General features: G+C 68.9%; 52 protein-coding genes (2 of these 52 cut by a window edge). 28 read left to right on the top strand and 24 right to left on the bottom strand.

Features of this window, described 5'->3' with window-relative positions; all coding sequences use genetic code 11:
- The 4 genes from H7F53_RS06910 to H7F53_RS06925 all read left to right on the top strand — a co-directional run.
- Window positions 1–374, top strand: partial view of a flavin monoamine oxidase family protein gene (locus tag H7F53_RS06910; RefSeq protein ID WP_185678758.1) — the 3' end only. The gene continues 1,216 nt to the left of window position 1, outside the view; the window shows 374 of its 1,590 coding nt (coding positions 1,217–1,590); the start codon falls outside the window, past its left edge; the stop codon is at window positions 372–374.
- Window positions 375–438: 64 nt separating this feature from the next.
- Complete coding sequence (locus tag H7F53_RS06915; RefSeq protein WP_185678759.1) at window positions 439–993, top strand: GNAT family N-acetyltransferase; 555 nt, start codon at window positions 439–441, stop codon at window positions 991–993.
- A 160-nt stretch (window positions 994–1,153) separates the two neighbouring features.
- Window positions 1,154–2,419, top strand: coding sequence for a CapA family protein (locus H7F53_RS06920; RefSeq protein WP_185678760.1), 1,266 nt, complete (start codon window positions 1,154–1,156; stop codon window positions 2,417–2,419).
- Complete coding sequence (locus H7F53_RS06925; RefSeq protein WP_185678761.1) at window positions 2,416–3,381, top strand: ornithine cyclodeaminase family protein; 966 nt, start codon at window positions 2,416–2,418, stop codon at window positions 3,379–3,381. The genes H7F53_RS06920 and H7F53_RS06925 overlap by 4 nt, the downstream gene beginning before the upstream one ends.
- Before the next feature lie 12 nt (window positions 3,382–3,393).
- Here H7F53_RS06925 and H7F53_RS06930 read toward each other — a convergent pair whose 3' ends face one another.
- From H7F53_RS06930 to H7F53_RS06945, 4 genes are all read right to left on the bottom strand, one after another.
- Window positions 3,394–5,019, bottom strand: a complete 1,626-nt coding sequence (locus tag H7F53_RS06930; RefSeq protein WP_185678762.1) for a M28 family metallopeptidase — start codon at window positions 5,017–5,019, stop codon at window positions 3,394–3,396.
- A 160-nt stretch (window positions 5,020–5,179) separates the two neighbouring features.
- Window positions 5,180–5,323, bottom strand: coding sequence for a hypothetical protein (locus H7F53_RS06935; RefSeq protein WP_185678763.1), 144 nt, complete (start codon window positions 5,321–5,323; stop codon window positions 5,180–5,182).
- Window positions 5,324–5,451: 128 nt separating this feature from the next.
- Complete coding sequence (locus H7F53_RS06940; protein ID WP_185678764.1) at window positions 5,452–6,297, bottom strand: arylamine N-acetyltransferase family protein; 846 nt, start codon at window positions 6,295–6,297, stop codon at window positions 5,452–5,454.
- A 51-nt stretch (window positions 6,298–6,348) separates the two neighbouring features.
- The gene (locus tag H7F53_RS06945; protein ID WP_221773624.1) at window positions 6,349–6,975 is read right to left on the bottom strand and encodes a TetR/AcrR family transcriptional regulator; all 627 of its coding nucleotides are present in this window, start codon (window positions 6,973–6,975) and stop codon (window positions 6,349–6,351) included.
- A gap of 77 nt (window positions 6,976–7,052) precedes the next feature.
- On the opposite strand from H7F53_RS06945, the gene H7F53_RS06950 reads away from it, so the two are divergent.
- The 4 genes from H7F53_RS06950 to H7F53_RS06965 all read left to right on the top strand — a co-directional run bounded on the left by H7F53_RS06950 (window position 7,053) and on the right by H7F53_RS06965 (window position 15,704).
- Window positions 7,053–8,195 carry an efflux RND transporter periplasmic adaptor subunit gene (locus H7F53_RS06950; RefSeq protein ID WP_185678765.1) on the top strand — a complete coding sequence of 381 codons (1,143 nt, stop codon included), beginning with the start codon at window positions 7,053–7,055 and terminating at the stop codon, window positions 8,193–8,195.
- Window positions 8,192–11,269 carry an efflux RND transporter permease subunit gene (locus H7F53_RS06955; RefSeq protein WP_185678766.1) on the top strand — a complete coding sequence of 1,026 codons (3,078 nt, stop codon included), beginning with the start codon at window positions 8,192–8,194 and terminating at the stop codon, window positions 11,267–11,269. Before H7F53_RS06950 ends, H7F53_RS06955 begins: the two co-directional genes overlap by 4 nt.
- The gene (locus tag H7F53_RS06960; protein WP_185678767.1) at window positions 11,266–12,711 is read left to right on the top strand and encodes a TolC family protein; all 1,446 of its coding nucleotides are present in this window, start codon (window positions 11,266–11,268) and stop codon (window positions 12,709–12,711) included. Before H7F53_RS06955 ends, H7F53_RS06960 begins: the two co-directional genes overlap by 4 nt.
- Window positions 12,712–13,001: 290 nt before the next feature.
- Window positions 13,002–15,704, top strand: a complete 2,703-nt coding sequence (locus H7F53_RS06965; RefSeq protein ID WP_185678768.1) for a glycoside hydrolase family 2 TIM barrel-domain containing protein — start codon at window positions 13,002–13,004, stop codon at window positions 15,702–15,704.
- A gap of 32 nt (window positions 15,705–15,736) precedes the next feature.
- On the opposite strand, the gene glmS is transcribed toward H7F53_RS06965, so the two are convergent.
- The 4 genes from glmS to glmU all read right to left on the bottom strand — a co-directional run bounded on the left by glmS (window position 15,737) and on the right by glmU (window position 19,714).
- Entirely contained in the window at window positions 15,737–17,560 is a 1,824-nt protein-coding gene (gene glmS / locus H7F53_RS06970) for a glutamine--fructose-6-phosphate transaminase (isomerizing) (RefSeq protein ID WP_185678769.1), read from the bottom strand.
- Window positions 17,561–17,584: 24 nt separating this feature from the next.
- The gene (locus H7F53_RS06975; protein WP_185678770.1) at window positions 17,585–17,950 is read right to left on the bottom strand and encodes a PIN domain-containing protein; all 366 of its coding nucleotides are present in this window, start codon (window positions 17,948–17,950) and stop codon (window positions 17,585–17,587) included.
- On the bottom strand, window positions 17,947–18,207 hold the full coding sequence (locus tag H7F53_RS06980; protein WP_221773625.1) for a ribbon-helix-helix domain-containing protein: 261 nt from the start codon (window positions 18,205–18,207) through the stop codon (window positions 17,947–17,949). The genes H7F53_RS06975 and H7F53_RS06980 overlap by 4 nt, the downstream gene beginning before the upstream one ends.
- 118 nt (window positions 18,208–18,325) lie before the next feature.
- Window positions 18,326–19,714 carry a bifunctional UDP-N-acetylglucosamine diphosphorylase/glucosamine-1-phosphate N-acetyltransferase GlmU gene (gene glmU, locus H7F53_RS06985; protein WP_185678771.1) on the bottom strand — a complete coding sequence of 463 codons (1,389 nt, stop codon included), beginning with the start codon at window positions 19,712–19,714 and terminating at the stop codon, window positions 18,326–18,328.
- A gap of 81 nt (window positions 19,715–19,795) precedes the next feature.
- Here glmU and H7F53_RS06990 point away from each other — a divergent pair, with 81 nt between their 5' ends.
- Together H7F53_RS06990 and H7F53_RS06995 are read left to right on the top strand one after the other, a co-directional pair.
- Window positions 19,796–20,467 carry an HAD-IA family hydrolase gene (locus H7F53_RS06990; RefSeq protein WP_185678772.1) on the top strand — a complete coding sequence of 224 codons (672 nt, stop codon included), beginning with the start codon at window positions 19,796–19,798 and terminating at the stop codon, window positions 20,465–20,467.
- Window positions 20,468–20,687: 220 nt separating this feature from the next.
- Window positions 20,688–21,218, top strand: a complete 531-nt coding sequence (locus H7F53_RS06995) for a hypothetical protein (protein ID WP_185678773.1) — start codon at window positions 20,688–20,690, stop codon at window positions 21,216–21,218.
- A gap of 156 nt (window positions 21,219–21,374) precedes the next feature.
- Here H7F53_RS06995 and H7F53_RS07000 read toward each other — a convergent pair whose 3' ends face one another.
- From H7F53_RS07000 to H7F53_RS07015, 4 genes are all read right to left on the bottom strand, one after another.
- Window positions 21,375–21,704, bottom strand: a complete 330-nt coding sequence (locus H7F53_RS07000; protein WP_185678856.1) for a DUF2794 domain-containing protein — start codon at window positions 21,702–21,704, stop codon at window positions 21,375–21,377.
- Between the two features lie 60 nt (window positions 21,705–21,764).
- Window positions 21,765–22,484, bottom strand: a complete 720-nt coding sequence (gene epsC, locus H7F53_RS07005; RefSeq protein WP_185678774.1) for a serine O-acetyltransferase EpsC — start codon at window positions 22,482–22,484, stop codon at window positions 21,765–21,767.
- A 64-nt stretch (window positions 22,485–22,548) separates the two neighbouring features.
- Window positions 22,549–23,169 carry a P-loop NTPase family protein gene (locus H7F53_RS07010; RefSeq protein ID WP_185678775.1) on the bottom strand — a complete coding sequence of 207 codons (621 nt, stop codon included), beginning with the start codon at window positions 23,167–23,169 and terminating at the stop codon, window positions 22,549–22,551.
- Between the two features lie 10 nt (window positions 23,170–23,179).
- On the bottom strand, window positions 23,180–24,436 hold the full coding sequence (locus H7F53_RS07015) for a heavy-metal-associated domain-containing protein (protein ID WP_246438649.1): 1,257 nt from the start codon (window positions 24,434–24,436) through the stop codon (window positions 23,180–23,182).
- Between the two features lie 120 nt (window positions 24,437–24,556).
- On the opposite strand from H7F53_RS07015, the gene purM reads away from it, so the two are divergent.
- Together purM and purN are read left to right on the top strand one after the other, a co-directional pair.
- Window positions 24,557–25,660: a phosphoribosylformylglycinamidine cyclo-ligase gene (gene purM / locus H7F53_RS07020; RefSeq protein WP_185678776.1), complete on the top strand. Its 1,104-nt coding sequence runs from the start codon at window positions 24,557–24,559 to the stop codon at window positions 25,658–25,660.
- Entirely contained in the window at window positions 25,653–26,618 is a 966-nt protein-coding gene (gene purN, locus H7F53_RS07025) for a phosphoribosylglycinamide formyltransferase (protein ID WP_281384755.1), read from the top strand. Before purM ends, purN begins: the two co-directional genes overlap by 8 nt.
- A gap of 22 nt (window positions 26,619–26,640) precedes the next feature.
- Here purN and H7F53_RS07030 read toward each other — a convergent pair whose 3' ends face one another.
- Both H7F53_RS07030 and ndk read right to left on the bottom strand, forming a co-directional pair.
- Window positions 26,641–26,889 carry a hypothetical protein gene (locus H7F53_RS07030; protein ID WP_185678777.1) on the bottom strand — a complete coding sequence of 83 codons (249 nt, stop codon included), beginning with the start codon at window positions 26,887–26,889 and terminating at the stop codon, window positions 26,641–26,643.
- 110 nt (window positions 26,890–26,999) lie between these two features.
- The gene (gene ndk, locus H7F53_RS07035; RefSeq protein ID WP_185678778.1) at window positions 27,000–27,422 is read right to left on the bottom strand and encodes a nucleoside-diphosphate kinase; all 423 of its coding nucleotides are present in this window, start codon (window positions 27,420–27,422) and stop codon (window positions 27,000–27,002) included.
- Between the two features lie 277 nt (window positions 27,423–27,699).
- On the opposite strand from ndk, the gene H7F53_RS07040 reads away from it, so the two are divergent.
- Complete coding sequence (locus H7F53_RS07040; protein ID WP_185678779.1) at window positions 27,700–28,137, top strand: hypothetical protein; 438 nt, start codon at window positions 27,700–27,702, stop codon at window positions 28,135–28,137.
- Window positions 28,138–28,165: 28 nt separating this feature from the next.
- Here H7F53_RS07040 and H7F53_RS07045 read toward each other — a convergent pair whose 3' ends face one another.
- The 3 genes from H7F53_RS07045 to H7F53_RS07055 are packed head-to-tail and all read right to left on the bottom strand — an operon-like array spanning window position 28,166 to window position 30,217.
- Window positions 28,166–28,603, bottom strand: coding sequence for a DNA polymerase III subunit chi (locus H7F53_RS07045; RefSeq protein ID WP_185678780.1), 438 nt, complete (start codon window positions 28,601–28,603; stop codon window positions 28,166–28,168).
- Window positions 28,603–28,755: a DUF2256 domain-containing protein gene (locus H7F53_RS07050; RefSeq protein ID WP_185678781.1), complete on the bottom strand. Its 153-nt coding sequence runs from the start codon at window positions 28,753–28,755 to the stop codon at window positions 28,603–28,605. The genes H7F53_RS07045 and H7F53_RS07050 overlap by 1 nt, the downstream gene beginning before the upstream one ends.
- Window positions 28,756–28,759: 4 nt before the next feature.
- Window positions 28,760–30,217: a leucyl aminopeptidase gene (locus tag H7F53_RS07055; protein ID WP_185678782.1), complete on the bottom strand. Its 1,458-nt coding sequence runs from the start codon at window positions 30,215–30,217 to the stop codon at window positions 28,760–28,762.
- 139 nt (window positions 30,218–30,356) lie between these two features.
- Between H7F53_RS07055 and H7F53_RS07060 the strand changes: the two genes are divergently transcribed.
- The 4 genes from H7F53_RS07060 to rsmA all read left to right on the top strand — a co-directional run bounded on the left by H7F53_RS07060 (window position 30,357) and on the right by rsmA (window position 36,045).
- The gene (locus H7F53_RS07060; RefSeq protein ID WP_185678783.1) at window positions 30,357–32,597 is read left to right on the top strand and encodes an LPS-assembly protein LptD; all 2,241 of its coding nucleotides are present in this window, start codon (window positions 30,357–30,359) and stop codon (window positions 32,595–32,597) included.
- 235 nt (window positions 32,598–32,832) lie between these two features.
- Window positions 32,833–34,203: a peptidylprolyl isomerase gene (locus H7F53_RS07065; RefSeq protein ID WP_379542855.1), complete on the top strand. Its 1,371-nt coding sequence runs from the start codon at window positions 32,833–32,835 to the stop codon at window positions 34,201–34,203.
- A 7-nt stretch (window positions 34,204–34,210) separates the two neighbouring features.
- Window positions 34,211–35,221 (top strand): 4-hydroxythreonine-4-phosphate dehydrogenase PdxA, encoded by a 1,011-nt coding sequence (pdxA, locus tag H7F53_RS07070; protein ID WP_185678785.1) that lies wholly within the window; start codon window positions 34,211–34,213, stop codon window positions 35,219–35,221.
- Window positions 35,218–36,045, top strand: coding sequence for a 16S rRNA (adenine(1518)-N(6)/adenine(1519)-N(6))-dimethyltransferase RsmA (gene rsmA / locus H7F53_RS07075; RefSeq protein WP_185678786.1), 828 nt, complete (start codon window positions 35,218–35,220; stop codon window positions 36,043–36,045). The genes pdxA and rsmA overlap by 4 nt, the downstream gene beginning before the upstream one ends.
- Window positions 36,046–36,066: 21 nt before the next feature.
- Here rsmA and H7F53_RS07080 read toward each other — a convergent pair whose 3' ends face one another.
- The 5 genes from H7F53_RS07080 to H7F53_RS07100 all read right to left on the bottom strand — a co-directional run bounded on the left by H7F53_RS07080 (window position 36,067) and on the right by H7F53_RS07100 (window position 42,014).
- Window positions 36,067–37,512 (bottom strand): sensor histidine kinase, encoded by a 1,446-nt coding sequence (locus tag H7F53_RS07080; RefSeq protein WP_185678787.1) that lies wholly within the window; start codon window positions 37,510–37,512, stop codon window positions 36,067–36,069.
- 21 nt (window positions 37,513–37,533) lie between these two features.
- Window positions 37,534–39,129, bottom strand: a complete 1,596-nt coding sequence (locus tag H7F53_RS07085; RefSeq protein WP_185678788.1) for a response regulator — start codon at window positions 39,127–39,129, stop codon at window positions 37,534–37,536.
- A 604-nt stretch (window positions 39,130–39,733) separates the two neighbouring features.
- Window positions 39,734–40,015: a hypothetical protein gene (locus H7F53_RS07090; protein ID WP_185678789.1), complete on the bottom strand. Its 282-nt coding sequence runs from the start codon at window positions 40,013–40,015 to the stop codon at window positions 39,734–39,736.
- A gap of 503 nt (window positions 40,016–40,518) precedes the next feature.
- Window positions 40,519–41,415, bottom strand: coding sequence for a nitrilase-related carbon-nitrogen hydrolase (locus H7F53_RS07095; RefSeq protein WP_185678790.1), 897 nt, complete (start codon window positions 41,413–41,415; stop codon window positions 40,519–40,521).
- Window positions 41,412–42,014 (bottom strand): GNAT family N-acetyltransferase, encoded by a 603-nt coding sequence (locus tag H7F53_RS07100; RefSeq protein ID WP_185678791.1) that lies wholly within the window; start codon window positions 42,012–42,014, stop codon window positions 41,412–41,414. Before H7F53_RS07100 ends, H7F53_RS07095 begins: the two co-directional genes overlap by 4 nt.
- A gap of 182 nt (window positions 42,015–42,196) precedes the next feature.
- On the opposite strand from H7F53_RS07100, the gene purC reads away from it, so the two are divergent.
- A complete protein-coding gene (gene purC / locus H7F53_RS07105; RefSeq protein ID WP_185678792.1) occupies window positions 42,197–42,979 on the top strand; it encodes a phosphoribosylaminoimidazolesuccinocarboxamide synthase in 783 nt (260 codons plus the stop codon).
- 6 nt (window positions 42,980–42,985) lie between these two features.
- Here the strand turns inward: purC and H7F53_RS07110 are convergent, their stop codons facing one another.
- Window positions 42,986–43,414 (bottom strand): hypothetical protein, encoded by a 429-nt coding sequence (locus H7F53_RS07110; protein ID WP_185678793.1) that lies wholly within the window; start codon window positions 43,412–43,414, stop codon window positions 42,986–42,988.
- A 152-nt stretch (window positions 43,415–43,566) separates the two neighbouring features.
- Between H7F53_RS07110 and H7F53_RS07115 the strand changes: the two genes are divergently transcribed.
- The 10 genes from H7F53_RS07115 to H7F53_RS07160 all read left to right on the top strand — a co-directional run bounded on the left by H7F53_RS07115 (window position 43,567) and on the right by H7F53_RS07160 (window position 55,851).
- Complete coding sequence (locus H7F53_RS07115) at window positions 43,567–46,422, top strand: M16 family metallopeptidase (protein WP_185678794.1); 2,856 nt, start codon at window positions 43,567–43,569, stop codon at window positions 46,420–46,422.
- Between the two features lie 217 nt (window positions 46,423–46,639).
- Window positions 46,640–48,520 (top strand): TadE/TadG family type IV pilus assembly protein, encoded by a 1,881-nt coding sequence (locus H7F53_RS07120; protein ID WP_185678795.1) that lies wholly within the window; start codon window positions 46,640–46,642, stop codon window positions 48,518–48,520.
- A 14-nt stretch (window positions 48,521–48,534) separates the two neighbouring features.
- Window positions 48,535–49,167 carry a TadE/TadG family type IV pilus assembly protein gene (locus H7F53_RS07125; protein ID WP_185678796.1) on the top strand — a complete coding sequence of 211 codons (633 nt, stop codon included), beginning with the start codon at window positions 48,535–48,537 and terminating at the stop codon, window positions 49,165–49,167.
- Window positions 49,164–49,883: a TadE/TadG family type IV pilus assembly protein gene (locus tag H7F53_RS07130; protein WP_185678797.1), complete on the top strand. Its 720-nt coding sequence runs from the start codon at window positions 49,164–49,166 to the stop codon at window positions 49,881–49,883. Before H7F53_RS07125 ends, H7F53_RS07130 begins: the two co-directional genes overlap by 4 nt.
- 70 nt (window positions 49,884–49,953) lie before the next feature.
- Window positions 49,954–51,117: a GGDEF domain-containing protein gene (locus H7F53_RS07135; RefSeq protein ID WP_246438651.1), complete on the top strand. Its 1,164-nt coding sequence runs from the start codon at window positions 49,954–49,956 to the stop codon at window positions 51,115–51,117.
- Window positions 51,118–51,259: 142 nt separating this feature from the next.
- The gene (locus tag H7F53_RS07140) at window positions 51,260–51,928 is read left to right on the top strand and encodes a PEPxxWA-CTERM sorting domain-containing protein (protein WP_185678798.1); all 669 of its coding nucleotides are present in this window, start codon (window positions 51,260–51,262) and stop codon (window positions 51,926–51,928) included.
- A gap of 53 nt (window positions 51,929–51,981) precedes the next feature.
- A complete protein-coding gene (locus H7F53_RS07145) occupies window positions 51,982–52,446 on the top strand; it encodes a low molecular weight protein-tyrosine-phosphatase (protein WP_185678799.1) in 465 nt (154 codons plus the stop codon).
- A 42-nt stretch (window positions 52,447–52,488) separates the two neighbouring features.
- Complete coding sequence (locus tag H7F53_RS07150; protein ID WP_185678800.1) at window positions 52,489–53,130, top strand: LysE family translocator; 642 nt, start codon at window positions 52,489–52,491, stop codon at window positions 53,128–53,130.
- Window positions 53,131–53,197: 67 nt separating this feature from the next.
- Window positions 53,198–53,974, top strand: a complete 777-nt coding sequence (locus H7F53_RS07155) for a hypothetical protein (protein ID WP_185678801.1) — start codon at window positions 53,198–53,200, stop codon at window positions 53,972–53,974.
- Between the two features lie 242 nt (window positions 53,975–54,216).
- Complete coding sequence (locus H7F53_RS07160) at window positions 54,217–55,851, top strand: family 43 glycosylhydrolase (RefSeq protein ID WP_185678802.1); 1,635 nt, start codon at window positions 54,217–54,219, stop codon at window positions 55,849–55,851.
- A 378-nt stretch (window positions 55,852–56,229) separates the two neighbouring features.
- Here the strand turns inward: H7F53_RS07160 and lepA are convergent, their stop codons facing one another.
- A protein-coding gene (gene lepA / locus H7F53_RS07165; protein WP_185678803.1) for a translation elongation factor 4 crosses the window boundary here: on the bottom strand, window positions 56,230–56,546 show its 3' end. The gene runs 1,501 nt beyond the window's last position; only the last 317 of its 1,818 coding nucleotides appear in the window; its start codon lies off the right edge, out of view; its stop codon occupies window positions 56,230–56,232.

A 56,546-nucleotide genomic window follows, 5' to 3' on the forward strand; every position in this document is an offset into this window, starting at 1 on the left:
TCTTCAGCAAGGGACCGGCGGTGCTGCTGGGCGGCTATCCCTTCGGCCTCGGTGCCTACATGCTCTCGGGCATGACGCCGGAGAAGCGCATCGAGGAAGCCCTGCGCCAGGGCAGCGTGCTCCACGAGGAGTATCGCGACGAGTTCCTGAAAGGCGTATCGGTGGCGTGGAGCCGCCAGCCCTGGATCATGGGCTGCTGCGCCGAATGGACCGAGCAGACCCGGGCGGCGCATTACCAGAACCTCGCTTCGATCGACGGTCGGATCGTGCTGGCGGGCGAGCACGTGTCCTATTATGGCTGCTGGCAGGAAGGCGCGGCCACCTCGGCGATCGACGCGGTCACCCGTCTTCACCAGCGCGCGCTGGCTGCCTGATCCGGGCGCACCCATCGGGTCGGCCCGGAACGGGTCGGCCCGCGGGCAGCGGAGAGAGAACCCGATGACCCGTTCTGGCGCGGCCCACCCGCTGACCCACCGCACCGCGACGCTCGACGATCTACCTGCGCTGCACGGCCTGATCGACCGGGCGATCGCGACGTTGCAACAAGGCTTCCTCAGCCCGCAGCAGATCAGCGCCAGCCGGCACGTCATGGGGCTGGACACCCAGTTGATCCGCGACGGCACCTATCTGGTGGTCGAACGCGAGGGCGCGATCGTCGGCTCGGGCGGGTGGAGTTACCGGGCGACGCTGTACGGCGGAGACCAGAGCGTGGTGGCGCGCGAGGTGGCCGAGCTTGACCCGGCCCAGGATGCGGCACGGATCCGGGCGATGTACACCGACCCCGCCTGCGCGCGGCAGGGCATCGGCCGCCAGGTCCTGACGCTCTGCGAGAACGCGGCCCGGGCGCGCGGCTTTCGCCGCGCCGAGATGATGGCGACCCTGGCCGGCGAGCCGCTGTACCGGGCCTGCGGCTATATCCCGATCGAACAGGTCACCGCCGGACCGATCGACGGGGTTAGCGTGCCGCTGGTGCGCATGGGCAAGGCGCTCTAGAGCGATGCCCCGGCGCAGCCCGTTCCGGCCGTCTCGGGCCCTCCCCGTCCGCGCACTACCCCTGCTGGCCCTCCCCCTGTTGGCCATACCTCGACTGGCCCTGTCGCCGGCTGCCGCGGACCCGGTTCCGCCCCCGCTCACGCTGGCCATCGGGGGCGACATGATTGGGCCCTTCGTTCCCGGCAGTGCTGCCGAGGAACCCGCAGTAGCCGAGGTCTGGGCCTTGTTCCGGTCAGCCGATGTCGGGTTGGCCAACCAGGAGGGCTCGATCTTCGATTCTGCGACCTTCACCGGACTGGCCGCGGCCGAAAACGGTGGCGGCTATCCGTTGGCGCCCGCGGTCATCGCGGCCGAGCTGCGCAGCCACGGGATCGCCATGGTCAGCAAGGCAAACAACCATGCCACCGACTACGGGACGGCCGGACTGCTCGCCAGCATCGAGGCGCTGGCCGCGGCCGGCATCACCCAGGCAGGCGGCGGCCGCGATCGCGCGGCGGCCTGCGCCCCGGCCTATGTTCAGCGCGGCGTCGGCACGGTGGCGCTGATCAGCGCAGCGACCACGTTTCCGCCGATGGCTGCAGCCATGGCCCCGGTCACCAGCCGCGGCGGACGTTTCGAGCGCCCCGGCATCTGCACGATCCGCACCCGCGAAGTCGTGCTGGTCCCGCCCCGGCGCATGGCTGCCCTACGCGCAGCCGCCGGTCCGGCGGTCCTGCCGGTCCCCGGTGAACCGGGCGCCTGGCGCATCGGCGACACCCTGTTCCGCCCCGCGGCGCAGGCCGGTCACCGCATGGAGGCCGCGCCGGAGGACGTGGCCGGCGTGATCGCTGCGATCGGCGCGGCGCGGGCGCAAGGCGCGGTGGTGGTCTTTGCGCTCCACGCCCACGAGACGGCGGGGACCATCGACCCGTTGCCGCCCGCCGCCTTCGAGCCGATGCTGCTGCATCGCGCCAACGAGGCACCCAGCCCGGACGATCCCGCTCCCGCCGCCTTCCTGCCCGGCCTGTTCCACCAAGCCATCGACGCCGGCGCTGACGTGGTGGTGCGGACCGGGCCACACGGGCTCAACGGCGCCGAGCTCTATCGCGGCAAGCCGATCCTGTGGGGCCTGGGTAGCCTGGTCTTCGCCTTTGGCGGACGGCGCAGCTATGTCGCGCCAGGCGGCCAGCGGATGAATTTGCCGGATGACTGGTTCACCGCATTGGTGGCCAAGGTGCAGGTCGCGCCCGATCGCGCGGTGCGGGTCGAGCTACATCCGGTCGCGCTGGCCAGCAGCGCCGAGCCCTTGCGCGATGGCCTGCCGCACCGCCTGTACGGACCCGGCGCGGCAGAGGTGCTCGAGCGGTTCCGACGGCGTTCGGCCGCCATCGGCACCGCGGTGCGGGTCCATGGCGATGTCGCCAGCCTTGATGGGACAGTCCCATGAGCATCGCCTTCTACGACGCCGCCGCAGTGGCGGCCCGGCTGGACTATCGCGGCTGCATCGCCGCGGTGCGGGCCGCCATGGCCGCGCTCAGCTCAGCCGGGACAGCGCAGCCGCTGCGCCAGATCATCCCGCTAGGCGAAGGCCGCGCATTCGCCACCATGCCGGGCGGGCTGGACGGTCCGCTCGGCTTCGGGGCGAAGCTCATCAGCGTTTTTGCCGAACCGGGGGAACCTGGACGCTCGCGGCATCAGGGGCTGGTCGTGGCCTTCGATCCGGTCTCGGGCGCGGTAGTCTGCGCCGCCGATGCCGAGACGGTCACCGCGATCCGCACCGCCTGCGCCACCGCGGCCGCCACCGACGCCCTGGCCCGACCGGACGCGCGCACCCTCGCGATCTTCGGCACCGGCCTCCAGGCTGAGCACCACCTGCGTGCGATGCCGCTGGTGCGGAGTTTTGAGCGCATCATCCTGTGGGGCCGCGACGCGGCCAAGGCCACCGCGCTAGCCGCGCGGCTGGAGTTGGAACTCGACCTGCCGATCGCCCCGACCAGCGACGGCGAGGCCGCCGCCAGCGCGGCCGACGTGATCTGCACCGTGACCGGCTCGCCCACGCCGGTGATCGAAGGAGCGTGGGTCCGCCCCGGCACCCATGTCAACCTGGTCGGCTCGAGCCATCTCGGCCCGGTCGAGGCCGACGTGGCGCTGGTTGCAGCCGCGCGCTACATCGCCGACTATCGCCCCGGCGCCCTTGCCCAGGGGGCCGAGCTGGCCGCGGCGCGGGCCGCCGGGCTGGTCGGCGACGATCATGTCGTGGCCGAGATCGGCGAGGTCTTTGCCGCACTGAAGCCTGGCCGGCGCAATGCCGCAGAGATCACGCTCTACAAGTCGCTCGGCCATGTCGTGCAGGATCTCGCCGCGGCGCGGTACCTGCATCAGAGGGGCCCAGGTGAGGCAGGCGCCTGATCCTGCCGGCGATCAGCTGCCAGGCTTGGCGAAGATGCTCCGCGCGTGCCAGGCCGGCCGCGCCGGAGCGTCGGCAACCGTGCGGACCAGCGCGCTGACATAGCGCGTGAAGGTGCCGATCTCGGCCGGCATCACCGGCTGGGCTGGATCGTCCTTGGGCGAATGGTAGAGATTAGCACGCCAGGCACGCTCGACCGCGGCCTCCGGAGTATCCTTGGCGAAGCCGAACTTCATGAACAGGCTGGGCACACCGGCGCGGATGAAGCTGTACTGGTCGGAGCGGATGAACACGTTACGGTCGGGCAAGGGGTCGGGCACGACCGGCAAGCCGAACCGCGCAGCGACCGTCGTCGCGGCCTCACCCAGGGTGCTTTCCTCGTAGCCGATCGGCGTGACCGTGCGCAGCGGGAAGATCGGCAGCGGCATGTCGAAGTTGATATCGGCGATCAGGCCGGTGCGGGGCACAGTCGGGTGGGTCGCGAAATAGCGCGAACCCAGCAGCCCGGCCTCTTCTGCCGTCGGGATCAGAAACAGCACCGAACGCCGCGGCCGTTGACGCGCGCGCGACAGGTCGCGAGCGATCTCGAGCACGCTGGCGACGCCGATGCCGTTGTCGAGGGTGCCGTTGTAGATCGCATCGCCGTCGACTGGCTCGCCCACGCCCAGCCCGTCAAGATGCGCCGAGACCACCACGTGCTCGCGCGCCAGACGGGGATCGCGGCCCGGCAGCACGGCCACCAGGTTGGCGCTGGTGAGCGGCGTGCTGGTGGTCTTGACCGTTGCGGACAGGCGCTGCGCCAGGTCAAAGCGTGGCAGTGCCGCCGAGGCATCGGCCAGCACAGCCAGTTCGGCATAACTGTGCGCGGATCCGGCGAACAGGCGCTCGCTGGCTTCGGGGCTGACCTGCGCCGAAAAGAACGCCCCGCCTACGTCGCGCGCCGCCGGATCGCGCAGCATGACGGCGGGGCGCGCGGACAGGCCGATGGCGCGAGCCCAGGGGATTTCGATCTGCTTGGCCGTGGTCAGGGTGATGAGCCCGAGTGCGCCGCGCGCGGCGAGCTGGCGGTTCCGCTCAGCCCTGGCGTGGGCCTTGCGCGCTCCGGAGATGGCTCCGGGACCACCCGCTATCACCACGACGATCTTGCCGCGCACCTCGACCGCCGCGAAATCGTCGTGACCGGTACCCGGCATGGACAGTCCATAGCCGGCGAAAACCAGTGGCACGTCGGCCAGGCTGGCCGGATAGGCATGCCGGCCGGTCAGGAAGGCCTCGGTCGGGAGGGCGAATTGGCTGGTCCCGCCCGGCCCGGTCAAGGCCACACTGGATTCGGCCGCCAGCACCCGTTGCGACAGGAAGGCGACGGGCTGGAAATAGCCGCGATCCCCGGCCGGCTTGAGCCCGAGTGCCTCCAGTTCGCGCGCGACCAGCGCCGCGGCGCGGTCATAACCCGGCGTGCCGGTACCGCGGCCCTCGAAGGAATCGGCGGAGATCGTGCGGGTAAAGTCCCAGATCCGCGCGCCACGCGCGGCATCGGCCTGGGCGTGGGCAGCGCTGGCTGCGGGACGCTCTTGCGCCAGACAGGCGGGTGTCAGCGCCGCGGTGAGCAGCCAGCCGACAACCTTGCGTCCATGCGTCATGCCAGCCCCCCCCTTCGGCCACCACCCGGGACCTCGGCCATCAGGGCTAGATAAGCAGGCGGGGGCCGTCAATGCAGCCAAACTGCGTAGCTGCAGCCCGTCCGCGCGGCGGTGGGCGGACATGTCCCGACGGTGCCGCCGGCGGGCCAACGCGGCCGGTCTAGAACCGTTCGACCGGCAGCGGATCGTTGGCGAAATCAGGTACGACGGCGTGCCCGTCCCAGTGGGTCACCGCGATGCACAGCACCGACGCCAGAGCCATTCCAAAGACGATTGTGACTGCTTCGATCAGCGCACGATCCATGATCGGCCTCCTTCCCTGGAGGCACTTTGGACCTTGCGCCTGAAGCCCCGGTTAGGGTTGTCGCTTGATCCCGTCCAACCGCGTGGCCACGCGCAAATGCGTAGACTGGACCACGAACCGGGCCGCGTTCAGAACAGCCCGAGCCGGGCGATCTCGTCCAGCTTGAGGTCGATCGCGAAGATATCGCCAAGGGCCTCGCGCCATTCGCCAGCCGTCGCGAGGTGACGCTTGCTCGCCGCCCCCCCAGTATGCAGCGAGAGTTCGCACCCGCTCAGCGCGGCAAAGCCGTCGGGCAGGACAGCAGAGGCGAGACAGCCGCTGGTGAAGCGGGTGCCCGGTCGGGTGCTGGTCCACCAGTTCGACAGTTCCAGATCGACTGGTGCAACCTCGCTGAGGTTGAAGCTGTACTGCGGCGCCCAGACGCCAATGGCAGTCGCCCTGCCATCCGTAGCCGAGGCAGGGCCAAGCCGCTCGAGCAGCCAGGCTCCATGCGCCTGCGTAGCCTCACCGCAGCGCATCAGCCGGTGGACCGCGCCGTCAGGCGTTTCTGCAGTCGACCCGTCAACGAGGGGCAGCGGCGGGACATAGCTGCCCCCGAAACCCGCGTCGGCCAGCCAGGTCTCCGCACCGATGGTGACGAGCCGGAGGGTGTGGGTCAGCGGGGGGATTATCGCCGGTTCGGCCGGGCGCTGCAGCCCCAGCCAGACGCGGGCCAGGAGCGGCCGGTTGGGCAGGCCAAGTTCGTCCAGGATGGCCCCGAACAAGGCATTGTGTTCGAAGCAATAGCCACCGCGACGCCCGCCCAGCTTGGCCCAGACGGCCGGGAGTCCCAACGGGATGGGGCGCCCGAGCATCACGTCGAAATTCTCGAAACCGATCGCCAGCCGATGGGCCCGCTGTAGAATCTGCAGCCCGGCCGGAGTGGGGTCGGGCCTCTGGTCAAGGCCGATTCGGGCAAGGTACGCGTCAAGCATCGACGCCGGTGTTCGGATCAGCCGCGGTCCTGTCAATCATGCGGTGCGAGCTCAGAACGACAGGCGTCGCAGGTGTTCCTCGATCAGGCGTTCGCGATCAGCCCACGGAAACTCATGCCGGGCGATGAGCAGCGACACCAGTCCGTGGATGTGGGCCCAGGTCGACTGGGCAAGGATCATCGCCCTCTCGTCATCGTCCCCGACATGCTCGACGATGACACGATGCCATTGCGCAAAGCACAACAGGCCGGCTTCAAGCACCGGATCGTGCGATAGACCGTCCGCCGCGCCCAGGGATTTGCACCCCTGGGGATCCTCGAGCATGAAGGCCACCCGGTACATATCGGGTTGGGCGAGCGCGAAGTCGATGTAGGCGCGGGCCATGCGACGCAAGCGTTCGTCCGACCCGGCAGGAACCGCTACGACCCGGGCCATCGCCTCCGCCAAGGCCGCGAATGCCCGGACACAGAGTTCGGCGGCGATCTCGTCGGCGCTGCGGAAGTGGGCATAGAGCGAAGGCTGCGAGATGCCCACCGCCTGCGCAATCTGGCGGGTGGTGACCTGGGCCATGCCCTTCTGGGCAAACAGTTTCAGCGCCGCATCGAGGATCTGCGCACGCCGGTTCCCGCCGCGCCGGCGGCCGTCGGCCTCCGCCTGGTCTGCCATGGTCTCGATCATGCGGCGACTGTGGGAACTTGACAGCCCTCCGTCAACCTATCATTGATAGCCTATCGACGATAGGAAAGGTTGGCGCGATGAACGGCGTGGAGCATGAGCGGCGGGGCACGACGGCGCGGACGCGCACGGTGCTGGCCGCCGGACTGGCCATCGCGGCCATCGCCGCCGCCTTGGTCTGGGGTCGTGCATCACCGGGCGAACCCACGCCCCCGGCCAGCCTTCCGGTGCTCCCGGTGCAGGTTGCCGCGGTCCTGCCCGAGGAGGGGCAGGAACCGGCGGAGGGCAGCGCCCTGGCCAGCACTGCGGCGGCGGCCGGCGGCTGGTTTGCCGCGGTGCTGCATCATGATCGCGAGGCCCGGCTCGGGTTTCGGGTGCCGGGGCGCCTGTCCAGCCTGCCGGTGCGGATCGGTGACCGTCTCCCTGCCGGCGCGCTGCTGGCGCAGCTGGATCCGGCACTCTATGCTGCGGCAGCCGAACGCGCCGCGGCGGACTATGCCCGGGTCAGCCGCACCGCGGAGCGCACATCCGGCCTGGCCCGCGAGGGCGCCGCAGCAGCCGCGCAGGCCAGCGATGCCACCGATCTGTCCCGCGCGGCGGCCGCCGGCCTCGCCGCAAGCCGCACCGACCTGCGCGATACGCGGCTGACCATGCCCTTTGCCGGCACGGTGATCGAGCGTGCGGCCGAGCAGGGCGAGGTCGTCAGCCCGGGCCAGCCAGTTCTGACCGTGGCCGACACCGCCTCACCCCTGCTCGCCCGCGCCCAGGTGCCGGCCGCGGTGGCCGTGGGACTGCAGCAGGGCCAGTCCGGGCAGGTCCGGCTAGCCGATGGTCAGCTACGCAGCGCGCGCGTGCTGCGCGTGGCAGGCGCCGCGGATAGCCGGACCGGTCTCGTCACGGTCGAGCTGGCGCTCGCGTCTGGTGCAGGAGCGATCAGCGGAGCGCCGGCTTCGGTCCAGCTTGCCGCCGCGAGCGAAACCGCTGCGACTCCCGGACGATCCAGAGTCCTGCGGATCCCGGCCGAGGCGCTGCTCGAAGCGCAGGGCCACCGGGCGTCCGTCTATGTGATCGATCTCAAGGGCCGGGCCCGCCGCCGGCCGGTTGAGCTGCTCGGCCTCGTCGACCGCGATGCCCGGATCATGGGACTGCCCGTGGGAGTGCGGGTGATCACCCTGGGCGCCGGTTTCGTACGGGACGGACAGCGCGTCGAGGTGACGCGGTGAACGCGCTGATCGCCTTTTCCGTCAAGCGCTGGCAGTTCATGCTCCTCGCGGTCGGCCTGCTGATCGCGCTGGGCCTGATCACTTTCGCCAAACTTCCGCGCACAGAGGACCCACCGCTATCGACCCCCGGCTTCACGATCACCATCGTCCTGCCGGGGGCCACGCCGGAAACGATCGAGCAGCAGATCACCCGACCGGTTGAGGACGCGCTGGCGGGGCTCGACAACCTGCGCGACCTCCGCTCGACCAGCAGCGACGGGGTCTCCTCGATCAATGCCGAATACATCTGGGGCACCAATGGCGATCGCAAGTACGACGAGGTTGTCCGCGAGGTGAACGCGCTGCGCGCCACGCTGCCCGCAGGCGTGGCGCGCGTCGACATCCGTCGCTGGCGGCCGACCGCCTTGCCCATCGTACAGGTCGCCCTCGTCAGCGAAATTCTGCCCATGCGCTCGTTCGAGAAACTGGCGCGCGACTTGAAGAACCGGCTGGCGCGAATTCCGGGGATCCGCAAGGCCGAGGTTCTGGGTGCGCCGGGGAGCGAGGTGCGGGTGGCGCTCGATATGGCCCGCCTCTCGGCCCAGGGCATCGCCCCCGGTGCCGTGGTCGAGGCCCTGCGCGCCGGCGGAGCGGAAACCCCGATCGGCGCAGTCGATGCCGGCGCACGGCGTTTCAGCCTGCGCTACGGTGGGGCCTATCCCGACCTGGCCGCGGTGCGGGCGACACCGGTGATCGCGCCCGGCGGCAGCGCGCTCACCGTGGGCGATCTCGCCGAAGTCGACTGGGCCGAACGCGAGGCGCAACACATCATCCATTTCCGCGGCCAACGCGCGCTGCTGGTCACTGCCGAGCAGAGCGACCGCCAGGACGTGACCCGACTGACCAAAGCGATTGATGCGGAGTTGATGGCCTTCCAACGGCTTCTGCCCGGCAGTGTGAGGCTCGAGCGCGGCTTTGTCCAGGCCGAGAACGTGCGCAACCGCCTCGACCACCTGGTTCGCGACCTCGTGCTTGCCCTGGGGATCGTCGCGATCACCCTCCTGCCTCTCGGCTGGCGGGCGGGCGGGGTCGTCATGGTGGCGATCCCGGTCTCGCTGCTGATCGGCATCCTTGTCCTGGCCGCCTTCGACCTCACCCTCAACCAGCTCTCGGTTGCCGGCTTCGTCCTGTCATTGGGCCTGCTGGTCGACGATGCCATCGTGGTGATCGAGAACGTCGCGCGTTGGCTGCGCGATGGTGCAGACCGAACCACTGCAGCGATCGGCGCGACGTCGCAGATCGCTCTCGCTGTCCTGGGCTGCACCGCCTGCCTGATGTTCGCTTTCCTACCGTTGATTGCCCTGCCCGAAGCCTCGGGCGAGTTCATCCGGTCGCTCCCGGTCGCGGTATTGGGAACGGTGGCCGGGTCGTTGCTGGTCGCGTTGACGCTGATCCCGTTCCTGGCCGCCCGGGTGCTGCCGCGCAACGAGGACCCGCATGGCAACCGTCTGCTGCGCAGCACGACCGGGCTTATCGAGCGCCTCTACGCCCCAGTGCTGCACCGTGCCCTGGAACGGCCCTGGCGCGCGCTGGCGGCGATCTTCCTGCTGGCCGCGCTTGCGGTTCCGCTCCTGGCGACGATCGGCTCAAGCCTGTTTCCGCCGGCCGATCTGCCCCAGTTCCTGGTGCGGGTGGACATGCCGCGCGGGACCGCACTCGATACCACCCAGGCCATGGTCCGGCGCGTCGAACAGCGGCTGTTGCGCGAACCCGACGTGGCCTGGACTGTCGCCAATACCGGCCGAGGCAATCCCTCGCTCTATTACAACGTCGTGCCCGCGCCGGAGGATCCGGCACGGGGCGAGGTCGCTGCCGGGCTCAAGGCCTGGGAGCCGGCCCGCAGCCCGCAGCTGCTGGAGCGACTGCGCACCGACCTCCAGCGGATTCCCGGAGCGCAGATCAAGCTCCAAACCTTTACCCAAGGACCGGCCATCGAGGCGCCGATCGCGCTGCGCCTGGTCGGCCCCGATGTGGCCACCCTCAGCCGGCTGGCCCGGCAGGCCGAAGCCGTGCTGCAGACGATGCCCGAGTTGCGCGACATCGGCAATCCGCTGCGCATTGCCCGAACCGACCTGGCCCTCGATGTCGACGAAGCGCGGGCACGGGCGCTGGGCGTGCCCGCCGGCGCGCTCCGTTCGGCCACCCAGCTCGCGCTCGGCGGGGCAAGCCCGGCGATCCTGCGCGACGCCGATGACGACGACTACCCACTGACCGTGCGGTTGCCGATGGCCGGCCACAATCGGCTCGACGTGCTGGGCCGGATCATGGTCCCCACCGCCAGCGGCGCGGCGGTCCCGCTGACCAGCCTGGCGACCCCCGACCTGCGGTCCGGTCCGGCCGAGATCGACCGCTACCAGCGCCAGCGCTCGGTCACCCTCACCGCCTGGGTCAAGGAGGGGGTGCTGGTCTCGCGGGCCACCGAGGCGGCGGTCGCGCGGATCGGACAGAGCGTGCGGCTGCCACCCGGCTATGCTTTGAAGGTGGGGGGCGAAGCGGAAACCTCGGCCCGCAGTTTCGGCGGGCTGCTACCGGCCATCATCACTGCTTCGCTCGGCATCCTCGCCGTGTTGGTGCTGGAGTTCGGCCGCTTCCGTCAGGTGGTGGTAATCGCCGGGGTCGTGCCGCTCGGGCTGTTCGGCGCCGTGCTGGCGCTGTGGCTGACCGGCAACAGCCTGTCGTTCACCGCCTCGGTCGGCCTGATCGCCCTTGTCGGGATCGAGATCAAGAACTCGCTGCTCCTGGTCGACTTCACCGAACAGCTCCGCCGCGACGGCCTGCCGGTGCGCGAGGCGGTCGAGCAAGCCGGGTCCATGCGCTTCCTGCCGGTGCTGCTGACCTCGGTCACCGCGATCGGCGGGCTGCTGCCCCTCGCGCTCGAGGGCAATGGGCTCTATTCACCCATGGCCATCGCGATGATCGGCGGGCTGGTAACCTCCACCCTGCTGGCGCGGGTCGCCACCCCGGTCATGTACCTGTTGCTCGCCGGGACCGACCGGCCCCAGGCCGCGCCTCTGCCGCAAGGAGTCCAGCCATGATCATCACCCCGCGCCGGCACCCGCTGATGCTGGCAATGCTGGCCGCCTGGTCGCTCGCTCCTGCCGTCGGGGCGCAGCCTGCCCCGCCCGTGGCCGGCGCGCCGACACCGTCCCCAGCCACCTCGCTCCCTGTAGTCTGGCAGGAAGCGGGCAGCGCCCCGCGAACCGCTGCCGCGCCCTGGTGGCAGGATTTCGCCGATCCCGCGCTCGATGCGCTGGTGGTCCAGGCCCTGGCCGCAGGGCCCGATCTGGCCGCGGCGCAGGCGCGGATCGATCAGGCCCAGGCGGCGGCGCGCGCGGCCGGGGCCGGACGCCTGCCCGGTGGGACCGTCAATGGTACACTGGCGCGGACCGAGCAGTCGCTCCAGAGCGGGCTCGGTCAGGTCACCCGGTTCGTGCCGACGATCCGGCGGACGCAGGACTTCGCGGCGATCAACGCCACGCTCGGCTGGGATCTCGACCTGGGCGGAGGACTGCGCCAGTCCGCCCGGGCCGCCCGCGCCGACCTGACCGCCGCGCGCGCCGCACTGGCCGCGGCCCGGCTAGCGCTGGCGAGCGAGGTGGTCGGCCAATATCTGGCGCTGCGCGAGACCGAGGCGCTGACGCAGATCGTGGCGGCCCAGCGCGAGGATGCCGCGGCGCGGCTGCGCTATGCCGAGCTGCGCCTGGCCCGGGGCGATGTCGCAGCGCGCGAGCGCGACGATCGACAGCGCGATCTGGCGGCGGTCGATGCCCAGCTGCCGTTGCTGGCTGCCCAGGCCAAGGCCGCGCGCCACGCCCTGGCGGTCCTGACCGGACGCGCGGCCGGCAGCGTCCTGCCCGAACTCGCGGCTGCCCCCGCGCGAAGCGGCCAGGTCCCGCTGGCCACCGACCCCGCCGCCGGCATTCCGGCGGAGCTGCTGCGCGCCCGCCCCGACCTCGTCGTGGCCGAGGCGCGGATCGTGGGTGCCCAGGCACGGGTGAAGGCCGCCTTGGGGGAGTACTGGCCGCGCTTCACGCTGGGCGGCCTGCTCGGGTTCGAGAGCAACAGCCTGGCCAGCTTCGGCGGTCCAGCCTCGCGTACCACCCAGGGCTTTCTTGGTCTGCGCTGGCGCCTGTTCGACTTTGCCCGGATCAATGCCGAGGTCGCCGCCGCGCGCGGAGCCGAGCGCGAAACGCTGGCCGCCTACCGCGATGCCGTTCTGCGTGCGGGAGAACAGGTCGAGAGCGCCTTCGCCCTCGCCGCCGGGCGCCGCGCCGCCCTCGCCGCTCAGGACCAGCGCCGCGCGGCCGCTGATGCCGGCCTCGACCGAGCCCGCGCGGCGCACCGGATGGGCGAGATCAGCGACGACCAGCTCCGCGGGGAAAGCCTGTTCCACGCCGCCATCGTCGCCGATCAGCTCGCCGCCCGGCGTGCGCTTGCCGACGCCGTCGTCCAGTGCCGCAAGGCGCTGGGCGGCTGAGGCCTGGGAAGGCTAGCGAGACGTCCAAGCCTCAGCCCGGGACCGCGACCGGCACCAATGGTCTGTCCAAAACTCTGCACGATCGTCAGGTCGCCGGAACTGGAATTTCGGGACCTTCGGTAACAACCGGAAGAGGTATCGGACCCGGTCCCATCCAGTTCAGACGGTCCGTTAACCGGTTGTCCGAGCCGGCTGCAGCATACGCAGGCTTGGCCGATTTTGAGTTAGTTGCCAGATCGGCCAAACCAATTTACCCAGTGCCGGAATCGACCACAAGGATGCACCGGCCAATGCTGACCAACCGCTCCCTGATCATTCTGGCACTGACGAGCCTTACGGCAGGGACCGGTCCGGCGCTTGGCCAGGCACCAACCGCCGCCCCCGCCGCGAAGCCGGGCGAACGCACGGTGCAGGTGCTGGCAGAGGGCTGGCGCTTCAAGCTGGAGGGGGCCGCCTCCGGCCCCGAACAGCCCGGTTTCGATGATGCGGGCTGGGCCACGGTCGCCGTGCCGCACACCTGGAACCGGGTGGGCTATTACCGCGAGGCCAGCGCCGAACGGCTCAACCGGCCAGAGACAATCAACAAGACCATGGGGGTGGGCTGGTACCGCCTGTCCTTCGCCGCTCCGCGGACCGGGGAGAACCAGCGGCTCTGGCTCGAGTTCGATGCGGCCAGCCGTGTCGCCGAGGTCTGGCTGAACGGGGTGCGGCTGGGTGCGCATACCGGCGGCTTTTCCCGCTTCCGCTTCGATGCAACGGCTGCCGTCCGGCCGGGTCAGGCCAATCTGCTGGCCGTGCGGGTGGACAACAGCCGGCCCGCCGCCGGCGCGGCCACGGCCGACGCGCTGCCGCTGGCTGGCGATTTCTTCGTGCATGGCGGGCTCTACCGCCCGGTCCGGCTGATCACCACGAACGCGGTGCACGTCGACATGCTGGACCATGGCGGCAGCGGCATCGCCGCCACAACCGTGGCTCTCTCCCCGGGGCGCGCCGAGGTCCTCGTCGCCACGAAACTGCGCAATGCCGGCACCGCCGCCGCTGCGGTCACGCTGACGACCCGGCTGCTCGACCAGGCTGGACGCACGGCCGCCATGGCGGTCGGCAAGGCCATGCTCGCGGCCGGTGGCACGGCCTCGCGCGAACTGAAGCTTGCGGTGTCCGGCCCGCGCCTGTGGCAGGGAACCGCCGATCCCTATCTCTATTCGCTGGTGGTCGACGTCCGGGCCGACGGCAAGCTGGTCGACCGGGTGGTCCAGCCCTATGGCCTCCGCCAGATGCGCTTCGATGCCGCGCGCGGCTTGCTTCTCAACGGCAAGCCTTATCCGCTGTATGGCGTTGGCTACCACCAGGACCGCGAGGGCAAGGGCTGGGCCGTCAGCGCTGACGATATCGCGCAGGACCTGGCGATCATCCGCGAGATGGGCGCCAACTCGATCCGCCTGACCCATTACCAGCATGGCCAGCCGGTCCACGATCTGGCTGACCGCTATGGGCTGGTGCTGTGGGACGAGATCCCGCTGGTTTCGCAGTGGACCCTTGGTGGGGCGAAGACCGCCAGCCCCGGGCTGCTCGCCAATGCCCGCCAGCAGTTGCAAGAGCTGGTCGCCCAGAACCGCAACCACGCCTCGGTCGCCGCCTGGGGGATCGCCAACGAAGTCGATTTCGGCAATTCGCTCCCCCTCTTCCTGACCGGGGGAACCGGCGCTCCGCCCGATCCAACGGCCCTGCTGGAAGAGCTGGCGAAGCTGGCAAGACAGCTCGATCCCGCCCACCCCTCGGCTCTGGCCACCTGCTGCGAGGGCCGGCTGTTCGCCCCGGGCGTCGAAGTGCCGATCACTGCCACAACGGTCGATCTCGCCGGGGCCAACCGCTATTTCGGCTGGTACTATGGCAAGCCTGACGATCTCGGCCCGGCGCTTGACGCCCTGCACGCGCTGCGACCCCGGCAGCCGCTGGCGCTGACCGAATATGGCGCCGGCGGGGCGATCACCCTGCACACTGACAACCCCCTGGCTGGCCCTCCGGATTCCCGCGGGCGCAAGCAGCCCGAGGAAGTCGAAAGCCTGGTCCACGAAGTCAACTGGCAGGCGATCAAGGCCCGCCCCTATCTCGGCGCCTCCTGGCTGTGGGTCGCCTTCGACTTCGCCAGTACGGTTCGCCAGGAGGGCGATGCGGAGGATATCAACACCAAGGGCCTGGTCACCTACGACCGCCGCGTCCGCAAGGACGCTTGGTACTTCTACAAGGCCAACTGGTCGGCCGAGCCCACCGTTCACATCACTGGCCGGCGCTATGTCGATCGCGCCTATCCGGTCACCGACGTGCGGGTCTACACCAACGCGTTCGCGCCCACTTTATCGCTCAATGGCCAGCCGGTCGACCAGACGGCGCAATGCGCCAACCGCATCTGCGTCTGGCGCGATGTCCGGCTGGTCCCGGGCAGCAACGTGCTGACCGCCAGCGGCCAGTTCGCCGGGCGCACAGTGGTCGACACGGTGACCTGGCAGCTCGACGCAGCGCAAGCGCGCGCGATCCGGATCGATGCGGGGGCCTTGCTCGCCGCCAAGAGCAGCACCGGCCGGTTCGGCTCGGACACCTTCTTCGTCGGCGGCGAGGCGGCCAGCGTTGATCGCCCGGCGGACTATGGCAAGCCGGAACAGCCCACGCCGATCGCGGCGACGGCCGACCGCGAACTGATTGCTACCTACCGCAGCGGCCGCTTCGCCTATCAGGTGCCACTCGCCAATGGCCGCTACCGGGTGCGCCTGACCTTCGTCGAGCCGAGCCGCCAGCCGGTCGAGCGGCTGTTCGACGTGGTGGCGAACGGGACGCCGGTCCTCACCGGAGTGAACGTCGCGGCCCTCGCCGGAGCGCCGCTCACCGCGCTGCAGCGCGAGGTCACGGTCGAGGTGCAGTCTGGCCGGCTTGAGCTCGCCTTCCGCCCGACCCGCGGCGCGGCGGTGGTGTCCGCAATCGAGATCGAGCCGGCCTGACGATCAGCGCCGCGCCCCCGCCGCGGCAGGGTTCACTCGACGGTGACAGACTTGGCCAGGTTGCGCGGCTGGTCGACGTCGGTGCCTTTCACGCAGGCAACGTGATAGGCCAGCAGCTGCACCGGCACGGCATAGACCAGCGGCGCGATCAGCGGGTGGACCTTGGGCATCTCGATCGTCGCGAGACAGCCCTCGCCCGCTTCGGCCAGACCCTCGGCGTCGGAGATCAGCACCACCTTGCCGCCGCGGGCGCGGACCTCCTGCATATTGCTCACGGTCTTCTCGAACAGGGGGCCCGAGGGCGCCAGCACGATGACCGGTACGGCCTCGTCGATCAGCGCGATCGGGCCATGCTTCATCTCGCCCGACGCATAACCTTCGGCATGTATATAACTGATTTCCTTTAGTTTTAGTGCGCCTTCCAGGGCCAGCGGATAGTCCTGTCCGCGGCCCAGGTAGAGGACGTCGCGGGCCGGGGCGATCAGGTGCGCCATGGCCGCGATCTCGTCGTCATGGGCCAGCGCGGCATTGAGCGCGGCCGGGGTCTCGACTAGCTGGTCGACCAGATCGCGCTCCTCCTCGCGGCTCATCCGCCCGCGCTTGACCGCCAGGTGCGCGGCCAGCGCGGCGAGCACGGCCAGCTGGCAGGTGAAAGCCTTGGTCGAGGCCACCCCGATCTCCGGCCCGGCATGGGTGGGAAGCAGGAGATCGGCCTCGCGCGCCATCGAGCTGGTCGGCACGTTGACCACCACCGCGATGGTCTGGCCGTGTTCCTTGCAGTGGCGCAAGGCTGCCAGCGTGTCGGCGGTCTCGCCCGACTGCGAAATGAACAACGCCAGTCCGCCAGGCTCGAGCACCGGGTCGCGGTAGCGGAACTCGCTCGCCACATCGATGTCGACCGGCAGGCGGGCGAACTGCTCGAACCAGTACTTGGCAACGAGCCCGGCGTAGTAGCTGGTCCCGCAGGCGACGATTGTGACCCGTCGGATCTGCGACAGGTCGAAATCGAACTGCGGCAGCGCCACCGATTGATCGACCCGACGGATGTAGCTGCGCAGCGTCTGGGCCACCACGGTCGGCTGCTCGAAAATCTCCTTCTGCATGAAGTGGCGGAAATGGCCCTTCTCGATCGCCGCGGCCGAAGCGCCGGAGGCGACGATCTCGCGCGTGACCGGCCGGTTGTCCTTGTCGAACACCTGCGCGCCCTCGCGGGTGATGATCACCCAGTCGCCCTCGTCGAGATAGGAGATCCGCTGGGTCAACGGCGCCAGCGCGAGCGCGTCCGAACCGAGATAGGTCTCGCCCTCACCATAGCCGACCACCAGCGGCGAACCCAACCGGGCACCGATCAGCATGTCGGGATGGGCCTTGAAGGCGATGGCGAGAGCGAAGGCCCCGCGCAACTGCGGCAGCACGGCCTGGACCGCCTCGGCGGGACTGCGGCCTGCCTCGATCTCGGCCGAGACGAGATGGGCTACCACTTCGGTGTCGGTCTCGCTCTCGAACACGCGGCCGCTGGCCTGCAGCGCCTCGCGCAGCGGACGGAAATTCTCGATGATCCCGTTGTGCACCAGGGCGAGATGGTCGGTCGCATGCGGGTGGGCATTGGCGGCGGTAGGTGCCCCGTGGGTGGCCCAGCGGGTATGCGCGATACCGGTGGTGCCCGGGGCGGGATGGCGGGCCAGCTCGACGACCAGATTGGACAGCTTGCCCGGCGCCCGGCGCCGGATCAGTTCGCCGCCTGACAGGGTGCACACGCCGGCGCTGTCATAGCCGCGATACTCCATGCGCCGCAGGCCATCGACCAGCCGGTCCGCCACGTCGTCCTTGCCGACGATACCGATGATTCCGCACATGTTGCGAGGGGCCTTTCGAGACTGTCAGGTGTAGGGAACGCGGATGCCGGGGATGTGCGGCGGGAAATCGGCGACATTGCTGGTCACCAGGATCGCGCCGTGCTCCTGGGCCGAGGCGAAGACCAGCGCGGCCGCCAGGCCCAGTGCCGGTCGCTCGACCTTGAGCGTGGCGGCCCGGCGCGCGATCTCGGGGGTGATCTCGCGAATCGCGAAGTGCGAGAGGAAACGCTCGGTCTCGTCGCGTGCGACCGCGGGGGCCTCGGCCATGATTTCCAGCCAGGTGATCCGGCTGATCCACGGGCGCTTGGCCCTGCGCAGCTCGGCCATGGCCAGCTGGTGACCGGACAGCGTATCGACCACGATCCCGGTGTCGAAGCAGGTATCGGTCACGCGCGTCCATCCTCTGGACCGTCCGTATCGTCGGGGCGGGTCCACTGGGCGCGGATCGTGGCTTCGTAGTCCTTGCCGATCACGCCCTGGCCATAGCGGGTCCACAGCCCGAAGCCATGCTCGAGCCAGTCCTGCTCACCCGCCCGAAACGCGGCGATCGCCTCGCGGATCAGCGCCGCGCGCGATTTGCCGCGCTCGGCCGCCTCGGCATCAAGCCAGCGGATGTCATCATCAGGCAGGTCGGCAAGGATACGCATGATATATAGATATCATATCATGATATAACTGTCAAGGGACAGACGTGACCCTTCGCACCCGGAAGGGGCTAGCATGGCCATGGTGAACGGTCCGTAAATGCGCGCGGCCGGGGCGGCTTCAGCGCTTGCCCTCGCTCGCCTTGCGGTCAGCCTTCTTGCGCTTCATCGTGTCGTGGAAGCGGTCGGCCCAACCGGGCTTGACCAGCTGTTCGGCGCGGACCAGCCGCAGCTCGCCATCCCCGACATCGCGGCTGACCGCGCTACCCGCCGCGACGATCGAGTCCGCGCCGATCCGCACCGGGGCGATCAGCGCGCTGTTGGAACCAATGAAGGCACGCTCGCCGATCACCGTCTTGTGCTTGAAGTAGCCGTCGTAGTTGCAGGTGATCGTTCCGGCGCCAATGTTGGCTCCCGCCCCGACTTCGGCGTCGCCCAGATAGGTCAGATGGTTGGCCTTGGCACCCGGTCCGAGCGTGGCGTTCTTCACCTCGACGAAGTTGCCGATCTTCGCGCCGGCCTCCAGCACGGCACCGGGGCGGAGCCGCGCATAGGGGCCCACCTCGACCCCCTCGGCCAGCCGCGCACCCTCGATGTGGCTGAAGCCGCGGATCGTCACGCTGTCGGCCACTACGACGCCTGGACCGAACCAGACATTTGGCTCGATCGTCACGTCGCGCCCCAGTACCGTGTCCCAGGCGAACCAGACCGTCTCCGGGGCAATCAGCGTCGCACCATCGGCCATGGCCCGAACGCGGCGCCGCGCCTGCCAGCGGGCCTCGGCCTCGGCCAGTTCGGCCCGGCTGTTGATCCCGGCGACCTCGTCGGAATCGGGCGTCACCACCACCGCGCAGTGCCCGCCCTCGGCATTGGCGATGTTGACCACATCGACCAGGTAGTACTCCCCCTGGGCATTGGTGTTGCCGACCTTGCCGAGCAGGTCGAACAGCCGATCGGAACGGGCTGCCATCAGCCCGGAATTGCACAGCCGGCAGGCCCGTTCGGCCTCGCTGGCGTCCTTGTGCTCGACCATCCTGGCGATCCGACCGGTATCGTCGGCGATCACCCGCCCGTACTGCAGCGGATCGGCCGGGGTGAAGCCCAGCACCACCACCTCGGGAGCATCGGCGGCGTGCAGCCGGTCGAGCATCAGGCGCATGGTCGCTGCGCTGACGAAGGGCACGTCGCCGTAGAGGATCAACACGTCCCCGGCAAAGCCGGCCAGCGCCGCTTCGGACTGCTGGACCGCATGACCGGTGCCAAGCTGCGGTTCCTGCACGGCCAGGCTCGCCCGGGTGCCGAGCTGCCGCTCCAGCTGTTCGCGGCCGCTGCCGACCACGACGACCTGGCGCGATGGCATCAACTCGGCAGCGCTGGCGAGGAGATGTTCGAGCATCGGCCGGCCGGCAATGGGGTGGAGCACCTTGTGCAGGTCGCTCTTCATCCGGGTGCCCTTCCCGGCGGCAAGGATCACGATGGCAAGCGGCGCGGTCGACTGTGCAGTGGTCATGCCTGCGTCCTTGCCAGCAAATCGTTACGGTTTCCACGCCCGACGTTGCGGTTTCCGCCGCTTTGCGCCACGGCGCCGGGCATGACCAGCTTCCCTTTCCGCATCGTTGGCTTCGATCTCGACGGCACCCTGCTCGATACCCATGGCGATCTGGGCGCCGCGCTCAACCACGCGCTCGCCCTGGCCGGTCGGCGGCACGTGCCGGTCGAGCAGGTGACCAACCTGATCGGCGGCGGGGCGCGGCAGATGCTGCTGCGCGCGCTGGAACTCACCGGAACCGTCCCGCCCGAGGACGAGGTCAAGGCGCTGCATCGCGAACTGATCGCCTTCTACACCGACAACATTGCCGTCCACACCCGCCTTTATCCCGGAGGGGAGGCCATGCTGGACGGTCTGGCCGCGCAGGGGGTGCAGATCGCGGTGGTCACCAACAAGCTCGAGGCACTCGCCGTGCGCCTGCTCGATGCGCTCGGCCTCACCCCGCGGCTCGCCACGGTGATCGGAGGCGACACGCTTGGCCCCGGCCGGGCCAAGCCCGCTCCCGACCTCCTGCACGAAATGCTGCGCCGGCTGGGCGGCGGCCCGGCTGCCTTCGTCGGTGACACGACGTTCGACACCCGTGCCGCGGCGGCTGCCGGCCTGCCCTGCGTGGCAGTGCGGTTCGGGTTCAACGACGTGCCGGTCGAGACGATGGGAGCCCGCGCGATCATCGACCATTACGACCAATTGATCCCGGTCCTCAGGCAGCTTTGAGTCGGACAACGCAGCGCCAGGCATGATTATGACAGCTGCGTTACAGCAGCGATAGATCGTGCATTTCTTTCGGTGAATGACGGCCCTGCGCCGCTGCGCGGGCGCATCCCTTCACAAAACCGTAACGGCTCCGCGCGGATCGTAGTATGATCCGGTCCCGGCAACCGCGCCGCGACATCACCCGTCCGTCCTTCCGGGGCGGGCGATCGGGAGAAGGATGATGAAGCACGGTCACCTCCTGCTGGCTGCGCTTGGCCTGCTCGCCGCGGGCACAGCCCGGGCCGAGCGCCTCGACATCGATCACCGCCTTTACCAGCCGCTCAACTCGGCGCTGCAACAGCCGCATGATGGCAGCGTGTTCTACCAGGCCAGCCCGTCAGGGCGGATCTTCGACCGGATCCTCGTTCGTGGCACCTCGGCCGAACATGACTGGACCGAAGCGCTGGAGCTGACCACCGTGCCCCGCAAAGCCGAACGCAAGACGCCGCAGGAGTGGTTCGCCGCATTCCAGGCCGCCAGCGAGAGCACCTGCCCGGCGAAGGTGAGCGTGCTGGGCGAGGACGAAAGGTCGATCACCTTCGCGCTTGAAGCGCCCCCCTGCAGCACGGGCACGCCGCTGAGCGGGCTCTATCGGGTCATCTATGGCCGCAAGACGGTCTATGTCGTCAGCGCCAAGCTGAAGGGCACCATGGCGGCCGACCAGCGCCAGCAGTTGCTCACCCTGCTCAGTTCGGCACGGCTGGCCGGCTAAGGATCAGGCTGTGGCGGGCTGGAGGTTGTCCTGATGGTGTCTTGAACGGCGCCAAGGCCCGTTCATCGCGAGCGAGGTCGGGAGGCATCGCTGACCACGTCCCGACGTCGCTCGAGGCGAACCGAGGACAGCGCTCCAACCTTCTCGGGACCCGCTTTAGTCTTCGACGATCTTCAGCAGGCGCCGCTCGATCGGGCTGAGCACCCCGGCCAGTTCGTGCCCGCGCTTGAGCACCTGGCCGGTCTCGCCGAACAGGGTCCACATGCCCTGCTTGCCGCGCAGCGCGGGGCGCTTCTCCAAGCGCGCCTGGGGCCGCTCCGCAGCCCGGCGGAACGCCAGGAAACTGGCCGCGTCACGACCGAAATCCATCGCATAGTCGCGCCATTCTCCGGCCGCCACCATCCGGCCGTAGAGGTCAAGGATCCGGGCCAATTCCTGCCGGTCAAAACCGACCTGCGCGGCTGACTGCGCCGGAAAAGGCACGATCTGCGCGCCTGGCCCCGTGCCGCCTCGGCCGCCCGGCGGGTGATCGGCCCGGGCCAAGCCTCAGCCGCCCGTGCGCCGCTGCGAGCTGGACGGCGGCAGCGGCTGACTGGCCTCGCGCAGCGCGGCCAGCTCATTCCTCAAGGCCGCCACTTCCGCCTCCAGTGCAGCAAGCCGCGAGGTGCCCGCAGCCAGCTCGGCACTGTCACTGCACGGCTCCTGGCACGGCGTGCCATAGGGCATGAAGTCCTTCTGCCAGGTTTCTGCCGGGACCAGGGTCGAGCGCGCCTTGACCCCCACCATGGTCGCCCCCTCGGGAACGTCCTCGGTGACCACCGCATTGGCTCCGACCCGCGCCCGCGCCCCGACGATGATCGGTCCGAGGATCTGCGCACCGGACCCGACGATCACCCCGTCCTGCAGGGTCGGATGGCGCTTGCCGCCAACCCCGTTGGCCGGATTGGTGCCACCCAGGGTCACGCACTGGTAGATCGTGACATTGTCCCCGATTTCCGCAGTTTCGCCGATAACGGTAAAGCCGTGATCGATGAACAGGTGCCGACCGATCCGCGCGCCGGGATGGATGTCGATCCCGGTCACGAAACGACTGAAGTGGTTGACCAGCCGGGCCAGGAAGTACAGCTCGCCAGCAAACAGCCAATGGGCAATGCGATGGAAGCCGACCGCCCAGAGCCCCGGATAAAGGAGCACCTCCCACCGCGACCGGGGAGCCGGATCGCGCGCCTCGATCGAGTCGAGGTATTCGGTCAAACGCCTGAACATGTTGCCCTCATTGTCTTTCAATTGCCTTCGCGAGGCAAGCTGCCTTGCCGGCGCTCCGTCGCGGCTAGGCCGGATCGTGCCGCCCCGGCCCGTTGAGCTCCTCGAGCGCCTCGCGCCAGATCGACAGCGTCGGCGGCTGCTTGCGCGCGAGGCTGAGGCGATCGATCGTGGCCACGATCCGTTCGGCGCCGAGATGGCTACGCTCGACCCGCGGCACAAGATAGGCCGTCGCATCGGGCCCCAATGCCAGACTGCGCTGCTCGGCGTGGAGGGCGATCAGGTCGGCCAGCATGGCGTCATCCGGCGTGCCGATCGCCAGGTGGAGCGCCGCGCCCAGCCGCGAGGCAAGGTCGGGCAAGCGCACGGTCCAGCCGCCGGGCAGGGCATTGACCACCATCAGCAGGGGCCGACCCGCCTCCTGAGCCCGGTTCCAGCGATGGAACAGATCGGTCTCGTCGAGCTGTTCGACATCGTCGAGCACCTCGCCCCCGGTGCTCGTGGCGAACCAGCGCGCCAGCAGCGACTTGCCGGACCGCGGCGGACCGGCCAGCAGTGCGGTGCGATAGGGCCAGTGCGCCGACTGGCCGAGCGCATCGAGCACGGCGGCATTGGCCGAGCCGACGATGATCCGCCCCGGGGTGCGGGCAGCGGCCAAGGGCAAGGGGATCTGGCGGGCGCCGGACATCGCGGCGGGATCAGCGGCGGATGCTGAGGGCACCGTTGCCCAGGGTCACCGTATAGCCGCGGGCGCGCAGCGCCGCCGCCAAATCGTCCAGCCCGCCGGAATAGCTGACCCGCATCACCGAGGTGCCGCCCATTGCCAGACTGGTGGTGGCGGCGCTCTTGACCCCAGTGATCCCGCGCACGGCGGCCAGTGCGGCATCCACCGCGCGCACGTCTGGCGAGGCAAACTGGACGGTAAAGGCAGCCGGTGCATCGACCGACGGGGCGGCGACGATGGTTGGCGCCGCAGCTCCCGGGACCGCATCCGCCACGATCGCCTGCTCCTGCGCCGCGGTCACCCGGTTCGCAGCCGCAAGCAGCGCGGCCACCGCCGGATCGAGCGTCAGCCGCTCGGAATTGAGCGTCGGATTGACCCGCAAGGTGCCGGCCAGCAGCGCATCGGTGTAGATCCGGTCCATCCGCCGCACCGCCTCGTCGAGCATGGCGGGGACCTGGTCGGGACCCTTGGCGGTGAGGGTGAAACTCGACAGAGGCCGGTTGTCGGGACCGTAGCGGGCGGTGAAGGTGCCCTGGACCGGACCGCCCGGCCATTGCCGCTCGATCCGGGCAACCGGCACGATCACGTCGCTCGCCCCGAACTGGTCAAGGATGTTGCGCCACCAGGTCCGGCTGCGGCGGCTGACCTGCCCGGCCGTCAACAGCAGCGAATCGCCACCGCCACCGGTGGGACGGACGTAGTCGATCGCGCTGGCCCCGGCATGGAACCGTGCCCAGGCCGCCTGCCACGGGGTGCGCACCTCGTAAATCTGGGCCACCCCGCCCGAGTAGAGCAGCGGCAGCATCAGCAGGGGTTGCGACCGCGTCCCAACGGCGCTGGCCCCGGCGACGAACTGCCCGGAGCGGGTCCGGTCGAAGATCACCCCCAGCGTGGCGATGTAACGGCGGGGCCCGATCTGCTCGCGCTCGATCACCACCGAGGACACCAGTCCCTCGAGCTGGCCGTCGGCCAGTTGCGGCCCACCAGCCTTGGCCCAGGCCAGCCGGGTCGCTTCGCGCCAGCCGTTGCGACGCGCCTCCTCGGCGGTCTTGCCGGTGGTGTTGACCTGGATCCCGTCGACCTGGATGTCGCCCGTGCTGGCGACCGGGGCGATCCCCCGCTCGCCCTCGATCTGGGCGACCAGCCGAGCCGGACCGATCACCGCGACAGCCAGCGCCCCGGCCAGGACCAGACCGCCGCCCAGGGGCAGAAGACCGGGCCGCTGCGCCATGGTCGGGCGCCAGCGGCGCGTGCGGAGGGAAAGATCATGAAACAGCATGGGGGAAACCGCGCGCCTTTTGCCCAAAGGCAAGTGGAAATCCAAGCGCGAAACGGCTAGGCGGCGCGGGATATGGCAAATGATCCCGAACAGCAGTCCTACAGCTACGAGCAGGCAGGCGTCTCGATCGCCGCCGGCAACGCGCTGGTCAAGGCCATCGCCCCGCTCGCCCGCGCGACGGCCCGTCCCGGTGCGGACGCCGAGCTTGGCGGCTTTGGCGGGTTCTTCGACCTGCGGGCCGCGGGCTACAAGGATCCGCTGCTGGTTGCCGGCAACGACGGGGTAGGCACCAAGGTCAAGCTCGCGATCGATCACGACCGCCACGACCGCATCGGCATCGACCTGGTCGCGATGTGCGTGAACGATCTGATCGTCCAGGGCGCCGAGCCGCTGCTGTTCCTCGACTATTTCGCCACCGGCAAGCTGGACAACGGCGTGGCCGAGCGCGTCGTTGCCGGGATCGCCGAAGGCTGCAAGCTGGCTGGATGCGCGCTGATCGGCGGCGAGACCGCCGAGATGCCGGGGATGTACGCGCCGGGTGACTACGATCTGGCCGGATTTTGCGTCGGTGCGGTCGAGCGGGGCGAGCAGCTCACCGGCGACAAGGTCCGGGCGGGCGACGTGCTGATCGGCCTCGCCTCGTCCGGGGTCCATTCGAATGGCTATTCGCTGGTCCGCCGCTTGGCTGCCGACAAGGGCTGGAAGCTCGAGCGCCCGGCCCTGTTCAATCCCGAGGTACTGCTGATCGAGGCGCTGATCGAGCCGACCCGGATCTACGTGAAGAGCCTGCTCCCGCTGATCCGAGCGGGACGTATCCATGCCCTCGCCCACATCACGGGTGGTGGCCTGCTCGAGAACGTGCCGCGGGTCCTGCCCGCAGGGCTGCATGCCCGGATCGACGCCGGGGCCTGGGATCAGCCGCGACTGATGGCCTTCCTCCAGGCCCAGGGCAATATCGAGCCGGGCGAGATGGCCCGCACGTTCAACTGCGGGATCGGCATGGTCCTGGCCGTGGCAGCCGAGGAGGTCGCAGGGCTGATGGCCGATCTGGCCGCCGCGGGCGAGACGGCCATGGTCGTCGGCGCGATCGAGCCCGGCGCGCGCGGCTGCACGGTGCAGGGCGCGGACGAGGTCTGGTCGGGCCGGGGAGCCTGGGAAGCGGTCCACCTTGCCTGAGCCGACGGCGCCCCGGACGCGGGTCGCGGTCCTGATCTCGGGCAGCGGCACCAACATGGCCGCGCTGCTCTATGCCAGCCGCCTTGCCGGCTGCCCCTACGAGATCGTGTTGGTCGCCTCGAACAACCCGGCCGCGCCGGGACTGGACCTTGCCCGCGCCGAGGGCGTGCCGACCTTCGCCCTCGCGCACAAGGGCATGGCGCGCGAGGAGCACGACGCGGCCATGCACCACGCGCTCACTGCGGCGCGGGCAGACTATGTCGCGCTGGCGGGCTATATGCGCGTCCTGTCCGACGGGTTCGTCGCCCAGTGGGCCGGGCGGATGCTCAACATCCACCCTTCCCTGCTGCCCCGCTACCCCGGGCTCCACACCCACCAGCGCGCGATCGAGGCGGGGGACAGCCATGGGGGCTGCTCGGTGCACCTCGTCACCGCCACGCTCGACGAGGGACCGCTGCTCGGCCAGTTGGCCGTGGCGATCCGTCCCGGCGACACCGCCGATACGCTCGCGGCGCGGGTGCTGTTCGCCGAGCACCAGCTCTATCCCCGCTGCCTGGCCGACTATGTGGCACGGGTGCGTGATCCCCGCTGGCTCACCGCGCAGGTTCGCGAGCGGGCGATGGCGCTGCCCGAGGCCGAGGAGACGCTGTCGCACGGGATGGCCTGCTTCGGCGTGGTGAAGGGGAAGAAGTTCGCCTGGGTCAGCGCCGATCACCACGGCGACGGACGGGTGGCGTTGCTGGTCAAGATCAGCGGGACCGACGAGCAGGCCGACCTGATCGAGCGGGACCCTGAACGCTATTTCCGTCCCGCCTATTTCGGGGGCGACTGGATCGCGATCCGGCTCGATCTCGGCGATACCGATTGGGACGCAGTCGACGATTGGCTGCAGCGCAGCTGGCGTGCGATCGCGCCCAAGCGGCTGACCGCGCTCCTCGACGTTGCTGACATGTTCTGACCGCCGGGCCCAAGCCCCGGAGTCAGCGGATCTCGCGCTCTTCGACCAGCGGCCGGCTCTCGCGGGTGCCGCGATACCGATCCGCCGACTGCGACGCATCGGGCGAGATGATCACGTGGTCGTCATGCACCTCGAGCAGCGTGCCGACAAACGGGAACCCTTCGAGACTGCCCGTCACGCGGTAGCTCACGACGTCGCCGACCTTGAAGGTGGCCGGGTCGAAATTGAATTCGAACGGGCAGGCCTCGCCCGTATCGCCCATCCCCTGCATGGCCCCACTCCCTCGTTGGCGATGCCTGCCTAAGCCGCTCCTGCCGCAATGAAAAGGGCCGCCGGATCGTCCCGGCGGCCCCGATCAGGCAGATCGTCGGTGCGATCGGCTCAGCCGACGATCTCTTCCGGCTTGAAGAAGTAGGCGATCTCGATCGCGGCGTTCTCTTCGCTGTCCGAGCCGTGGACCGAATTGGCCTCGATGCTCTCGGCCAGTTCCTTGCGGATCGTGCCGGGCTCGGCATTGGCGGGGTTGGTCGCGCCCATGATGTCACGGTTGCGCTTCACCGCGTCCTCGCCCTCGAGGACCTGGACCACAACCGGACCCGAAATCATGAACGAGACGAGATCGTTGAAGAACGGCCGCTCCTTGTGGACGGCATAGAAGCCTTCAGCCTGTTCCTTGGTCATGTGGATACGCTTGGAGGCGACGACGCGCAGACCGGCCTCTTCCAGCATCTTGGTGACCGCGCCGGTCAGGTTGCGGCGCGTCGCGTCGGGCTTGATGATCGAGAAGGTGCGGGTGACCGCCATGACGAAATCCTTGGAATGACAGTGGGCAATGGAACCGGCCGAAAAGTTGGATCCGGCCAGGCTGGCGCGGCCCCTAGCCGGGATGTGCCCGGACTGCAAGGCGGTCCGGCACGCCTCTGCCCGATCACCGGACCGGGCGATAACCGTCAGACACGATTTGAAACGGACCCGAAATTCTCCATCCGCGTTGATGCCCCACATAGCAAGGTATCGAAGTCCGATGCACGCAACCGCCGCGGGGTTCGACGGAAGTTGTCCAGATCTAGGAGATGAACCGATGTTCGCGCTGCTTGCCGCCATGTCCCTGCCCCTCCTCGCTGATGCCGCCGTTCTCGCGCATACCGAGCGGCTGGAGCACAGCGGCATGGCCTATCAGGTGACCTACGAACCGCAGGTCCGCACCACCGCCAAGACCATCGGCGCCGCCGGTGGCACGCGCACGGGCGGGCAATGGTGCCGCACCACCACCGAGATCGCCGTCGACCGCGCGGTCCGGCTCGACGATGGCACCCCGGCCCTGACCCATCGGCTCGCCGGCCGGCAGGAACTGACCGCTCAGCACCCGGGCAGCTGCGAGCAGAACCGCAAGGCGCTGGCCACCGCCGAGGCGCGCCAGGCGCCGCTGGTGCGCGAGCAGGTGCGTGCGATTGCCGCAGCCGACCGTCCGGCGCTGCTGGCGCAGATCGAGGCGGTCCGCGCTTTCGCGGTGAACTGAACGGGATCGGCGGGCGCGAGGCCGGCGCTCAGCCGGCCTTGACCCAGCGTCCGCCTTCCTGCCGCCAGAAATGGCGTTCCAGCCCCTCGCGCTCGCCCAGCATGCGCCAGCATGCCCGGGCGGCATCGAGCGTGGCGGCATCGAACACCAGGAACGTCCGCTCAAACCCCTCGGGCTCGCGCCAGATCCCGTCGGCCAGCACGCAGAAGCGTGCGCCGTTGGCGGGATCAAGCCGATTTGACAGAAGGACAGGCTGGCGCGCGGCGTGCGGCTGGTCGGTCCGGCCGTTGGCGAGGAAACTGTCTGCCGGTGCGGCCCGCCACAAGGCTTCGCCAATCGCATCGAGCAGGTCGTCGGGCTCACCCACGACCAGCAACCGCTCGCCGGCCTTGAGCGTGTTGCGCGCCAGCAGCGCTACGATCTCGGGCACCGGATCCTGCCCGACCTGGTAGAAATCCACCCGCATCAGCCAGCATTCCCCTTGCTGCGGCGGCATCGCTCCGAACAGTAGCGCACGTTGTCCCAATCGCGCTCCCACTTCTTGCGCCAGGCGAAGGGAAGCCCGCAGGTCAGGCAGGTCTTGCTAGGCAGGTCCGCCTTGCGCCGCATGCGCGGCATGGCATCAGCCCTCCAGCACGTCGCGCACATAGCGGTCGAGCAGGCGCACGCCGAACCCGCTCGCGCCCTTGTCCCAGGTGCGGCCGGGCTTGTCGGTCCAGACCGTGCCTGCGATGTCGAGATGCGCCCACGGCGTACCCTTGGCGATGTAGCGCTGCAGGAACTGTGCGGCAGTGATCGAGCCGCCGTAGCGCGGGCCGACGTTCTTCATGTCGGCGATCGGACTATCGATCAGCTTGTCATAGGCCGGGCCCAACGGGAAACGCCACAGCGCGTCGCCACTGGCCTTGCCAGCCGCGTCGAGGTTGGCCGCGAGCGTGTCGTCATTGGCAAACAGTCCGGCGTACTCGTGGCCAAGCGAGATGATCATCGCCCCGGTCAGCGTGGCAAGATCGACGATCGCGGCCGGCTGGTACTCTTGCTGCACCCAGGTGAGCGCATCGCACAGCACCAGACGCCCCTCGGCGTCGGTATTGATCACCTCGACCGTCTGCCCCGACATCGTGGTCACCACGTCGCCCGGCCGCTGGGCGTTGCCGTCCGGCATGTTCTCGACCAGGCCGCAGATGCCGACCACATTGGCCTTGGCCTTGCGCAGGGCCAGGGCGAGCATGGTCCCGGCCACCGCGCCGGCGCCGCCCATGTCCCACTTCATGTCCTCCATCCCGGCCGCCGGCTTGATCGAGATGCCACCGGTGTCGAAGGTCACGCCCTTGCCGACGAAAGCGGTCGGCCGCACGTCGGGCGCGCCGCCGTTCCAGACCACTGCCAGCAGCCGCGGCGGCCGCACCGAGCCCTGGGCCACGCCAAGCAACGCGCCCATGCCCAGCGCCTTCATCTCGGCCTCGTCGAGCACGCGGACGTCGAGGCCGGTTCCCTCGTAGCGCGCCCGGCAACGCGCCACGAAGCTTTCGGGGTAAATCACGTTGGCCGGTTCGGTCACCAGCTCGCGGGTGAACTCGACACCCTCTGCCACCGCGCTCTCGACCACCCAGGCCGCCTCTGCGCCGTCCGGAGCGCCGACCACGACAATCTCGGCCAGCGAGCGCTTCTGCTCGTCCTTGAGCGTCGTGCGGTAGGTGTCGAGCCGCCAGCCGCGCAGGCGTGCGCCGGTCAGCAGGGCCGCCACTCCGGCGGGTTCAACGCCGGACCCGGCCAGATCGATGGTCAGCACGTCCTCGCCCGAGGTCAGATACTTCGCAGTCAGCGCCGCGCCCGCCTTCTCGAGCGACTCAGCCGGCTCGGCACCGGGCTCGCCGATCCCGGCGAAGGCCAGCCGCACCACCCGGCCCTCCCGCTCCACAAAACCCTCGAACAGCTGGCCCGCCTTGCCGGAAAAGCGCAGGGCACGCGCGGACTGGGCCAGCACGGGATCCAGATCGGCCGGCAGGGCGTTGTGCGCTGTCAGCCTGGCGACCAGGCGGGCAGTGGCGGGAACGGCAGCGGCGAAGGTGATCTTCATGCGAACTCCAGGGGTGATGCGACGGATTTTCCGGCAGGCGCGGCGGGTCGGGACTTTATCGCCCGCGCCCGATTGCAGTTAGGGCCGGGCGGTGCGATAGGCAACCCATGCGCCCGCAGGTCGAGAGTCCCAAGCCGCGATGAACGTGCGATCCGCGGCTGGAATCCGCCTCAGCCTGGCCCGTCGGCTGGCTGGACCGGGACTGCTCGGGCTGCTTGTCAGTCTTGCGGCTCCGGCGGCGGCGCAGTCCAGCCTGCCACCTGGCAATGACCTCGAGGGTCCCATCGGCTTCGAGGCCGACCAGGTCAGCTATGCCTATGATCCCGAGATCGTCACGGCCAGTGGCAATGTCGTGCTGCGCCGCGGCGACCAGTCGGTCCGGGCGGATAAGGTTACGTGGGACCGTCGTAGCGGCAAGATCCTGGCAACCGGCAACATCCGCCTGATCGATGCCGACGGCAACCAGCTCTACACCGAAACGGTCGAGCTGACCGACCAGCTCAAGGCTGGTGCGATGCAGAACCTGCTTATCGCGCTGCGCGATGGCGGCCGGCTCGCGGCGATCACCGGCGAGCGCGACGCCGCCGGACACATCATTCTGTCGAAGGCGACCTATTCGGGCTGCGCGGTCGAAGACGATCAGGGTTGTCCCAAAGAGCCGACGTGGCAGGTCAATGCCCGCCGGGTGGTCTACACTCCCGCGGAACGGACCATCCGCTTCTCCGGGGCGCGGCTGCGGATGTTCGGAGTAACCCTGATGCCGCTGCCCCAGCTGGCCATTGCCAGCGATGGGCGGCCGATCAACGGCCTGCTGATCCCCGACATCCAGCTGACAGTCAACAACGGGCTCCAGATCAGCGACACATGGTATCAACGGCTGGGTCCGAACCAGGATCTGGCGGTGACCGGCTACCTGTTCACCGAAACCCTGCCGATGATCTCCGCCCGCTACCGCGCGCTGACCGATGCCGGCGCCTTTCAGGTCACCGGCTATGCCACGCGCAGCCGCCGCATCTCGGTCAGCGGTGCGCCGGTCGGCGGGGCCCAGGCCAACGAGATGCGCGGATACATCGCGGCGAGCGGGCGCTTCCAGTTCAATCCGGAATGGAGCCTGACCGGATCGCTGCGGCTGGCCAGCGACCGCACCTTCCTGCGCCGCTACGACATCAATCGCGAGGATCGCCTGCGCTCGACCTTCGACCTGCAGCGGATCGCCGCAAACAGCTATTTCTCGTTCTCGGGCTGGGCCACCCAGACCATGCGCGTGGCTGTTCGGCAGGGGCTGATCCCGGTCGCCTTGCCGATGATCGACTGGCGCCGCCGGCTGACCGATCCTGTGCTGGGCGGCCGCGTCGAGTTCCAGGCCAATTCGCTCGCGGTCACGCGCACCAGCGGTCAGGACACCCAGCGCGCTTTCGCTCGTGCCCAGTGGGACCTGTCACGGCTCACTCCCTGGGGCCAGGAGGTCACCTTCAGCGCGATGACGCGGGGGGATATCTACCATTCGGCGCAGAACGATCTGGCGAATGCCTTCTACCCGGGTCGCCGCGGCTGGCAGGGCCGCGGCATCGCGCTTGGCGCGGTTGACGTCCGCTGGCCGCTGGTGGGGGCGGCGTTCGACGGCACCCAGGTCCTGACCCCGCGGGTCCAACTGGTCGCCTCGCCGCCGATCCGCAATCTGGCCGTCCCCAATGAGGATTCGCGCGCGATCGACCTGGAGGACTCCAATCTTTTCGCGCTCAACCGCTTCCCCGGCTATGATCGGGTCGAGGACTCGGTGCGCTTCACCTATGGCTTCGACTGGGAACTGCAGCGCCCGGGGCTGCGAGTGCGCACCACGCTGGGACAGTCCGTCCGCCTGACCAACCAGGCAACCGTCGTCCCCGATGGCACCGGCCTGTCTGATCGCATGTCGGACATCGTCGGACGCACCGAGCTGCGCTTCCGCGACCGCATCAAGCTGACCTGGCGCTATCGCCTCGACAAGGACGACCTGGCGGTACGGCGCAACGAATTCGATGCCACGGTCGGCAACGAGCGGACCTATGCCGAGGTCGGCTACCTGCGCCTCAATCGCGACATCGCCTCGCTCGAAGATCTTCAGGATCGTGAGGAGTTGCGCGCCGCCGGGCGGTTTGCCTTCGCCCGTTACTGGTCGATGTTCGGGTCCACTGTCATCAACCTGACCAACCGCCAGGAGGATCCGCTGAACACCGCGAACGGCTTCCAGCCCCTGCGTACCCGGCTTGGACTAGCCTATACCGATGATTGCCTTGAGCTGGCACTTACCTGGCGGCGCGATTATGTCGCCACCGGCGACGCCGGACGCGGCAACACGTTCCAGCTCTATTTCGCGCTGCGCAACCTGGGTTTCCGTTGAGCCGGTGGACCACGACCGGGCCCTATTGCACGAACTGTTTGCAGGGTTGCGCAAACGCGCTATCGCCCGGAACGGACGCAGGCGGCGTCCGGCGCGGGGGGTCGTGCAGCGCAGCGGAGACCATGCCGGTCGAGGCATGCTCAGGCGCGGTTCAGCCGTCACCGCCGATTGCGGCGCAAGGATAAGTGGGCTGATCGAGGGATCGGCGGCCCGCACAGACAGGATTTCGGATAAGGTGACCATCTTCACGCGCAAGACCCGGGCCCGGCAGGTGCTGCTGGCGATCAGCCTGGCCGCCTTTACCACCGCTTCCGTGCTCCCGGCCGCTGCCCTTGCCCAGGAGGGTCCAAACGAGACCCCTCAGGGGGCGATCGTGATCCCCAACGACGTGCAGATCTTCGGGAAGAACGATCCCAACCATCGCCGCGCTACGGCCGTGGTCAATGGTGACATCATCACCGGCACCGACGTCGAACAGCGACTCGCGCTGGTGATGGCCGCCAACCAGGGCAAGATCGCGCCCGAAGAGATGCAGCGCCTGAGGTTGCAGGTGCTGCGCAACCTGATCGACGAGACGCTGCAGATCCAGGAGGCCAAGGCCCAGGATCTCAAGGTCGACGACGACGAGGTGGACAGCACCTACGAACGCGTGGCGCAGCAGAACTTCCGCCAGGAACCCGCCGCGCTCGACGCTTACCTTGGCAAGATCGGCTCGTCACCGGGCTCGCTCAAGCGGCAGATCCGTGGCGAACTGGCCTGGCAATCCGTGCTGCGCCGCAATGTTCAGCCCTTCATCAACGTCTCGGAAAGCGAAGTGCGCGAGATGATGGAGCGGCTCAAGGCGGCCAAGGGCACCGAGGAGTATCGGCTGGGCGAGATCTTCCTGTCCGCCACCTCCGAGAACCGCGCGCAGGTGGCCGAGAATGCTGCCCAGATCGTCGAGCAGCTGAAGAAGGGTGGCAGCTTCGTGGCCTATGCCCGGCAGTATTCGCAGGCTTCGACCGCAGCGGTCGGCGGCGATCTCGGGTGGATCCGGCTTGCCCAGTTGCCCGCCGAGCTCGGCGCTGCCGCTCAGAGCCTCAGCAGTGGCCAACTGGTCGGTCCGATCGAGACCAGCGGCGGCTTTTCGATCCTCTACCTGATCGACAAGCGCCAGGTCCTGACGGCCGACCCGCGCGACGCGATCCTTAGCCTCAAGCAGATCTCGATCGATTTCCCGGCCGGGACGACCGAAGCCAACGCTACCAAGCGCGCCGCAGAATTCGCCGCCGCCATGAAGGCCGCGCGCGGCTGCGGGGCGGTCGATGCCGTAGCCCAGGGTTTGGGCGCCCAGGTCGTCGCCAACGACCAGGTGCGTGCGCGCGATCTGCCCGCTCCGCTGCAGGATGCGCTCCTCTCGCTCTCGCTGGGCGAAACCTCGCCCCCGTTCGGTTCGATTGCCGAGGGCGTGCGGGTGCTGATGCTGTGCGGACGCGACGACCCGCAGGTGGCCACCGGCCCCAGCTTCGAGCAGATGATGGCCCAGATGGAAGATGATCGCGTGAACAAGCGCGCCCAGGCCTATCTGCGCGACCTTCGCCGCGACGCCGTCATCGAATACAACTGAGCCCGGCATGGCCCGACCGGCGCCCGCCCCGCTCGCGATCTCGCTTGGCGACCCGGCGGGGATCGGGCCCGAACTGCTCGCCACCGCCTGGGCGGCGCGCACGGTCCATGCCCTGCCCCCGTTTTTCGCGGTCGGCGGCGCCACCCTGCTCGCGGCGGCGGCACAGCGGCGAGGACTTGACCTGCGGATCCAGCGGATCGCCGATCCAGCCGAGGCGAACGAGGTGTTCCCCACGGCGCTGCCTGTGCTCGGCGATCTGGACGGACCCTATCGACCCGGCGCTCCGGACCGGGACGGGGCTTCGCTCGCCCTCGCGTCGCTGACGGACGCGACGGCCCTGGCCACCACGGGCGGCGCCGGCGGCGTCGTCACCAGCCCCATTGCCAAAAGCAGGCTGGCCGAAGTCGGTTTCGCCCATCCCGGCCAAACCGAATTCGTCGCGGCGGCGTGCGGTGTGGCCCCGGCCGATGCGGTGATGATGCTTGCCAGCCCGGCGCTGCGCACCGTTCCGCTGACCGTGCACGTCGCGCTCGCCGAGGTGCCGCGGCTGGTGACGCGCGAACTGATCCTGCGCCGCGGGCGGATCGTGGCTGCCGCGCTGGTCCGCGACTTCGGGATCGCGCGGCCACGCCTGGCCGTTTCGGCGCTCAACCCGCATGGCGGCGAGGACGGCAAGTTCGGCGACGAGGACCGCACCGTCGTCGCTCCGGCGATCGCCGCGTTGTGCGCCGAAGGGATCGACGCCTCGGGCCCGCACGCCGCCGATGCGTTGTTCGCCCCGCATAACCGGGACAGCTTCGACGCAGCGCTGTGCATGTATCATGATCAGGCGCTGATCCCGATCAAGGCGCTCGACTTCGACGCCGGGGTCAACGTCACGCTGGGGCTGCCGATCGTGCGGACCTCACCTGACCACGGCACTGCCTTCGCCATCGCTGGCCAGGCCCGGGCTCACCCCGGAGCGACGATTGCGGCGATCCGGCTGGCGGGCGAGTGCGCGGCGCGGAGGGTCCCGTGAGCGAGCTGCCGCCGCTGCGCGAAGTGATTGCGCGGCATGGCCTCGCCGCCAGCAAGGCGCTGGGCCAGAACTTCCTGCTCGACGAACAGCTTCTGGCGCGGATTGCCGCCATCCCGGGCCCGCTGCGCGATCGCCCGGTGCTCGAAGTGGGCCCGGGCCCCGGTGGGCTGACGCGGGCATTGCTGCGGGCAGGCGCGCGGGTCACCGCGATCGAGATGGACCGGCGTTGCCTGCCGGCGCTGGCCGAACTGGGCGAGGCCTTTCCCGGTCAGCTCACCGTGATCGAGGGCGATGCGCTCAAGCTCGACCCCGCAAACCTGTTCAGCGAGCCCTATGCGATCGTCGCGAACCTGCCCTACAACGTGGGGACCGCGCTGTTCACCGGCTGGCTTTCGGGCGAGGCCTGGCCTCCGCGCTGGTCCTCGCTGACCCTGATGTTCCAGCAAGAGGTGGCGCAGCGGATCGTTGCCACACCGGACAGCGACGCCTTCGGGCGGCTGGCGATTCTGGCGCAATGGCGCAGCCACGCCCGATTGGCGATGAAGGTGCACCGCAGCGCCTTCACTCCGCCACCCAAGGTGATGAGCGCGATCGTCCATGTCACCCCGGAAGAGGCACCGGCGGGGGTGTCGATGCGCTGGCTTGAGCGAGTGACCGAGGCCGCGTTCGGCCAACGGCGCAAGATGCTGCGGCAAAGCCTCAAGGCCGTGCCCGGCGCGCTGAAGACCCTGGAACTGCTGGGCATCGACCCGCAACGGCGGGCCGAGACGCTTGAGGTTGACGATTTCGTGGCGATTGCCCGGGCGCTGACCCTGGGGGGGTAATCGGGCTGCGGCGCCGCGCCGTCAGGCTTTGTCCCAACCGCTGCGCCGCTGTTCTGCGCGCGGAAAGCGCATAATCACGCGGGCCCCATGGCCAGGAACCCCCTCCATCGCAATCGTCCCCCCATGGTTGGCGACGATCCGCCGCGAAAGCGACAAGCCCAGCCCCGACCCGCCCGGCTTGGTCGAGAAGAGGCGGTCAAACACCCGCCCCAGATCGGCTGGCGCGATACCGCAGCCATTGTCGGCCACCGCGATCTCGATTTCGCCCAGATCGACTTCGGCGAGGGTGATCTCGATCCGCCGATCGGTTGCGCGCGGCTTGAGCGCGTCAACCGCGTTCGAGGTCAGGTTCATCAACACCTGGATCAGCTCCTCCTCGCAGCCGTAGATGCTGTGATCCTCATCGACATCATCGGGCAAGCCGAGACGCAGCACGATGTCCTGATCGGCGAGGTCGCGCCGGACCATACCATCGACCCGGTGCAGCAACTCGACCAGATCAATGCTGGTGTACTCGCTCGACAGCCGCTGCATCAGCCGGCGCACCGACATGACGCGCTGGCCGACCCTGGTGATTTCACCCTGGGCTCCGTCGAGCGAGACCAGAGCCTCGGCCACGTCCGGTTCGCTTCGGCTCAACCAGCGCCGCGCTGCCTGGATGTAGTTGTTGGCGCAGGAAATCGGCTGGTTGACCTCATGCGCCATGGTCGACGTCATCGAATCAACCATGGTGACCCGCTGGGTCCGCACCAGATCGTCCCGGATCCTGGCGTTTTCCTCGTTGAGGCGCTGGTTGCGTTCCATTTCCGCGACAAGGTGATGGACTTCCACCAGTTCGAGCCGGTGATGCATGTAGTGTGACAGCGCGAAGTGGAGCGCGACCGAGAACCACAGGCTGAAGCCGAACACTCCCACCACCTGGCCGAGCAGGCGCAGCTCGTCATGGATCGGCTCGTGCGAGAGCAGGACGAGCACGGCCGAACGCGCCAACAACACGGTCAGCAGCAAGTTGAGCAGCAGTGCGAGCCGCGGCCTGAACACTACAGAGTTGGCGATAGCGAGAGGCGGCGCGTAGAATACAAGGTTGCGCGATGTCAGGGCGAACACGTCTCCACCGGCAACCCACGTGCGGCCCAGCACGAAGACATTGAGGAACACGGCCAGGGCCACCATGATCACCGGGACCAGCCGCAACCGCCCCCATTCCCGGACGAGAAACAGCGACGAGAACAGCGCGAACACCACTGGATACTGGTAGGATCGCCACGCGATTGTCCCTGCGATCAGGCAGTCAATCGACCAGCGGATGAAGATGAATATCGTCATCCAGTTGAGCAGGAACACGACCCAGCGATTCTCGCTGAAGGTGGCCCAGTCTGACCTGCTGAACAGGAGGATCGAATCCAGCGACCAGCGTCGCGGACGGGCTGTCCGCCGGAAGATGGCGCTGGCGAAGCGGCTATTCATCCCGGCTTCCGCGGCGCGGCATCAGCCGTGCTGTTCCTCGGACTGGCGCCGCACGATCGGGGCATAGTTGAGGATCAGCTCGCCCAGATGCTTGACGCTGAGCTTATGCAGGATCGAACGACGATGAACCTTCACTGTCGCCTCCGACATGCCGAGATCGTGCGCGATCTGCTTGCCGACCTGCCCCAGACACAGGCGCACGAAAACCTCGTGCTCTCGCGCTGTCAGGTTGCGCATCAGGCGGTCCGCATGCCGCCGCTCCTGGCTCTGCATGGTGCGGCTGCTGTCCAGCTCCATGGCCGCGCCGATCGCATCGAACAGGTCCTGATCGCGGAAGGGTTTGGTCAGGAATTCGAAGGCGTTGGACTTCATGGCCTGAACCGCCATCGCGATGTCGGCAAAGCCGCTGACCACGATCACCGGCGTGTGGATGTCAAGCGTGGCCAGACGCTTCTGCACTTCGAGCCCGCTCACCCCGGGCATGCGCACATCAAGGACGATGCAACCCGACAGCCCCTGACGGGCCCTTTCGAGCAGGGCTGCTCCGGATTCGAACAACTCGACCTCGTAGCCCAACCCGAAGTTGTCGATGGCCACGGCGCAGCCGAAGGTCTGAAGCCGCGAGACGAACTGGATGGCTTCGGCGAAGTCGGGAAAGCTGGCCGTTTCGGTGATCGCCAAGGTCAGCCGGCTCGCCACGCTGCGGCAGCCGGTCAGCCGCCGGAACAGCATGCCCCAGCGCGGACAGGTGCTGACGCTCTGGGCCGACACCTGCACCGCCACGGCCACGTCGGGATCAGCCTCGAGCAGGTCGAGCGCGCTGGCGACGAGGTACTGGTCGAGCGCCACGGCAAAGCCGAGCCGTTCGAGCACAGGGCGGCATTCCGCGAGGTCACGACGCAGGCCGTCGCGGCCGCACAACTGCGGGATGAGCTCGTAGAAGAGAACGTCGCGGCCCGACTGACCATCGCGCACCGGGCGCCAGGCGAACACCATCGGCTCGGCCGGAGGCACGCCATCCGGCTGGCAGCGCACGATTGGCTCGCGCGGGGTGACCATGCGGAACACCGGGCCCGCGGTGGAGCAGGGGGCCGGATCGGCCGCCCCGGTCACGACTGGTCCAGCGGCGGCGTAACCGTCACGTTCCTGTTCGCGCGGAATGGCGCCGAGCACACTGGCGACGATCGCCATGTCCGCCCGGTAGCGTTCGGCCCAGGCCGCACCGCGACCCGGCATCTCGCCGAAGAACGGCACGCGGCAGCCGCTTGAAAACGGCCGTTCGGCCTGCCCTGCGCCATCGTCGGGTTCAGCCCAGCTGCCCGAGATCGACAGGCAGATCGTCCCGCCGTCATGCGGCAGGAACACCACGGGCGGATTGACCAGCAGGCGATTGAGCCAGGCCTGCGGGTTGACTGCGTCGCGCTCTGCAACATCACGCTGGGCAGGCAGCAGCGGCCGGGGTACCGCGCCGTAGATGATGCCGCCGCTCTCGAACTGGATGTCGGCATGGCGTCCGAACCATTGCAGCACCGCGCGGCGCACCTGGGCCACGGCCCGCGCGGCCACGCCGGAGCCATAGGCGAGGCTGACATGCTCGAAATTGTCGATCGCCACCATGAAGCGGACCGAGCCTCCCTTTGACGCCGCGAACGCGCCGAACCCCGGATGACCGGATCCGTGCGCTGCCAGCCTGTTCAGACGATCCCAATGCACGCTATTTCGTCCCTAGTTCCGAAGGTTTTCCGTTCCGATCTGGACGTTTCATCGGCAATCCGGGCGAAATTGGAATAATCAAGTTGCAGCGTTAATTAATGCGAGATTGAAATTGTTGGTCATATTGTGTAAACAATCTCACAAATGAGGCGTAAAACTACTCCAAAGTGGTAGATTTTTACTCGATTAATTTAATAAAGAGGCAAGGAATTTGCGCGGCTTTTCGCCAAACGGCCTGCCACCTTGACCTGCCCGCCGCGAATCATCGGAACCGCCACGCCGGCGTCGCAACGCGCCGCGGTCCAACCAGCGCAGCGCGGGTTCGAGCCGTTTCGGCACGAATAGATGCGGCTCTGGCAGATGCGGCCCCGGGCACCCGGCACCGGGGCGTGCGGCTGCCTCAACCGAGCGGCACAGAGGTCTGGCGCAAGCGGATCGGCACAACCGGATCGGCGTGATGTGGCCGGTCCGGCTGGGCCGGCCTGCCGGCCCCGTCAGGGCAGTGGACCTACAGCGCGGACCAGCCGGACAGCAGCAGGGCCCAGAGGAAGGCGGATGCGCCGACGATCAACCCTAGGGCGCGGCGGCGCGACCATTTCGCCGGGCCGGGGTGGGTTGGAGACCGGCGAACCGGATCGCCATGGCTGGCCTGGCGCAGCAGCCACGGGCGTAGCGGGACGGGGACGGGGCACGAGTCGGTCGCCGTCAGCGGGTCGGCGCGAACCGTCACGGCCGAATGGGCCATGCCACTGTCCTTGTCCTGATGCGCCTGCGCCTGGTCGTCCCGCATGATCCGGCCTCCCCGTCTGGCTGCCGGTCCGGGCAGAACCGAACGGTGCGGACGGACAGACCGGTCGCCAGGCACGCGTGATAAGCCGGGCCTGCCGCAGATCGGACCCGCCTTGTCGTCAGAGTCTTAACCTAAGCCGGTAGTTGGCTAAGCTTTAGGGGTAGGCGTCTCTGCCAGGATCGCGGTCAGCTCCGCCTGGACCCGGCCGGCTCTGCGGCAGACGCAAAAAGAGGCGCTCGGCACGGACCGTAGCGAAGCCGGAGCTTCATTCGGTCAAGCCGCAGCGCCTCTTTCCGAGCTTCTTCCCGGTAGTCAGAAGACCGGGGGTGGCTTATGCCCGTTTTTGCCGGCTGGAAAGTAAATTCGTGCACAAGAATTAACCGTAATGAACCTGTTTTTTAGCTATGTTTCTGTTTTTAATAGATACATTGGATAATTTTTTGTCCAGTTTTGTTGTCACGGCCTTGTCAATGAAACCTGACACCTCGTTCGACATCTGGCCATCAGCGCAAATCGATAGGGCGGACCGGCGGCAGCGGCGCGGCACCGGGCTGTTCTGGCCAGTGTGCGACACCCCGAACCGCCCCGGTCTGGCGGACGGCCCCGAGCGCGGCCAGATCGATCTCGGCGAACAGCCACTGCGGCGCCCCTTCGACGCCCGCAGCGATCACTCCGTCGGTTGGGAAGTCCCCATCGGGCGGGCCATAGACGCCGGCGGCCCCACGGTTGACATCCACGGCCGGGGACCATGCGGCCTTCCCCACAGTCGGCGCCTGGATAGCGATCATCTGGCCTTCCAGAGCGCGGGCCTGGGCACCGATCCGCACCCGCCAGTAGCCCTGCAGGCTGTCGGTGCAACTGGGCACCAGCAAGATCTCCGCACCCGCCTCGACCAGGGCGCGGGCGAGCAGGGGAAACTCGCTGTCGTAGCAGATCGTCACGCCGATCGGCCCCAGCGCGGTCTGGAACAGGTGCAGCGGCCCGCCCGCGGCGACATGCCATTGCTCACGCTCGAACCGGGTCATCACCAGTTTGTCCTGCCAACCCATCCGGCCGTTGGGAGCGAACAGGCGCGCCCGGTTGACATAGTGCATCCCGCCGAGATGGACCGGCATCGTCGCTGCCAGCAGATGGATCCCGTGGCGCGCCGCCAGCGCGGCATGGAGCGCATCGACCTGCGGCGCCAGCGCGGCAACGCTGGCCAGCGAGCCGGCCAGATCACCCATCGTGGCCGGATCGAGCGCCGCCAGCTCCATCGCCCCGTACTCGGGAAAGACCGCCAGCGCGGCGCCGCCAGCCGCGGCCTCGCCCACCCAGCGCTCGAGCTTGGCGACATAGTCGGCCCAGCTGCCGAGCCGGTCGATCGGGTACTGCGCGGCGGCGACGGTGAAGCGGCTCACAACTGGCGCATCCACACCTGCATCGGCTTGGCGCTCTCCTCCGCCTCACCGTGCTCCTGCCAGGCGATCGAGGTGACCAGGCCCGCTACCGGGGCATAGCCGCGCCGCGTCCAGAACGGATCGAGCGGGCGATAGCCGGCCGGACGCTGCGGATGATCGGCGGGCCGCACCACGGCGGCAAAGGCCGCGGCCTTGGCCCCGGCGGCCCGGGCGTGGGCCTCGCGGCGATCGAAGAAAGCATGGCCCAGCCCGCGCCCGCGGTAGGCGGGCAGCAGCACGCTCTCACCGAAGTAACACACTGCCTCGGGGGCGATCCCCCGCGCCGTGAAGGGCGCGCGGAAATCGGCGGGCTGGGCCGCCAGCGCCGAGGCGGTGGCCGCGCCGACGATCTGGCCCTGATCGATCGCCGCGACCAGCACGGCGTCGGGAGCCGCTGCGAAGCTGCGCAGATAGTCCGCCTCGTAGGCCACGTCGCCGGCATAGAGGTAGGGATAGTCGGCAAAGACGGCGATGCGCAGCTGCGCGAGAGCAGGGATCGCGGCATCAAGCTCGGCCCCGGTCAGGGCGCGCACCTCGAGGGGGGAACGGGAGGCAACCATGGCGCGATGCTAGGCCGCCCCCGCCCTGCGGGCAACCGGGCGCGGTTCCTTGCTTTTCACGCCGGCCGCGCTTATGGGGCTCGTGCCCCGGCCCGGTCGCGTTGCAGCAGCTCATGCGCTCCGCGCTCCGCCGGGGCTTGCTGTTTCCGGGGCGATCCGCCCCCCATGCTGAGGAAATGCCCGTGTCCCGTCGCCGCCAGATCTACGAAGGCAAGGCCAAGATCCTCTACGAGGGTCCCGAGCCCGGCACGCTGATCCAGTACTTCAAGGACGACGCCACCGCGTTCAACGCCCAGAAGAAGGGCACGATCAATGGCAAGGGCGTGATCAACAACCGCATCAGCGAGTATGTCTTCACCCGCCTGTCGCACATCGGCATCCCGACGCACTTCATCCGCCGCCTGAACATGCGCGAGCAGCTGGTGCGCCAGGTCGAGATCATTCCGATCGAGGTGGTGGTGCGCAACGTCGCTGCCGGCTCGATCTCCAAGCGGCTCGGCATCCCCGAGGGTGAGCCGCTGCCGCACACCCTGATCGAATACTACTACAAGGACGATGCGCTGGGCGATCCGATGATCGCCGAAGAGCACATCGCCTGCTTCGGCTGGGCCAGCAACGAGGAGATGCAGGACATCTCGTCGATGGCGATCCGGGTGAACGATTTCATGGTCGGCATGTTCGCCGCGATCAACATCCGCCTGGTCGATTTCAAGCTCGAGTTCGGACGCATCTGGGACGGCGATTACAGCCGGGTGATCCTGGCCGACGAGATCAGCCCCGATGGCTGCCGCCTGTGGGACATGGTCACCGGCGAAAAGCTCGACAAGGACCGCTTCCGCCGCGATCTCGGCGGCGAGGAGGAAGCCTACCAGGAGGTTGCCCGCCGGCTCGGCCTGCTCGACACCGACAACGGGCCGAGCGAGGTGTTCGACCTGTCGAAGCACCGCAAGCTGCGCGGCAAGTAGACCGGCTCAGAACGGCAGCGGCGCAAGATCGGGTTCGACCCAGTCGCGCCGCGCTGCCGGGCTGAACAGCAGATCGCGCGTCCAGTAGGTCGCAAGCCAGTCGCTGCGCCCCTGCGCCGAGGCCATCAGCCGCGCCAGCACCGCGGGCAGCGGCTGATCCTGGGCCGCGGCCAGATGCGCCGCCGCGGCGCGCAGCGAGGCGATCGTGATCGTGTGGTGATAGCCGGCGCTGGCGCTGTTCTCGACCCCGACGGAGTGGTTGTAGGCGCTGATCAGCGCGCGCATCGCCTCCGGCCCGGCCAGGTCGGCGCGGTACCTCAGCAGCCACAGCGCTGCGGCGAAGTGGGCTTCATGGGTCCATTCGGCCTTGGGCAGGGTGCGGGCGATCAGGCCCTGCGCCACCCGGGCGATCGCGCTCTCGCTGGCAAGCGGCATGGCGGGTTGGCCCTCCTGTCGATCCTTATCCGCGGTAAACCCCGCCCGGCCAGCCGGGTCAAGCGCGCGGCCGACGCAGCCCACCCCTCACTCGCCGCCCCTGTGCCGAGGTCTGGCTTGCCCTTGGCGCCAAGCCCCGCCACGCTCGCGCGATGCTGCGCCGCCTGATTCCCGTCCCGGCCTTCGCCCTGGCCCTGATCTCCACGCTGCTGCTGGCGGCCTGTGCACCGCAGCGGGCGCCGCTGGCCTCAACCCCCCGCCCGCTCTGGGCCATGACCGAAAGCGACATCGCGATCGATCCGGCCTTCCGCACGGGCACCCTGCCCAGCGGCCTTCGCTTCATCGTGCGGAAAGGATCGAATCCCGCCGGCACCGCGCTGGTCCGCATGGAGATCGCTGCCGGCTCGCTTGACGAGCAGGACGACGAGCGCGGCTATGCCCACTTCGTCGAGCACATGGCGTTCAACGGCAGCACCCGCGTGCCCGAGGGCGAGATGGTCCGCCTGCTCGAGCGCGCGGGGCTGGCCTTCGGCGCCGATACCAATGCCCAGACCAGCTTCACCTACACGCTCTACACGCTCGATCTGCCGCGCACCGATCCGGCCCTGCTTGACACCGCGCTGATGCTGATGCGCGAGACCGCCAGCGAACTGACCCTCTCGCCCGAGGCGGTCGCGCGCGAACGCGGGGTGATCCTGGCCGAGATGCGCGATCGCAACTCGTGGGGCTACCGCGCGGCGGTGGACGAAATGGGCTTCGCCCACCCCGCCGCCCGCTATCCGGCACGGGTCCCGATCGGCACCACCGCTACGCTCGAGGCCGCCACGAGCGCGCGGCTGCGCGCCTTCTGGCAGCGCCACTATGTGCCGGCCAAGACGACGGTCATCGTCATCGGCGATCTCGATCCCGCCGCGGCCGAGGCCGCGATCCGCGCGCATTTCGGCGACTGGGCCGCGGCCCCCGCACCACCCCAGCCCGATGCCGGTCCGGTCAATGCCGCCGACCGGGGGCGCACCGCGGTCTATCTCGATCCTGCCCTGTCCGAACGGGTCACCGCCTCGCGCCATGGTCCGTGGTTCGATGAGCGCGACAGCACCGCGCAGCGCCGCGAGACGCTGCTGCGGCAGATCGGTTACGACATCATCAACCGCCGCCTCCAGCGGCTGGCGCGGCAGGCTGACGCCCCGTTCCGCAGCGCCGGGCTGGGCACCAGCGACGTGTTCCGCGCTGGCCGCACCACCAGCCTGGTGGTCGACACGGTCGACGGAGGCTGGCAGCGCGGATTGCGCGCGGCGGTGGCCGAATACCGCCGCGCGCTGACCCGCGGTTTCACCGCCGCCGAGGTCGCCGAGCAGGTTGCCAACGTCCACACCGCCCACCGCAATGCCGCCGCCGCGGCCAGTACCCGCTCGAACGGGGCCCTGGTCGGCGCGGCGCTGGCCCTGATCCGCGACGATGTGGTCCCGGCCACGCCCGAAAGCTCGCTGGAGCGGCTGGAGGCATTCCTGCCCGCGATCACCCCCGATGCCGTGCTTGCCGCGCTGACACGCGAGCTGGTACCGCTCGACGATCCGCTGCTGCGCTTTGCCGGGCGCCGCGCCCCGCAGGGCGGCGCTGCGGCGCTGCGCGAGACCTGGCGAGAGGCCATGGCCGGGGGGCTTGCCGAGGCCGATCCGGTCGCGCTGCAGCCCTTTGCCTATACCGACTTCGGCCCGCCCGGCACGGTGGTGAGCGACACGCGTGAGCCCGCGCTCGGGATCCGCTCGGTGCGCTTCGCCAACGGGGTGCGGCTCAACCTCAAGCCCACCACGCTCGAGCGCGGGCGCATCTGGGTCAGCCTCCAGCTGGATGGCGGCGACATGCTGGCGACCCGCGCCAACCCGCTGGCCACCGACATGACCCTGGCCTTCGCGGCAGGCGGGCTCGGCCGTCACAGCCAAGACGATCTGCAGACGGTCCTGGCCGGGCGCACGGTCGGGTTCGACCTGTCATCCGCGCCCGAGACCTTCGCCGCCGCGGCCCAGACCACCCCGGCCGATCTCGCGCTGCAACTCCAGCTGATGACCGCCTATCTGACCGATCCGGGCTACCGGCCCGAGGGCGAGACGCTCTATCGTCAGACGATCAACGCCTTCTTCGCGCGCAAGGACGCGACGCCCGGCTCGGCGTTGGGGGCCGCGCTGGGCGGCATCCTGTCGGACGACGATCCCCGCTTCACGCTGCAACCGGTCGCCGCCTACCGGGTGCTGGGCTTTGCCGGACTCAAGGCCGCCCTGGCCGACCGGCTGGCCCACGGCGCGATCGAGCTGGCAATCGTGGGAGACGTGGCCGAGGACGAGGCGATCGGCCTGGTTGCCCGCACCTTCGGCGCCCTGCCCGCGCGCGAGGCCGAGTTCCGGCCCTATCCCGAGCAGCGCGAGCGGCCCTTCACCCGCAACCTCACCCAACGGGTGATCCGCCACACCGGGCCGGCCGACCAGGCCCTGCTGCGGCTGACCTGGCCAACCCGCGACGGCGACGATCCGGTCGAGCTGCTGCAGCTCGAACTGCTCGAGAAAGTGATGCGCATCGCGCTCACCGACAGCCTGCGCGAACAGCTCGGCAAGGCCTATTCGCCCGCGGCCGACAGCGACATGCCGCGGATCTGGCGCGGCTATGGCACCTTCGCCATCGCCGCCTCGGTCAGCCTGGCCGACCTGCCGGCGACGCGGACGGCGATCCGCGCCACGGTGGAGGAGCTCCGCCGGCAGCCGGTCAGCGATGATCTCCTCCTGCGCGCCCGCCAGCCGCTGCTCGAGGCCTTCGACAACGCGCTCAAGTCGAACCGTGGCTGGCTCGCCCTGGTCGAACGCGCCCAGTCGCGCCCGGACCGAATCGAGCGGCAACTGCGCGCGGCCGAGCGGCTGAAGGCGCTGACCGCCGCCGATGTGATGGCAGCGGCGCGGCGGTATCTCGACCCGGCGGCCGCGATCGACGTGGCCGTGATCGCCGCCGAGGTGCCGCGTTAACCACTGCCCCGGCGGGCTCCGGCAGTCTCCCCAACCGGTTCGGCAACGCCAAATAAACCATTGGTCTGTAAACGCGAAAATTACCCGCGGGAAAACGAAGTCTTAACCGCACTGGCGCTACCCCATCCTGTGAATCCATCAGGTGGCACTCTTCGGTATGGTTAATCCGCTTCTTCGGACACGCTCCGATCCCGCTGACGCCGCTTCCCCGCGTCGGTTGCTGTCACGCCTTGCCCGCGATCGCAGCGGCAACGTCCTCGGCATCGCCGCGGCCGTGGTTCCGCCGCTGCTCGTCCTCGTCGGCGGGGGCGTCGACATGGGCCGCGCCTATCTGACCCAGACCAGCCTGCAGGCCGCCTGCGACGCCGGGGTGCTCGCCGGGCGGCGCGCCCAGGCCAAGTCCGGGCAGTGGACCTCGTCCGAGATCGACAAGGCCACGCGGATGTTCAATTTCAACTTCCTGGCCGCCGGGACGAACTCGACCAACACCAGCTTCACCCCCACCAACGCCGGCAACGGTGTGGTCAGCGGCACCGCCACCACCACCATGCCGACCTCGGTGATGAAGATGTTCGGCCGCGACAACTTCACCCTGACCGCCAACTGCAGCGCCGAGTTCCAGATCTCGAACATCGACGTGATGTTCGTGCTCGACACCACCGGCTCGATGGCGTGCCTGCCCAACAACACCAGCTGCGGCTCGGGCACCGGTTCGAAGATCCTCGCCCTGCGCGAGGCCGTGCGCCAGTTCTACTTCACCATGGCCCAGGCCGTTCCCGCCGGGGGCACGGCCCGTCTACGCTTCGGCTTCGTGCCCTATTCCGGCACGGTCAACATCGGCAACCTGGTCGCCGCAGGCGACATCCCCAGCACCTACCTGACCGCGTCGACACCCTATTCCACGAAGTACGCCAACTTCGACACGCCGAACTGGGTGGGCGACCGCGGCCCCAGCACGGTGGTCAACCGCACCAGCACGCGCAGCAGCAGCAGCTCCTGCACCTCGTGGGGCAATGCCCCGGCGGTCACGACCGGCGGCCCGCCGCCAGCGAATACCACGACCACCGAATATGCGCGGGTCAGCTATGACCGCAATTCGGACATCTGCACCCGCTCGGAAACCACCTACACCACGACCAACTATGTCCAGAACGGGTTCAGGCTGAACCCGGCGACGCCGTTCACCTACCGGGTCGGCAATGTCGATACCTCGGTGCTGCGCACCGGCGCGGCCGATCCGATCGTGACCGCGATCGCCGCCAACGCCACCGTGCCGACCTCGGGCTCCTACGACATGGAGGCGCTGGCCCGGGTGACCGGGGCGACCGGGCTGACCATCACCAACACCACCTGGGCGGGCTGTGTCGAGGAGCGCGACACGGTCAACACGATGTTCACCAACAACAGCGCGCCGACCGGAGCCTTCGACCACGACCTGGCCTCGGCCCCGACCAACGATGCCACCCGGTGGCATCCCTATGTCGGGCCGCTGGTGTTCGATCGCGGCCAGCGCGCCCAGCTCGACACCACCTGGGACATCGGTTCGACCGCCGAGTTCTGCGTCCCGGCGGCGATGAAGTTCACCACGGTCGACACGTCCAACACCGCGGTGGTGCCGGCCTGGCTCAACACCTATCTCGCCACGCTGGTGGCGCGCGGCAATACCTACCATGACATCGGCATGCTGTGGGGCGCGCGGCTGGCCAACCCCAACGGGATCATGGCCAGCAACGTCAACGAGGGCAACCTGTCGAGCATCAGCCGCCACATCATCATGCTGACCGACGGCGAGCTGGCCCCCAATGGCGATGTCTACAACGCCTATGGGCTGGAATACATCGACAACCGGGTGGCCCCGGCGGGCGCCAGCGACACCACGATCTACGATTCGCACAACGCCCGCTTTCTCACCGCCTGCGCCACGGCCAAGGCGATGGGCTACACCATCTGGTTCATCGGCTTCGGCCAGAGCCTGACCGCGCAGATGCAGGCCTGTGCCAGCTCGGGCCGCGCCTACTTCGCCGGCGACGCCGCCGCGCTCAACGAGACCTTCCGGCACATCGCCAGCCAGGTCGCCGACCTGCGGCTCAAGACCTGATGGACCGGCGCGCCATGGTTAGTCCGATCCCTCCTGCCCCGCGCCCCGCGCGGCGCCTGACCGGCCTGGTCCGCCGGCTGGCGCGCGAGCGCGACGGGGCGGCGCTGATCGAGTTCGCGATCATCACCCCGGTGCTGCTGATGATCACGCTCGGCTCGCTCGAATTCGGGCTCAACGTCTACATGCGCTCGGTGCTCGAGGGGGCGATGCTCCAGGCCGGCCGCAACTCGGGGCTGCAGAGCTCCCAGTCCGACCAGTCCGCGATCGACCAGCTGGTCCGCACCCAGGTGCGCAACATCCTGCCCAACGCCACGGTAACCTTCGACCGCGACAACTACGCGTCGTTCTCGCGCGTCGACAAGCCCGAGGACTTCACCGACGGCAACAGCAACGGCGTCTATGACACCACCGAGTGCTTCCAGGACGTCAACGGCAACAACCGCTGGGATGCCGACAGCGGCCGGGACGGCATCGGCGGCGCCAACGACGTGGTCGAGTATACCGCGACGGTGACCTATCCCAGCTTCATTCCGGTGGGCGGGGCGCTCGGCATCTCGCCGACCACGCGGATCCAGGCGAAAACCCTGCTGCGCAACCAGCCCTTCGCCACCCAGCCCGGGTGGAGCGCCCGGCAGGTCTGCCCGTGAGCGGCCGGTCGCGCCTGGTCCCGCCCCGGGCAGGCCGCCTTGGCGTCGCGCTGGGCCGCTTCGCCCGGCGGCTGCGCCAGGATCGCCGCGCGATCTCCGCGGTCGAATTCGCCATGGTCGCGCCGGTGCTGTCGGCGGCCGGACTCGGCACGATCGAGCTCGCCAACATGGCCACCACCTACATGCGCGTCAGCCAGGCGGCGATGATGCTGGCCGACAACGCCTCGCGCGCCAAGCAGGCCAGCGGCAGCGGCGGCGCGGTGATGCGCGAATTCGACGTGAACGACCTGTTCGCCTCGATCGACCTGCAATACCCGGGCCTGCAGATGTACGCCAATGGCCGGGTGATCCTGTCCAGCCTCGAGCAGAACAATGCCGGCGGCCAGTGGATCCACTGGCAGCGCTGCCGCGGGGTGACCACCTGGGCCTCGCGCTATGGCGGACAGGGCACCGGCACGGCCACCGGCACCAGTTTCGCCGGCATGGGCCCCACTGGCAACCTGCTCACCGCCGACGCCAATTCGGCGATCATGTTCGTCGAAGTCTACTACCAGTACCGCCCGATCTTCTTCAACGTCGGCAGCTCGACCGCACCGGTGATCTACCGCTCGGCCGCGGTCTACGTACGCGACGACCGCGATCTGACCGGGGGCAGTCCCTATCCCGGGGCCGGGCTCGCCAATCCCTCGCCCACCTCCAGCCGTTCGAGCTGCTGACCCGGCATCTCCGGGCTTCCGGCTAAGGTTTCATGCTTAACTCCGGCTTGCCGGTGCCGTTCAACGGCTCATGTCCGCGACCGATTTCCGTCCGCCCCGTGCCCCCGGCCTGCTCGCCCGCCTGCGGACCGTTTGGTCCGCCCGGCCGTCGCCCGAGGCCGATCCGGCGCCGCCGCCCCCGGGCGACACGCCCGATCCCGCGCACGGCCCGCAGGCCACGTTCGAGGAAATGACCGCGTTTCTGGCACGCCACGGGCTGCGCCTGTCGCAATCGACCCTGCTGGCCGCCTATGACTGCGTGACCGGGAACGATCCGCGGCTGGCCCTCGCCGTGGCCGAACGGGACCGTGCCGGCGAGCCGATCTCGCTCGACTGGCTGGTGGGCTTCCGCCGCGGCGAAGGCGCCCAGGACGAGCTGATCGCGGTGACCAAGCTGATGGAGCGGCTCGAGCGCAGCCTCGAAAGCTTCAGCCACACCACCACCGCGGCGCGCAGTGCCACCAACGAGTATACCCTCGCGCTGCGCGACCAGGTGGACGAACTGCAGCAGGGCGGCGACACCGGGGCGATGCTGGCCGACGTGCTGGCCATTGCCCGGACCATGATCGAGCGCACGCACGAGATCGAGCGGCACATGATCCGGTCCGAGCAGGAAACCCAGGCGCTGCATCGCAGCCTGGAGGAGACGCGCCGCCACGCCGAGCTCGATCACCTCACCGGCCTGCCCAACCGCCGCGCCTTCGAGCACCGCCTCGACCGCGAGGTGGTGGCCGCGCGCGCCGCGGGCGATCCGCTGTGCGTCGCCTTCTGCGACATCGACCGCTTCAAACGGATCAACGACACCCACGGCCACGACGCGGGCGACCGCGTGTTGCGGGCCGTGGCCTGCGCGCTCAACGAGATCTCCGATGAGCGCTGCCACGTGGCGCGCCATGGCGGGGAGGAGTTCGTGGTGCTGTTCCGCGGGCTGGCGCTGAACGAGGCCTACGAGCGGCTCGACGAGACGCGCGACTCGCTCGCCGAGCGCCGCATGGTCAACCGCGCGACCGACGTGCCGTTCGGCAAGGTCACCTTCTCCGCCGGCATCGCCAACGTGTTCGACTATCCGCAACCGCGCGAGGCGCTGAAGGCCGCCGACGAGGCGCTCTATGTCGCCAAGCAGGACGGCCGCAACCGCATCGTCCGCGCCACCCCGCAGGTGCGGCTGATCTCCGGCCCGCCCAAGGCGGCCTGAGCGCGGCTGCGTTGCGCGCCGGCACTGCCCCATTTCGGGACAGACGCCGCTGCGCGCCGCAACGGGCCGGTTGCCGTCACCCCCAAGTCAGACCATAGTAAGGTCGGGGTCGGTCGGCAGTCACTGGCTTGGGGGGTTTTACATGAAGTTGAGACGCATTCTCGGCGCGCTTGCGGCCGCCGCCGCCGTAACCAGCGTAGCACCGGCCTCGGCTGCCAGCATCGTGCCGCTGAGCTACAGCTTCAACCAGGCTACCGACTGCGGCACCTGGTGCTATTCCGATCCGAGCTTCACCAAACTGACCGATGGCGTCCGCGGCCGGGCCGGGTGGGCCGTGAACGCCGGGACCGAATGGGCCGGCTGGACCGACCGCTCCATCAGCCTGTTCTTCAATTTCGCACCCGGGCAGACGATCGACACGGTCCTGTTCGGCTCGACCCAGGACAACCTCAGCGACGTCGTCCTGCCCTCGCTCGAAGTCTACAGTTCGGTCGATGGACTCATCTATTCACTCGCCGGCAGCCTCAGCGTGCCGCCGAGCGCCGCCAACAACAAGAACGCTTTCGACAATTCGGCGCCAGCCGGGGTGCTGACGGTTGGCGGGCTGAACATCACCGCCCCGCGCGTGATGATCCAGGTCACGGCAAACGGCCCCTGGACCTTCACCGATGAAATCAGCTTCACCGGCACCGCCGCCAGCACCTCTGGCGTGCCCGAGCCGGGCACCTGGGCGATGATGCTGATCGGCATGGCCTGCGTCGGGGCGATGCTGCGCCGCCGCCCAGCCGCCGCTGTGCCAACCGCGGCCTGAGCCGGCCGGCGCCGGTTCCAGCCGGGCGGAAAAACGGCTAGCTTCCGCCCGGCATGCCCCTTCCCGCCATCCTGTTCGTCTGCCTCGGCAACATCTGCCGCTCGCCGCTGGCCGAGGCCGCCTTTCGCCGCCGGGCCGCCGCGGCCGGGCTGGACTGCGCGGTGGATTCCGCCGGGACCGGTGACTGGCATGTCGGCAAGCCGCCCGATCCGCGCGCGATCGCCGAAGCGCGGCGCCACGGGATCGACATCGCCGGCTACCGCGCCCGGCAGGTGCGCCAGGCGGACTTCACGGGCTTCACCCACATCTTCGCGCTCGATGCGCAGAACCTCGCCGATCTCGCCCGGCTCGCCCCGCCCGGCGCGCCCGCGCGGCTGGCCCTATTGCTCGATGGGGTGCCGGAGCTGGCGGGCCAGCCGGTGGCCGATCCCTACTGGGGCGACGCGGCCGCGTTCCGCCGCACCTGGGAGCAGGTCGACCGCGCCGCCGCAGCGCTGGTCGCGCGCCTCGCGGGCTGACCCATCTAGGCGGCGAGGCGCGATCTGGCCTATGGCCGGGCCATGCTTGACCCTGCCCGCCTTGTCGCCTTCCTGCTGGTGAGCGGCACAACCAGCCTAATCCCCGGGCCGCAGATGCTGTTCGTGCTGACCCAGACCGCCTGGCGCGGACCGCGCGCCGGGCTGGGGACGCTGGCCGGACTGCAGCTGGGCAACCTTGCCTGGTATGTCATGGCCGGGCTCGGGCTGGGCAGTCTGGCGCGGGCGGCCCCGCAGGCCTTCACGCTGCTGGCCGCCACGGGTGCAGCCTATCTCGCCTGGCTCGGCCTGCTTGCGATCCGCCAGGCCGGGCAGGACGCGGACGCCGCCTCCGCGCCATCCCCCGCCCGACCCGCCGCCAGCGGCCTGCGCGCCAGCCTTGCCGTTGCGCTCAGCAACCCCAAGTCGCTGGTCTACGTGCTGGCCCTGCTGCCCCCCTTCGTCGATCCGCGCCAGCCGGTGGCCCCGCAGCTGGCCGTGCTGGCTGCCGTGGGGATCGGCTGCGACGTGCTGGTCGGCACCGCCTATGTCGCCGCCGGCAGCCGCCTCGCCGCCGCCCTCGCCCAGCCGCACCTGCGCCGCCGGCTCGACCTCGCGGTGGGCGCGGTGTTCATCGCCATCGCCGCGGGGATCGGCGTGCGGCTGTGGCTGGCGGGCGGGATCTGAGCCCCCGCACGGGCCCGGCCCGGGCCCCGGGCGCGGCCGCGCTGTCCTACACCGCCCGCTCCGGGGCATGATCGGGCCTTCTGCCACCCCGCCTGCCCTGGAGACCCCGGTGATCGACCATACCCGCCCCGCCGCCGCCGACCAGCCCGCCCCCGAGTTCGTGCCGGTCCCGCGCACCTGCAACCGCCACGATGGCTGGACCGCCGCGCGCCAGGCAGGCTTCATCGCCGCGCTGGTCCAGACCGGATCGGTCCGCGCCGCCGCCCATGCCGTCAACATGGCGCCCGAGGGCGCCTACCAGCTGCGCCGCCACCCCCGCGCCGCCTCGTTCCGCAAGGCCTGGGAGGCGGCGCTGGCCGCCGGGGTGCAGCGGCTGGAGGACATCGCGATGGAGCGCGCGCTCAACGGCACGGAGGAGCCAGTCTACTCCTATGGCAAACTGGTCGGCACGCGGATCGTCCACAATGACCGGCTGCTGATGTTCCTCCTCAGGAACCGCGCCCCCGCCCGCTTCGCCGCCAGCCAGACGCGCGTCGGCCTGGTCACCCCCAGCGAGCTCAAGCGGCTGAAGAAGCAGTGGCGCAAGGAATGGGAGGCCGAGCTGCGCGACCCGGTCAGCGCCGAAAAGGTGCGCCAGAGCATCGAGGACAAGCTCGCCCAGCTGCGCGACAGCATCATCGACCGCACCAGCCCCCGCACCGCCCTGCTCTATGCCCAATGGCAGGCCTCCAACGCGGAGGACGCCCGCAAGGGCGCACACTGGTGGGAGGAAGACGGCGCACTGTATGATGATGGGACGGCGCCGGGGGATTATGCGGCGGTGGAGGATGGTTCGGGGGGCTGATGGGGGAGTTGGGCGGGTAGCTCATGGGCGAGATGTGCGGCCGCTTTCGACCAGACCCAGTCACCCGGCCGCCATGCGGCTAAGAAAGCTTATGCCGAAAGCTGACGGCTGAGCGGTCCTAACGCGGGTACTGTGAAGCGTGCTGACAACCAAACGACTTCAGCAACCGGCTGTCGTTCGTTCTTGCTTGTCGTGAGAGCACCCTTAAATGGAATTATTATTCTTATAATTGGAGGGGATTGATGGAATCGCGGCGCAACGCAATCAAGCTGGGGCTAGCAGCCCCACTTGCGGCATCAGCCTCGATCGGGAGCGCCGCATCAAGCCTGCAATCACCTGAACTGGGCGCTGGTCTGATGATCAGCCCCTCGTGGCCGCGTGGGATCGAAGGACAACGAAAGGCTGATCTCGGCGACGGGCGTTATCTCAATCCGGTGCTCGCCGGCGATTATCCCGATCCGACCGTCCTGAAAGACGGCGAAGACTACTACATGACCCATTCGTCGTTCGATTCGACTCCCGGCTTGCTGATTTGGCATTCGCGCGATCTGGTGAATTGGCGGCCGATCGGTTCGGCCTTGTCCAAGCCGCTTGGCACGGTCTTCGCCGTGGACATCGCAAAGCACGGGGATCGCTACTTCATCTACATCCCCTTCATGAAGGCGCCGTGGTCACCGCCGCTTGCCAGCTTCGCCAACATCTTTGTGATCCATGCCCCCTCGATGGCGGGACCCTGGAGCGAACCGATCGACATGAAGATCGGCGGTCTGATCGATCCAGGTCATGTGTTGGGCGAGGACGGGCATCGCTACCTGTTCTTCAATGACGGCAAGCGTGTCCGGCTGACCGCTGATGGTCTTGCCACGGCCGGACCAATCGAGACCGCCTACGAAGCTTGGCGGTATCCTGATGATTGGATTACCGAGGCTTGGTCGCCAGAAGGCCCTAAGCTGTTCCGGCGAGGCGACTTCTTCTATCTCGTAAATGCGGTGGGGGGCACCTCAGGACCAGCGACCGGACACATGGTGGTCGTCGCGAGATCGCGCTCGATCCACGGACCGTGGCAGGCATGTCCACACAATCCCGTCGTGCGGGCGCAGTCCGATCAGGACCTCTGGTGGTCACGTGGCCATGCCACTTGTGTCGAGGGTTCGGACGGTCGGTGGTTTCTGGTCTACCACGGCTATGAGCGCGGCTATCTCTCTCTTGGCCGGCAGACCCTGCTCGAGCCGATCGAATGGACCGAGGATGGCTGGTTCCGGGCGATGGGTGGTGACCTCTCAACGCCTTTGGCAAAACCGGCAGGACCAAGCGTACCCCATGGCATGCCACATTCCGATCCCTTCCGGCAGGAGGGGCTTGGTCGACTTTGGACGCTTTATGCCAGCAGCCCGCAGGACTCATCCCGGGTGACCGTTGCGGACGGTGTTCTCACCCTGCAGGCCAAAGGCCAGACCCCGGCTGATTGCTCGCCGCTGACGCAGCTGGTGGGCGACCGGTCCTATGAAGTGCAGGTCGAAGTAGAACTGGTTGGCGCGGTCGAAGGGGGATTGCTTCTGTATTTCGATGATCGGCTGTTCCTGGGCATGGGCATCGATGGGGCTCGGATGATCACCTATCGTGGGGGCAAACCCGCCTACTGGCAGGAACCTGCGCCTGCCCTGCGACGCCTCTTTCTGCGCATCACCAACGACCGACAGATCGTTACCTTCCACTACAGTGCCGACGGGCACACCTGGAACCGACATGCGGTGCGTACCTATGTAGAGGGCTACAATGCCAATACGGTCGATGACTTGCTGAGCCTGCGACCCGCCATCTTCGCGGCCGGATCGGGGCAGGTGCTGTTCCGAGACTTCAAGTATCGTGCGCTTTGAAGCGTCGCATGGAGAGCAGTTTGCTAGATCTCTGGCGGCGGCTTATGCCCTCGGAGTTAAATGCCGGCAGGCTTTGCCAGAACGGCGAAGACCTCGGCAGCATTTGCAAGAGCCGATAGATCGGGACGACAAGTCATTGTTGGTACAAAGGGTTCGAGCGGCGGTATTCAGGGAAATCGGCCATTCGCGTGGCGATCGGCGAGCGGCAGAAACGCCCCATTTCCGGGAGCGCGAGGGCGATGACCCTCGCATTCACCCTCCCCGCCTTCGCCCGCCTTGCCCAGGCTGTCGGCGCCCCTGTCGAGGACTGCCCTGTCTTGCGGCCAAGGCTGCGGAGTCCCGTGCCAACCCTTGATATAGGCTCAGGACAACGGGGCGTTACTCCTCGCCCATCCGCAGCGCGGCGATGAAGGCTTCCTGCGGGATCTGCACCGAGCCGTACTCGCGCATCCGGGCCTTGCCCTTCTTCTGCTTTTCCAGCAGCTTCTTCTTGCGGGTGATGTCGCCGCCATAGCACTTGGCGGTCACGTCCTTGCGCAGGGCGGCGATCGTCTCGCGGGCGATCACCTTGCCGCCGATCGCGGCCTGGATCGGGATCTTGAACAGGTGCCGCGGGATCAGGTCCTTGAGGCGTTCGCACATGTGGCGGCCGCGGTCTTCGGCGACCGAGCGGTGGACGATCATGGACAGGGCAT

Origin of the sequence: Novosphingobium piscinae, assembly GCF_014230355.1 — a bacterium.
Taxonomy (GTDB): domain Bacteria; phylum Pseudomonadota; class Alphaproteobacteria; order Sphingomonadales; family Sphingomonadaceae; genus Novosphingobium; species Novosphingobium piscinae.

Bases quoted from the DNA above. Each gene is read 5' to 3' on its own strand.
- H7F53_RS06920 (WP_185678760.1), top strand. From the start codon at position 1,154: ATGATTGGGCCCTTCGTTCCCGGCAGTGCTGCCGAGGAACCCGCAGTA.
- purM (WP_185678776.1), top strand. From the start codon at position 24,557: ATGGCAAATGATCCCGAACAGCAGTCCTACAGCTACGAGCAGGCAGGC.
- H7F53_RS06995 (WP_185678773.1), top strand. From the start codon at position 20,688: ATGAAGCACGGTCACCTCCTGCTGGCTGCGCTTGGCCTGCTCGCCGCG.
- H7F53_RS07135 (WP_246438651.1), top strand. From the start codon at position 49,954: ATGTCCGCGACCGATTTCCGTCCGCCCCGTGCCCCCGGCCTGCTCGCC.
- H7F53_RS07140 (WP_185678798.1), top strand. From the start codon at position 51,260: ATGAAGTTGAGACGCATTCTCGGCGCGCTTGCGGCCGCCGCCGCCGTA.
- H7F53_RS07030 (WP_185678777.1), bottom strand. From the start codon at position 26,889: ATGCAGGGGATGGGCGATACGGGCGAGGCCTGCCCGTTCGAATTCAAT.
- H7F53_RS07155 (WP_185678801.1), top strand. From the start codon at position 53,198: ATGATCGGGCCTTCTGCCACCCCGCCTGCCCTGGAGACCCCGGTGATC.
- H7F53_RS07050 (WP_185678781.1), bottom strand. From the start codon at position 28,755: ATGCCGCGCATGCGGCGCAAGGCGGACCTGCCTAGCAAGACCTGCCTG.
- H7F53_RS06965 (WP_185678768.1), top strand. From the start codon at position 13,002: ATGCTGACCAACCGCTCCCTGATCATTCTGGCACTGACGAGCCTTACG.
- H7F53_RS06980 (WP_221773625.1), bottom strand. From the start codon at position 18,207: ATGCGTATCCTTGCCGACCTGCCTGATGATGACATCCGCTGGCTTGAT.
- H7F53_RS06940 (WP_185678764.1), bottom strand. From the start codon at position 6,297: ATGCTTGACGCGTACCTTGCCCGAATCGGCCTTGACCAGAGGCCCGAC.
- H7F53_RS07085 (WP_185678788.1), bottom strand. From the start codon at position 39,129: ATGGTGGCGATCGACAATTTCGAGCATGTCAGCCTCGCCTATGGCTCC.
- H7F53_RS07115 (WP_185678794.1), top strand. From the start codon at position 43,567: ATGCTGCGCCGCCTGATTCCCGTCCCGGCCTTCGCCCTGGCCCTGATC.
- H7F53_RS07055 (WP_185678782.1), bottom strand. From the start codon at position 30,217: ATGAAGATCACCTTCGCCGCTGCCGTTCCCGCCACTGCCCGCCTGGTC.
- epsC (WP_185678774.1), bottom strand. From the start codon at position 22,484: ATGTTCAGGCGTTTGACCGAATACCTCGACTCGATCGAGGCGCGCGAT.
- H7F53_RS07100 (WP_185678791.1), bottom strand. From the start codon at position 42,014: ATGGTTGCCTCCCGTTCCCCCCTCGAGGTGCGCGCCCTGACCGGGGCC.
- H7F53_RS07110 (WP_185678793.1), bottom strand. From the start codon at position 43,414: ATGCCGCTTGCCAGCGAGAGCGCGATCGCCCGGGTGGCGCAGGGCCTG.
- H7F53_RS07045 (WP_185678780.1), bottom strand. From the start codon at position 28,603: ATGCGGGTGGATTTCTACCAGGTCGGGCAGGATCCGGTGCCCGAGATC.
- ndk (WP_185678778.1), bottom strand. From the start codon at position 27,422: ATGGCGGTCACCCGCACCTTCTCGATCATCAAGCCCGACGCGACGCGC.
- H7F53_RS07080 (WP_185678787.1), bottom strand. From the start codon at position 37,512: ATGAATAGCCGCTTCGCCAGCGCCATCTTCCGGCGGACAGCCCGTCCG.
- H7F53_RS07010 (WP_185678775.1), bottom strand. From the start codon at position 23,169: ATGTCCGGCGCCCGCCAGATCCCCTTGCCCTTGGCCGCTGCCCGCACC.
- H7F53_RS06960 (WP_185678767.1), top strand. From the start codon at position 11,266: ATGATCATCACCCCGCGCCGGCACCCGCTGATGCTGGCAATGCTGGCC.
- H7F53_RS07090 (WP_185678789.1), bottom strand. From the start codon at position 40,015: ATGCGGGACGACCAGGCGCAGGCGCATCAGGACAAGGACAGTGGCATG.
- H7F53_RS06925 (WP_185678761.1), top strand. From the start codon at position 2,416: ATGAGCATCGCCTTCTACGACGCCGCCGCAGTGGCGGCCCGGCTGGAC.
- H7F53_RS07040 (WP_185678779.1), top strand. From the start codon at position 27,700: ATGTTCGCGCTGCTTGCCGCCATGTCCCTGCCCCTCCTCGCTGATGCC.
- pdxA (WP_185678785.1), top strand. From the start codon at position 34,211: ATGGCCCGACCGGCGCCCGCCCCGCTCGCGATCTCGCTTGGCGACCCG.
- H7F53_RS06945 (WP_221773624.1), bottom strand. From the start codon at position 6,975: ATGATCGAGACCATGGCAGACCAGGCGGAGGCCGACGGCCGCCGGCGC.
- H7F53_RS07060 (WP_185678783.1), top strand. From the start codon at position 30,357: ATGAACGTGCGATCCGCGGCTGGAATCCGCCTCAGCCTGGCCCGTCGG.
- H7F53_RS06990 (WP_185678772.1), top strand. From the start codon at position 19,796: ATGACCAGCTTCCCTTTCCGCATCGTTGGCTTCGATCTCGACGGCACC.
- H7F53_RS06915 (WP_185678759.1), top strand. From the start codon at position 439: ATGACCCGTTCTGGCGCGGCCCACCCGCTGACCCACCGCACCGCGACG.
- H7F53_RS07160 (WP_185678802.1), top strand. From the start codon at position 54,217: ATGGAATCGCGGCGCAACGCAATCAAGCTGGGGCTAGCAGCCCCACTT.
- glmS (WP_185678769.1), bottom strand. From the start codon at position 17,560: ATGTGCGGAATCATCGGTATCGTCGGCAAGGACGACGTGGCGGACCGG.
- H7F53_RS07125 (WP_185678796.1), top strand. From the start codon at position 48,535: ATGGTTAGTCCGATCCCTCCTGCCCCGCGCCCCGCGCGGCGCCTGACC.
- H7F53_RS07150 (WP_185678800.1), top strand. From the start codon at position 52,489: ATGCTTGACCCTGCCCGCCTTGTCGCCTTCCTGCTGGTGAGCGGCACA.
- glmU (WP_185678771.1), bottom strand. From the start codon at position 19,714: ATGACCACTGCACAGTCGACCGCGCCGCTTGCCATCGTGATCCTTGCC.
- H7F53_RS06930 (WP_185678762.1), bottom strand. From the start codon at position 5,019: ATGACGCATGGACGCAAGGTTGTCGGCTGGCTGCTCACCGCGGCGCTG.
- H7F53_RS06950 (WP_185678765.1), top strand. From the start codon at position 7,053: ATGAACGGCGTGGAGCATGAGCGGCGGGGCACGACGGCGCGGACGCGC.
- H7F53_RS06935 (WP_185678763.1), bottom strand. From the start codon at position 5,323: ATGGATCGTGCGCTGATCGAAGCAGTCACAATCGTCTTTGGAATGGCT.
- H7F53_RS07145 (WP_185678799.1), top strand. From the start codon at position 51,982: ATGCCCCTTCCCGCCATCCTGTTCGTCTGCCTCGGCAACATCTGCCGC.
- H7F53_RS07015 (WP_246438649.1), bottom strand. From the start codon at position 24,436: ATGGCGCAGCGGCCCGGTCTTCTGCCCCTGGGCGGCGGTCTGGTCCTG.